This is a genomic window from Myroides pelagicus (genome assembly GCF_009711055.1).
GTDB classification, from domain to species: Bacteria; Bacteroidota; Bacteroidia; order Flavobacteriales; family Flavobacteriaceae; genus Flavobacterium; species Flavobacterium pelagicum.
Window position 1 is genome coordinate 1 of the sequence record NZ_WMJY01000015.1, and the last position, 57,671, is coordinate 57,671.

The following is a 57,671-nucleotide window of genomic DNA, read 5'->3' on the forward strand; positions in this document are numbered from 1 at the left end:
ATCACAAGATTGTTAGCATTCATAACCAGTTATGTTACTCAAGTTTCGCACCTATTTACTTTCATGTATTCGACTGATAATTAAAGTTATAATTATCAGATAAAAAACCAAAAGATTCGATATTTTCTATTATTTTTAATGTAACATCATAAATATCAATTAAATATACAAGTTTTTCCAAAACATCAAGTATTTAGGTGCGAAACTTGAGTAAATAAGCACCATTTTCTACAACTAAATCTTTAACACTTATATCACCACTAACACAATATTTTTTATCACCGGCTAATGTTACGTTTGCTTCAACAGTCTCTAGCGCTATAGCCCCTTCTGGACATCCACATGGTCCTTCTGGAGTAACTAGTGTTTCTACTGTACTGATAAATCGGTTTGGATCCTTTGCTTCCTCTGAAGTAAAGCTTAAAGCCGAAGCATCGATCTTTGCTGTATTAGTTATCTTACCTGATGCAGGTAATTGCTTTACTTTCCCTTTAATTGTAAATACTGCAGCATCTCTACTTCCCAGATTTACCTTAATATCTTTTATATTTTTTGCAGTAGCATCAAAGTTTACCGCCTTAGTCTCTACTAACCCTAATTCACTCTTAAATGAAATCGAACTAACTTCATAATAAGGACTTAACTCAGTTAACAAGTCGTTCAGAACGATACCCTCATAAAAACTTTGAGATAAGTTTCTAACCTCTACTGTATACTCTAAATCCTCTCCTACAGCAGCAGACTGCTTATTAGCTCTTTTCTCTACTTTCACACCTTCTGGAACAAAAACAGACAACCCTCTAATTTCGTGAAAGTTCACAGCACTTCCAGTAGAAGCCGCAAAACCAAGTTTTAATGTTTTAAAAGGTACTTCATCATAATCTGATGTAAATAAATGCTCAAACACACCGTCTTTTTCACGCATCCATCTCACCTCTACTCTATATCCACTACCATATTTATATAACTCCATCTGTACACGACGATAGAATACATCATCTGATGGACGAGCATTAACAATTACAGGGTAACCTACTTCATGATCTTTATCTGATAAAGTTTTATAACCAATAGCGTCCTAAATAAATTTAAGGCATAAAATATCCTCCCACTTTAGTAGGTTATAGATGATATTTCGATAAAATTTAAAACAGAACCCCCTGTATCAATTTTGGAGGGGGTTTTTCTACTTCATTTAGCGGATTATCTAACCATTTTTGCAGTTCTATTTTGACAAAGAGGTTTAAACGTATAAAAGCGACTAAATTAGATAAGTGCCATCCAAATTGAGACTGTGCGCGCAGAGCTTTTAGTATTAAAATAGTAATAAGTGCCGTCCAAATTTGTATCATTACTGCATTTTCAGAAGTTCCTATAAAAGATTTTATGTGTAGAAGTTGCTTGAGATCTCTAAAGAAGATCTCCACCATCCATCTACTTTTATAAAGCTCACTAATTGTATTAGCTGTCCAAGTAAATTGATTTGTGATAAGCTCTATAACTTGCTTGTTTTCTTGATTCCATACAGCTACTCGTCTTAGTTTATTAGGATATAGTTGTTTTGAGTTATCATTAGCTAAAGTAATTATCTCATCTTTTAAAATATTTTGATGTCTATTCTCTGGTAGTTCCAGCTCTTTAATTGTTTCAAATTTTAAGTTGTCTTTATGTCTAATGACAAAGAATACTTGTTTGCTGTCCCAAACGTTTAAAAGGCTAAAATCATTATAAAAACGATCGGCAACTATAACACTACCTTTAAGCAAAGGGATGTCATAAGCTCCTTTATTATCAGCTGTCTTGCCGTTAGTAATATTAATATAAGCTGGTAGATTTCCATCAAAATCAAGTAATGTGTGCATTTTCACTGCTCCTTTATTGGTTTTGTATTTAGCCCAATCAAAGATACTCAAGCATAGAGATATTGTGGTAGAGTCAAGCAGTAGAATCTTAGACTTGATTCTAAACTTCACTTGTTTAAATTTGGGATACTGTCCTAAACTTTGAAGTAAAACAAAATAATACTCTTTAAAAAGTTCATGAGTTCTGTTTTTATTCTGATAGCTTACTGAGGATTTAGATGGTGCTCTATCTATACCAAGGTGATTTAGATTCCCAGTGGCTGAACGAAGTCCATTACTAATATCACGAACAGATTTGCTACGGGCAAAATGACAAAATAACATAGAGACAAGGTGACTCCAACTATTAAATCCTTTGTTGTGTTTGTCTGTCTGTTGTGTTTGTCTGTCTGTTTTTATTGTACGATTTTTTTGAATTTTGAGCGATCAAGTTTTGCTATTATTTGAGAGAACAGTGTTATATTTGCCATCGAGAGAGTGATTTTTGGTGTCCAACTCAAAGATAATTTGAGATCCGAAATTAACTCTCTTTTTTTGTACCTTTTTTAAACGTTTAGGACGCTATTGTTTTATAACCTATTAAGGGAGTATTGTTTTGATAATTAGATTTTCCACGTAAACCCACAGAATTTTTCAGTGAATAGCGCAACTGTTCTGTTTCATTCGTACCATCTTCATACCAATAACCATCTTTTCTAAGCCTTACTTCTCTAATACCATTTGTACCTGCAAAAATATAGTTGCCGTATTCATCGAGTCCTAACCCTAAATACCCATTAGTTAACGCATCATTATATCCTTGACTACCACCATAACCTAAATTATGACCAGTACCTCCTAGTGTAACTCTATCACCTAGTGTATTTCCATCTAATAAGAAAACAGTAAACCCGTCTCCCCCTCTTTTAGGTGTACCTGCAGGTAATGCAGATACATCGTCAGCACCTTCTTTAGTACGCCATGTTTTATATTCAAAATCTAATACTACTCCTTTATCAGAAGAAAATGCCTCATCTATGATAACTCCTCCACTTTTAGTTCCCTTAGCTTCAGTTAAACGAAGCCAACCATCGCCATTGTTATCTTTTTGAACCGTAGCATTATCACTAGCTGTTAGATAAGCACCTCCAATAAAGATGACATTATTCTTCTTAGTAGAACTACCTTTAAAATCTTCTTGCACGGTAAACTGAGCATATGCCTGTCCTCCTATTCCTAAGAAGAAAACTAATAGCATCAGTGCATTAACAAGTAATCTTTTTTTCATAATTGTCTATTTCTATCTTTTAACGCCTCTAATACAATTCTGTCCTTTATCAGTATAATTTGTTTATACAATTAGGTAAAACTAAACCCCGACTGAATACGTTTTTTTAAATGCGTTGTTATTAAAAACTGAGGCAAAATTCTAACATTTTTACTACTAAAATGTTTCAGTTTTCATAAAATACATACGTACCAACATATTGAAACAAATCTAAAAAACTAAAAACCAACACTTTAAACCTAAGTTAACATAGTGTATCCAAAAAGGATACTTTATTTAAGGTGACGAAGAAAAACTATAACTTAACGTTCATTAAATAATCTGAAACAATACAAAGTTGAAGTGCTCATTACAGGTTAGTTTCTAACCAAACGAACAACACAAAAAGACCAATATAGATGATAATAAAGCATTAAATGGCAGGCGAGCATAACTCAGCAATCCAAAGTAACCAACGATATAAAACTATCCTTATACAAGCAGAAGTAGTACTAAACATATCGCTAAAAAAGCACTTATCCATCACACAAAAAAACATATAATAAGCTAAGTCATTAAACAAAGAAAACTTCTAAAAACAACAAGCGACAAAAAAAGCCACAATTACCTTGGCGAAAGGTATTATGGCTTTTGAGTTTTAAGGGCTTTTACTTTGGGCTAAAACAAGCTCCTTAGTTAGATTACATCTGTTGTTGTTTATGTTGATCTATGTATTCTGATGGCGATACACCAGTGTTTTTCTTAAATGAACGGAAAAAAGAGGTACGTGAATTAAACCCACATTGCATACCAAGTTCCGTAACGTTAATATTTTCTTGTGTTTGTTCTATTAATGCTATCGCGTGATTAATACGCAATTGATTGACAAACGGTTTAAAACTAGAATCATAAAGCAAAGTAAATACCTGTGCGAGATGATGCCTTGTGATTCCAGTCATTTGCTCTAGAACCTCAATAGAAAAATCATCGCGCAAGTACATCTTTTGATTAATAATTACCTCTTCTATCTGGTCTTTATAGCGCAATAGCACTTGATCAGCCACCTTCGATTTCTCATATTTACCCTGATTCGGTGACGCTTGAGTCGTTTTATCTATAATTTGTTCTTCTATATCCAGCCTACCACTCACATATTTTTCTTCTACATCTGGTAGTTTCTGCACTTCTTTGATTGCTTTAGTATAAAAACGAAAAACAAAATAAGCTAACATCAACATTCCGATATAAATGATATTAAAATCATTATTCGGTATAGCATTATAAGTAACAAGTCCTACTAACATGATCGCCATGAAAAACATTATCCAAATCACGCGTATCACAATAACTCGGAACTTGTACATTAGTTTTAACCTACTCAAAACCACATATCCGTAAATCCCATATAAAGAAAGACTTACTGCCGTAAAAATGTACATCACTAAATAGTAGTACACCAAGAATTCGACACTAATATCATTTGCTTGCATCACGCCATAACCATAAGCAATGGTAAACAGTAATGCTGGGACAAAATGAATGATAGGCCAGCGATACTTTTGTTCTGATTCTAATACCACATGGCGCAAAGACCCTAAGCCTATATAGAAAAACGGTGAGTAAAAAACAATGAAAGGCGCCCCTAAACTTAAAAAAATAAAATCCTTAAAGAAAAATCTAGCCATACAGATATATACACAGTGTGTAATGAAAAAAATCAAAAACACCTGTAGCACCAGTTGGGAATCAGACTTACTAACGATTCGCGTATTAATAAAATACGCAATCGAAGCAAATATAATTGCCAATGAAAGAACTAATATGTATAAAACTGCGTCCAAAAAATCTAATTATGCTACGGCTAAACTTCTATAAACTGAAGGGGTACACCCCTCATACAAACGAAAATATTTATTAAATGAAGACTTCGAATTAAAACCACACTCCTCAACAATAGCCTCGATAGTCATCTGACAATTATCTACCAACAATTGTTTAGCATGTTCAATTCTATACTTAGCTACTAATTGATAAAAACTCGTATTCATTTCTTTATTTAAAATCTCTGAAACTTCGTTCCTGTCTTTTTCCAAATGTTGTGCCAATTGTTCCAAAGAAAAACTCGGTAATAGATAATCTGTTGAATACTCAAAGTAAGTATCTATAAGTATACAATTGGTTGATATCAAATTTCTAGCATTTAACGCTGATGCTATAGATTCTTCCGACTCGATTTGCAAACTTAATCTAGACAAAGCATTCTCTAAATAAAGTGTAATAAAGCACAAGACTAAAGCAAAAAAAGAAATACCTATCAAGATAAATGACTCTTTGAAATAAAGTTTAAAACGATAAATCTCCGTGAATACATATACAAGCTTAATTAGTGCATTTAAACCAAGAAAGAATGTATAAACCGTTAAAAAGTTAAAACGAATATCCCCTGTCTTTGCATAATCGCTTTTCTTAATGATCGAAAAGATAAACGAAGTGTAGATTAATACATAAGCAATCTCAAACAGACAAAACGCCATATCCTCTAAGAAAAATTGCTCTACTATAATAACGACACTACCTAATACATGAAAAAGAAATTCCTTAACGCTAACCTGAGTCTGTTTAGACTGCTTGATATACATATAAAAAATAGGCAATGCGATATAAACGATATTCACCGGGGAACTAAAGTAATGAGCCACCAGTTGAACCATTGATATCAGTCCTACTAAATATAATATCGTATTAAAAGAAAACTGTATACTAATCAGTTTTTGTGTTTTTGGGGTATCTGTCATGTTTGTTTGATAAATGCTAATTCCAAGCCATAGAAGCATACTATCCCACCGCAATTAAAATCACGTAACAAAACCAGCTTATCGCTGTCAGTAGTGGTGCCTTATCTTGTGGGGACAATAAACAAGAAATTCTCAAATTCTCATTTTTTTCTAAAACATTGCAAAATTATTACTTATATTTAGTTTTATACCATATTTTAAGAGTTAAATCGCACTTTTAAACAAAACCACAAAAACACTTTCAAAACAGATTTTCAACCAAATATTTAATAAAAATATAATAATAAACAATTTTATTTCTTAAATAATAAGAACTACAAAGACTAAAAACTAATATTTTAACATCAAAAATCTCATTTTTTGTAACTAAAAAAACCTTTTAGCGTCTAGTTTTGTCTACGAATAAAACTGAAATATGATAAAAATCATATTATATATCTACTAAACATTTTTACAATACCTTTTTTCCTTGGCTATTATTAGGACAAGCAGGAAATAAAAAGTCACAAAAAGTGATACTACATATTCCAAAACACTCATTTTACGAAAACACTAACCATAACCATTCCGTTAAAAAGAATAATCAAAATATAAAAAAACACAACTAAAAAGATAAAAAAACCTAAATATTAACTTTTAATATATAATAAAACTAAAAGTTTGTTTTTAGAATATTTATCTCTAATTCACTACTAAGAAAGAACTCTTTCGCATGCTTAGTAAAACTATTCCTTATTATTCCACTTTACTTTTCAATTGCTAAATACCCTATTTTACAACTAGATATCTATACCATTTTTTTTACTACCTCCTTTTGCATGATCGGGATATGGTCAGGAGGTGATCGGGATATGGTCGGGATATTTTGTACAAAAAAATCCCGACCATATCCTTTGCACTACCTCAATATATCCCTCGCAAACAACAACAGGCTAAAAAACCAATACATAACCTCAACACAACCTAATCACTCATAGATATAAAAAAAGGAGTAGTCAAAACTACTCCTTGTATAATTACTTTATTCTGTATTGTTTAATTCAGTTTGTTACCGATAACTCCAATAGCATTTGGTTTTGCAGCGTTATCCTTGTTTCCGTAAAAAACAATTGTATATACGATTCCTTTTTTAAACGTTGTGTTTTCTTTACTAACGGCTAAAATTTCTTGATCAGGACCTAATACGGTAAACTTATAAGTTTTGGTCTCGATTAAATCATACTGTTGGTTTAAAGCTACAGATTCTTGAGTATCTGTCACTCTATCTTTAAAACGATCCAAAACGATATCCTCATCTATTTGAAGAGTGACAGCAGTATCATCACTCGATACGTTAAAGAAGCGGATACCACTCTTGTTCTCTAAAGCTGCTTTATCTTGTTCTGCGATCATATCTTGAGTGACAAAATACACTGGCTTAGTAAAAGTCCCCCCTAAATATGTCGAATAATACTTATTCACTTCAATTGGAGTCTTATACTCTGCTATTTTCCCTTGTAGTTCGCGAGCTTGAATATTACGCTCACCAGGAAGCACACGAGTTCTCATATAATCCTTATACTCAAACACATTACCTACTTTTAATGTTTGAACTAGACGGTCATCTACTGCGTAGTTTACAACATTAGTATTGGTATACAAGTTCACCATAGTAACCTCTGCCGATGGAGGCATCACAAAATTGTCATCGGATTTACAACTTTGAAAGAAGACAGCACTCACAAGAGTAGCTGCTAAAAAAAACACTTTTCTCATAATTAGTTTAATTTAATTGGTTTTACAAATTTGAAAAATTTACACTACTATTAAAAACTAATTATTAATAACCTAAACTTTAACGCTGGTAAATATACTATTAAACAAACAGTTAAACCAAAAAAATTAACATTTAAAATTAGTAATTGTCACTAAAAGACATTAAGTAAAAAAATATTAACAATTGAAAAACAACACTTTACAAATCAAACCAATCAATCACTTTTTATATCAAAACCATTCAAATAAGTCGTTACTGTTAATACGAAGAATAACTATTCACTAATATTCTTTAATTCTACTACTCGCTTTATAATGACAAACTGGACTTGCTAAAATATTACAAACAACCATTGTTTGCTATACAAAAAAAGCTATGTTTGTGATTAATGGCAAATTTGGTTACAAAATATAAAACTAGTCGTAGTGCACAGGCATTCTATTGCATTCTCTTAATACTAGGGGCGATAACTTCTTCCTGTACCGTACAAACAACGATTCAATCATTCTTAAGCTCAACAACTACAGAAGATACGATTGGACACAAACCAATAAAACACAAACCAAACAAAGAGTCTTTTGCCAATCAATTACCTTGTCTAAATATCTCTGCTGATCAGCTAAACAATCAGCTAACAAAAAATAAAACTAAATCAGCAAAGTTAACTATCGCTTTGCCTATTATCGATAAACACACTTTTTATAGCACCTTACTTTCCAAGAATATCTCAATAGCCTTCAAGGCTAACCAAAAATATATATATCAAAGTATCCCAATATTTAAACGGTTACAAAACTTTAGATTGTGATAATTAGTTATTCTAAAACAACTTAAATAAAAAATAACAATTACAAAACACTTCTAAAGATTTTAAAATGAAAAACACAATAAAACAATTACTCTTAAACTGTACACTTATCTTGACAGTTTTAGTGCCAACAACAATTTTTGCCCATACTACGCAGCAAAATCCTCCAGTCCTAAACACCACTACAACAGACTTCACTGTTCAAGATGCAAATGGAAACAAAATAAAGATGAGCGCTTTACAAGGCAAAGCTGTTTTTGTCAACTTTTGGGCTACTTGGTGCCCTCCTTGTATCAAAGAAATGCCTTCAATTGAAGCATTAAAAAACAAACTCAAAGGTGAAGATATCGTCTTTGTGATGGTAGATGTCGATGGAGATCACGACAAAGCACAACGCTTTATGGATAAGAAAAAATACAAACTTCCTGTCTATATTCCTGTCAGTTCGGTATCACCTAACTATCTAGGTAATGCTGTACCGACGACACTGATCTTCGACAAAAAAGGAAATATGGTTCAGCGGATTGTCGGCGGGGTTGATTACGACTCCAAAAAAGTAGAGGAATTTATGCGATACGTTATAAATATGTAAAAAGAAAAGGATGGGCTATCGCTCATCCTTTTTAGGTGTATAACTATACCTTCTTTGCTCGTTTAACACTTTTTCTTCTTCTACAAACTCCTCAGGTATAACCTTTAGAAAAGAAGGATGCTGCTCAATTGCCATTTCAATTTTTTCAACAATAGTCTCAATTGAATCACTTTCATAATCAATCTCTAGCGGTTCTTTAATAACCATCGATTGAAGAATACCTTTTTTCTTCAAGTGGAGTCCTTTTTTATCAAAAGAACGTCTAAACCCATCAATAACAATTGGAACAACAATTGGCTTATAATTTTTAATAATATGCGCCGTTCCTTTGCGTATTGGTTTAAAAGATTTAGTAGTTCCTTGAGGAAAAGTAATTACCCAACCATCGTCTAGTGCTACTTTTATATTTTCGACTTGATCTTGATTTACCTCACGTCTTTCTTTTAGCTCTACTCCTTTACTTCTCCAAGTACGATCTACAGTAATAGCTCCAACATAAGCCATAATTCTAGGTAATAACCCAGATTTCATAGTTTCAGAAGCAGCCACATAGTAGATGTTTAGCTTCGGCTTCCAGATATACATGATATTTTTTATCGTATCCTCTCTTCCTTTCAAACTAGCATTGAAAACGTGAAACATCGCTACGACATCAGCAAAGTAGGTTTGGTGATTTGATATAAACAATACGTGTCTATCTGGTAAACTGCGTAAAACCTCTGATCCTTCTATTTGCAAATCGTTAAAACCTCTAAATCGTTGATGAGTAGCAAAACCAAATAGCCTAATAATCCATCTTTTTATGAACAGAATATGTCCAAATGAATTCTTTTTGAATAATCCCATAATATCCTCACATTAAAGCAAGTGACAAATTTACCACTTAATTAGTAATAAAAAACACTAAGTTCTCTTAAAAGTAAGCTATAATATTAAAGAATCTGTTTCAAAGACTCCTTTAGTTCACTTATCATCATCGCTGTCGCTCCCCAAATCGTATAACCTTGATACAAATAAACAGGCACAGCTATCTGATTAGCATAACTAGTAGTCATTGTTACTTGTTGGATTAGCTGATCATCAAATAGCTTATTAATTGGCAAAGCTATAACGTTAGCAACCTCATTATGAGATAAAATAAGCTCTGGGGTATGGTGAATAATACCTAAGTAAGGCTGAACAATAAAATTACTTGGTGGCACATATACAGAAGTAAAAGGCTTAATGACTTGTATATCTCGACTACAAATACCGACTTCTTCATAGGTCTCCCGTAGAGCAGTGTGTTCCAAATTGCGGTCACTTTCTTCGTATTTACCACCAGGAAAAGCAACTTGACCAGAATGTACCCCTTTATAGGAAGCCCGCTCTATCAATAGCAAGCACACTTCACCTGCATGAGGATACAACAACATCATCACAGCAGAACGCTTGGGGTGATACTCCAAAAAATCTTCAACATATAGATAAGGTCTGCGCTGAGTAGGCACCATTAATGCTTGAGCATCTACACCTTGTGGAATAATTGTTTTAATTGTATCTATTTTATGCAAAAAAGAATCAAAAGTCATAAGTTTGCTCTAACTAAAGTTGAATACCTAAAAATACAATTTTTACCTATATGTTTAGTAAAGAAGAAGCGCAAAGAATAAAAAGAGAGTTTTGGATAACTTTTGCTCAAGAATATCCACGTAAATGGTTATTGCACAATACTAAAATAAAAGATTTTGCATTTAAGTTTTATTGTGACAATAAAAAAGCACAGGTATTGTTGGATATCGAATGTAAAGATGATGAAAAACGCAAGATATACTTTGAAAAGATAGAGTCACTGAAAACTATTCTTCTAGAAGAACATTTACCCGAAGCAATATTTGAACGTGAATATTACTTAGAGAATGGTAAATTAATTAGCCGTATTTGGGTTGAATTAACAGGAGTTTCCATTAACAATAAAAATAGTTGGCCTCAAATCTTTGATTTTTTTGCTAATCATATGACACAGTTTGAATTATTTTACTATGAATATGAAGATTATATCAAAGATTTAGAAATAAACACCTAAATTTAACTACTTAACCATTCACTATTTGATTATAACCTTATGCGCCAGCTTTACTATCTATCCCTTGTAATGTTCTTTTTGCTACCCTGTGTGGCACAACAGACTAATACTAGTGTGAAAGACAGTATTGTAAAAATATCAATGGAAGTCGAGCAAGAACAGACTGAGCAAAAAATAGAGCGCGATAGTACACGGTTGTTTTCCAACTTTGAAAATAAAAATAAACAAACAAAAATTGGTCGATTAATCAATAAATTAATCTATAAAAACAATAAGAAACTAACCAAGAAAGCACCTGAAGTAAAAAACAATCAGCACTTAGAATTAGGACAAGGCAAAGTAATCCGCAATATCAAGATAGTTACACTAGACCCTTTTGGATATTCTACTACTGATACCCTAAGAAAACCAACAAAAACATTAGAACGTTTTGGCAATAAAATGCATCTAAAAACCAAAAAGTTTACGGTCAAAAACTTCTTAATGTTCAAAAAGGGAGAGCGAATGGACTCTCTAAAAGTGAAAGAGAGTGAACGTTTATTGCGTACCCAACGATTTGTCAGAGCAGTGACCATTTACCCGATACCGACTAGTTCTGTTGATACGGTAGACGTTGTGGTTAGAGAGCTCGATTCATGGAGTATTTACCCTTCTGGATCACTATCTACCTCAAGTGCCCGTATGAAGCTAACAGATCGAAATTTTGCAGGATTAGGACATGATTTAACCGTTCAATACAAAACGCGTTATAACGAAGGTAGAGAAGCTTATTACTTTAATTATAGAATTAATAATATACAGAACACCTTTGTTAGGGCTAATCTACTATACAACTCTGATCTAAACAACAACTATATAAAAGTAGCTGCTATCGATCGTCCATTTTACTCTCCCTATGCAAAATGGGCAGGTGGATTTAGCTTCTCTCAAACCTTTATCAAAGATTCGATTCCAAACATAGACATGAAATACAGCTATGAAGGAGTAAAGTCCAATACACTTGATTATTGGGCAGGATATTCAATTCCACTATTCAAGAGTTATAAAAACAAACCTGTGATTACCAACTTTAGAATTGCAGCACGCTATATCGATCAGCGATTTAATGAAAAGCCCAGCGCTGAATACGACCCTTATGATTTTTACAAAAACAAAAAGACGTACCTAGCAGCCGTTAGCTTAAGTTCAATCAACTATATTCAAGATCGTTACATCTTTAGTTATGACCGTATTGAAGACGTACAGGTAGGTAAAGTAATGGCACTTACTGCAGGAATGAAGCAACAAAACGGCAAACAAAAATCCTACTTCGGAGCTAAGTTTTCCATAGGAGGCTATACCAATTGGGGGTATTTTGCCACCAACGTAGAATGGGGAAGTTATTTTTATGCTGGTCAAAGTGAACAAGGAGCTTTACGTATTGATGGTACTTATTTCACCAAATTATTTTTGATGGGTAAGTGGAAGTTTAGACACTTTCTAGTTCCACAATTTGTTATGGGATACAATCGCATTGATCACCAAGAAGACAAACTAAGATTAGAACCTGTAATACAAGGAATTGGAGCTTCTAAAATTAAAGGAACAAGACGTCTTTCATTAGGATATCAATGGCAATCCTATGCTCCTTATGAATGGAAAGGGTTTCGTGTAAACCCATTTATTAATATTGAAGGTGCATTTATGGGATATGAAAAACAGGCTTTTTTAGACTCCAAACTATACTCTCGCATTAGTCTTGGACTAGTAGCTTATAATGACTATTTAGTATTTAGTCGTATTGCCCTTTCCTTAGTATATTACCCTACAATGCCAGACTCGGGTAACAGACCAATATTCTATGCAAATTCAAGACAATACAATCTAGATCTACCTAATTTCAATTACGACAGGCCTAGACCTGTATCCTATTACTAAAAAAGGCCGCTATAATAGCAGCCTTTCCTATTTTATTATAGATATTACTTATTTTTTCAAATGATGCTCAAATCGATTGATTTGCTCTTGTTCGAATAGATGACTAATGATAGCCTGATCAGTTTCGGTAAACTCAACATGTCTACGAGCCATTACCACACGCATTGTTTCCATAGCTTTATTTACGTGGTAAACTTCGCTATTCTCAACACCTCCCCAAGTAAAGCTAGGAATAAAAGTATGAGGAAAACCACCTCCAAAAACACTACTAGACACACCTACTACTGTCCCTGTATTAAACATAGTATTAATACCACTCTTACTGTGATCTCCCATTAATAGTCCACAAAACTGCAACCCTGTCTTATCATAGGCTTCTTCTTCGATATTCCACACTTTAACAGAAGCATAGTTATTCTTCAAATTTGAATTATTCGTATCTGCTCCTAAATTACACCACTCTCCAAGTACAGCATTCCCTAAGAAACCATCATGCCCTTTATTTGAGTAACCAAACATAACTGAATTACTTACTTCTCCTCCTACTCTACACTCTGGTCCTACAGTAGTAGCACCATAAATCTTTGCACCCAATTTTACTTGAGCACCTTCACACAAAGCAAAAGGTCCACGAATAATAGAGCCTTCCATGATTTCAGTATTCTTCCCAATATAAATAGGTCCAGTCGAAGCATTTAAGGTTACAAAAGCAAGCTTAGCTCCCTCCTCTATAAATACATTCTCCGGAGCAATAACATTCACTGATTCAGGTATAACCTCAGACTCTCTATCTTGAGTTAATAGTTCAAAGTCCTGTCTTAATGCTTGGTCATTCTTCATAAAAATATCCCACTTGTGTTCTATTTTTATGCAGGTATCTGCCTCAAATGAAAGTATCTCATACTCATCAAAATCCACATCTTCCTGAGAAGACTCCGTATAAAATGCTAAAATATCCTCATCAATTACAATTGCTTGTTTAGGTTGTAAGGTTCTTACCATGTCTGCCAATGCTTCAGTCGGTAAATACGCAGCATTAATCATTACGTTATTTTCAACCTCCACCATTGGGTACTTATCCGCTAGATAATCCTCAGTGATCGTAGTTGTAGTATAACCTAAATACTTCTCCCACTTTTCACGGATTGTTAAAATCCCTACACGAATATCCGCTACCGGACGCGTATACGTAAAAGGTAAAAGAGCTCCTCTTACGTCTCCATCAAATAATATATAATTCATAATCTTCAATTGCTTAAATTGTTTCAAAGTTAACTAAACTGTCCCAAAATATGCGATAATATATTCGATATGTTATTACGTCACCAATAAAGCTATTCTGAAAACTACTGAGTGGTGGTGTTATCTTCGTTACAAAACATATAAATACAAAAAAAGGTGTCTTTTCAGACACCTTAACTTAATAATTTCTATTAATTTATTTTACGAAGACAATTATCAATCATTAATTTTAACTTAACAAAAATACAAAACACACTAACACTATACTTAAATAGCGTTAATTTTACCATATATACACCTTTTATCACTTAAATAAGTATAAATAAAACACATAAATTATTACACAAATGAATCAAAACAGTATTTTAACTGTAATATACTCAAAAACATCATCTTGAGTTTAGAGCAAAAAAAACAGTAACAAGTCCGAAAACTTATTACTGTTTGTTTTATTGTAATATCCTATTGTTAGTACAATAGATATAAAGATAAACTCAAATTATTTTTTGAATTTAGCATATTTCGTTTTGAATTTATCAATACGTCCTGCTGTATCGATAAGTTTAGATTTACCTGTGTAGAATGGGTGAGATGTACGAGAAATCTCCATTTTAAACACTGGGTATTCTACTCCATCAACTTCAATTGTTTCTTTTGTGTCAACTGTTGATTTTGTGATGAATACGTCATCATTAGACATATCTTTAAACGCTACTAATCTGTAATTTTCTGGGTGAATACCTTTTTTCATGATAAATCTGTTTTAAAATTTGAGCTATCTACTATTTTGCGGCTTCCTGTTTCTCAAGAAAGATATAAACGTATTATAGCCGTTTGTAAAAAATTATTTTTTTATTCAGGTTGCAAATTTACAACTAATATTGAATTATCAAACAACTATTTATACTTTATTTCAATCTACGAATAAACCATTTTTTGCGCTTTTATTCCTGTCCAGTTCTTGTGTGACTAACACTTAGCTTTTCACTTCTGCGTATGATAACTTTTTCTACACATATACTTCTACAATTGCCAAACAATTCTATCTTTGAAAACAATAAACCAAAAAAACACATTAACTTATGTTTAAAAAACTTACCTTATTTATCTTTTTGTTTATTGCTACTATTGCTTTTGCTCACCCTGATCAGAAAGCGGTCGAACAAGCACTTTACAATCTTAAAGACGTAACCTTCAAACAACTCGAATCAAAAGACGACAACTACTTACTCTATGAATTAAAGATACGCCAACAAGTCGATCACCAAGATTCTTCTAAAGGCTATTTTTACCAAAAAGTGCACTTTTACCACCGGGATTTTGAACAACCTACAATCATGGAAACTAATGGTTATGATCTATATGTACGCGCAAGTGAAATGGTCAACTATCTACAGAGTAACTACCTAAATATCGAACATCGATACTTCGGAGAGTCTATCCCTGAAGGTAAACCATGGAAATACTTAACCATCGAACAAGCGGCTGCTGATCTTCACAAAATCAATCAATTGTTTAAAGAGCTATACAAAGGTAAATGGATCAGTACTGGTATCAGCAAAGGGGGACAGACGACAATCTACTATCGATACTTCTACCCAAATGATGTAGACGTATCTATTCCTTATGTAGCTCCATTTAATCATTCTTTGGAAGAACCTCGTATCTACGAGTTTCTTAACCAAGTGGGGGACAAAGCATGTAGAGATCAAATCTACGCGACACAAATAGCCCTATTGAAAAACAAAGCTACTATCTTACCAAAATTAAAATGGTACGCTAAAGGTGCAGGCTTAACCTTTGAATATTTAGGATCCTTAGAAAAAGCCTTTGAATATGCAGTCCTTGAATACAGTTTTGCTTTTTGGCAATCTGGTCACTCTTGTGAAAGCTTCCCAGATATTTCAAACATCGAAGAACTAACTGACAATCTGTTACAGATAAGTAATATTGATTTCTTTAGTGATAAATTAATTCGAAAATACGAATCTCACTACTATCAAGCAGGAATGCAATATGGCTACTACGGATACGATATCGAACCTTTTAAAGATTATATCAGCTTCACCGAAAATCCACTCGCTACCTTCATGCCCTCAGGTACTTCTCTAGACAACTTCGACGACACCTTATTAAAAAAGGTAAGAAACTGGCTTGACACTCAAGCAAACAACATGATTTATGTCTATGGTGAAACGGATACCTGGAGCGCATCTATGGTGATCCCAACAAAAAAAGTAAACGCTAAATCATTCGTCCTAGCAGGCAAAGACCACGGACAAGCTAGAGTTAAAAATATGACACCTACCATGAAAAACGAATTTTTCCATACACTTAAAAAAATGACTGGACTAAGCCCTGTCAACTAGTTTAATAGAACAAAGCCTCTTTTCTACTATTTAAAAAGAGGCTTTACTTATACAACCTTTCGTCAAAGTACGCTATACATACACTACCAAAAACTATAACTATCTGTTAGACATGCTCCAACTCCATTGACAATCCTCGATGATAAATACTCGTACTATTTAACGTCTCCTCCTTATTATTCCACACCGTCCAAAGGTGTAAATCACCCACTCCCCACTCTTTGGGTAAGTCTACTACCGCTTTGGCAGATGAGCGTTGTCCAACATTCAAATCCATAAACATCATCTCCATCTCACTGTGAAAAATAATCACACTCAAGAAGTCGTCTGGTGAAGTCATACTATTATAACTACTATCTTCCCATTCCAGCACAAGGCACTTCCCCTTAATCACCTCTAATTTAAAAAAATGAACTACGGGAAGCACACCGATAGACATCGTCACAGCATCCATACACAAATAAGCTTTTTCACCTTCAAAGCCAACGCCATTCTTGAGTAAATAGGAAGATACTTGCTCTGTTCCATTAATCATTCCACGGTTGCCTTTTACTTTTGGTATATGCGCATTGATAAATAAGCGTACATCCGATAAAAAAGACGAAACTAACGCCAGTTTAGCTCGCTGACGCAATTGCTTCTCTGTGGCCTCTTTTTTGCTCTTTGAAGGTCTCGATCGCCAATAATATTTATCCCTCCATCGAATACCTACGACAGGCCCTACTTTCCCGAGTACACCACCCATCATTCCGTTTATTGCTTCTCCTATTTTTTACATTTATTAAGTTAATATTCATCACCTTAACACAAATATACAACATCAACTTTAGCATTGTGAAGCAACATTTTATTACACCCAAGCTCACCTCAGTAAAATGGTTTTTACCTGAAAAAAATGTTTATAAAGTGGAAGAATTTATACCAAAACAACAATTTTCAAACCGTCGATATCAAACAATCTCATCGAAGTCCTTTATTCAGAGATAGGTGCAGAATACGTGCAGTTTTCGTGACCTTTTCTTGCCAAGAGAATGCTCCTGGGCTCGTATTGTGCACGTATACTGCACTTATGGCTCAACTTTGCGAGGAAATAAGCAAATACAATCCTGTCAAACCGACTAAACATCAAACACAACGCAAAGACTAAATCGAATTTCGAATTAATAACATTAAGCTCACTAAATTCCACAATAATCATTAATCATTGATCTAGGACCTTTTTCCTAACATAGACAAAAGGTATTTTAGTATATTTGTGTCTTATAACATTCAAAACAAGCCATGCAAACCAATACAAACCGCGTAGGAATAAACTTTGGTATTCTTTTAGCCATTTATTACACAATATTCAATTTAGGTTTATTCTATTCCGATGTAACCTTATTTACCAATAAGTTTATTGGTATGTTCAACATCGCGTTTATTGTTATCATTGGCGTAATCACTATTTATATTGCGCGTAGAAAAGCAGGTGGTTATGTAACCTTCAGAGAAGCCTTTACCCCCTTTTTAATTGCTACTGCAATTGGAGTAACTGTAAACTATATCGTTTACTATATCCTATTCAACCTTGTAGACTCATCAGCTAAAGATACAGTACACAACATCATGATGGATATGTTGATGGATACACTAAATAATTCTGGACTCGAACAAGATCAAATCAACGATCAAATAGCAAAGGCAAAAGATTTAGACCAATTCACACTGCGTTCTATGTTGTTTTTATGGGCTGGAAGTATTTTGAGAAACTCTGTTATTGGGTTACTACTAGCGGCGATATTTAAAAACAAATCCGAATTCATACAGCCACTTCCAGCAGAGCCTGCTCAAAAAGAAGAAACCCAACAATAATTAACTAACTAGTATTTTCTATATTATGAATCTATCCATTGTCATACCACTACTCAATGAAGCAGAATCACTGCCCGAATTATATCAGTGGATCACGAGAGTCATGGAAGAAAACAAGTTTTCTTATGAAATACTTTTTATCGACGATGGAAGTACAGATGAGTCGTGGAAAATAATTTATCAATTATCAAATGACGATTCTCATGTAAAGGGAATACGATTTCAACGTAACTTTGGCAAGTCACAAGCCCTACATGCAGGATTTGCTCAAGCGATTGGCGATGTTGTCATCACGATGGACGCAGACCTACAAGACAGTCCTGATGAAATACCTGAATTATACCAAATGATTACCCAAGAGGGATATCACTTAGTTTCGGGATGGAAAAAAAAGCGTTATGATTCTGTCATTGCCAAAAACATTCCTTCAAAATTATTCAACTGGGCTGCGCGAAAAACTTCAGGTGTTCATTTAAACGATTTCAATTGTGGATTGAAAGCCTATGCAAATGAAGTGGTAAAAAACATAGAAGTTTCAGGGGAAATGCACCGATATATCCCTGTATTAGCAAAAAATGAAGGTTATACGAAAATAGGTGAGAAAGTTGTACAGCATCAAGCCAGAAAATACGGAACAACCAAATTCGGCATGAGCCGTTTTATCAATGGCTTTTTAGACTTGATTACCATCTGGTTTTTATCTAAATTTGGTAAACGTCCTATGCATTTTTTTGGCGCTAATGGCGTATTAATGTTTGGAATAGGCTTTGTAGCAGCGGCCATTATAGGCGTGCGAAAACTGTATAAACTATACCTAGGTGAACCTGCTATATTAGTAACACAGGATCCTTGGTTTTACATTTCACTAACCACAATGATTATAGGAACTCAACTGTTCCTCGCTGGGTTTTTAGGAGAAATGATATTAAAGAATAAAACATCTGTTAATAGATATAAAATCACTCAAAAGAGTGGTTTTTAATCAAAAACAATACTATTATGCAAATAGAAAAAGAAATCTTAGAAAAAGCGGAGCAATGGCTAAAAGCTCCTTTTGACTCAGAAACACAGGCAACTGTAAAAAAACTAATTGAAAGCGATCCAAACCAATTAAAGGATAGCTTCTACAAAAACCTAGAGTTTGGTACTGGTGGTATGCGCGGAATTATGGGAACAGGAACTAACCGTATCAACAAATATACCTTAGGAAAGAACACGCAAGGATTAGCAAACTACATCAAAACGTCTTTCCCAAACCAAGAGTGGAAAGTAGCTATCAACTATGACTGTCGTCACAATAGTCAAGAATTAGCTAGAGTAGTAGCTGATGTATTTACAGCCAATGGAATTAAAGTTTACTTATTCTCTGAAATGAGACCTACTCCAGAACTTTCTTTTGCTGTAAGACACTATGGTTGTAATGCAGGTATTGTATTAACAGCATCACACAATCCCCCTGAATACAATGGGTACAAAGTATACTGGCAAGATGGGGGACAAATCGTACCTCCAAACGATGGCGCAGTTATTGACGAAATTAACAAATTGACGTACGATCAGATTAATTTTGACGGTAATGATGCTATCCTTACTTTCGTAGGAGAAGAACTTGATCAGGCATTCATTCAGTCAACGATAGAAAATGCTAGCTTCAACATCCCTCAAAATGTAAAGGACGGTCTAAAAATAGCATACACTTCTCTACACGGTACATCTATCAAGCTAATCCCTAAAACATTAGAAGCAGCTGGATATAAAAATGTATATATCGTAAAAGAACAGGAAGAGCCAAACGGAGACTTTCCTACCGTAAAATCACCGAACCCAGAAGAACCTGAAGCACTAACGATGGCTATCGCATTAGCAGACGAAAAAGATGCTGATATCGTCATTGGTACTGACCCTGATTCTGACCGTATCGGTATTGGTGTTCGTGACTTAGATGGCAAAATCAAATTGCTAAACGGAAACCAAACCATGGTGATGATGACTGCCTTCCTATTAGAACAATGGAAACAGAAAAAAGGATTCAAAGGACATGAGTTTGTTGGCTCGACCATCGTATCGACACCAATGATGCTAGACGTAGCAGAAAGCTATGGCGTAGAGTGCAAAGTAGGATTGACAGGATTCAAATGGATTGCTAAATTCATCAATGACTGTGCAGATCAAAAATTCATCGGTGGTGGTGAAGAGAGTTTCGGGTACATGGTTGGAGACGCCGTACGCGATAAAGATGCAGTAGCCTCTACCCTACTTGTGTGTGAAATTGCCGCTATTGCTAAAGCTGCTGGAAGTTCTTTCTACAAAGAGCTCATCAATTTATACATCGATCATCATTTTTACAAAGAACACTTAATTTCACTGGTAAAAAAAGGAATTTCGGGAGCAGAAGAAATCAAACAAATGATGATTAATTTACGTCAAAACCCATTAACAGAAATCATTGGTCAACGCGTAGTATGTGTAGAAGACTACCAAAGTAGTGAAGCGAAAAATCTAATTACTGGAGAGGTAGATTCAATTAGCGTACCTAAATCAAATGTGTTAATCTATTACTTAGAAGACGGAACCAAGATTGCCGCTCGTCCAAGTGGTACAGAACCTAAAATCAAGTTCTATTTTAGTGTAAACGAACCACTAGAAAGTATAGACAAGTTTAAAGACACAGAACACCTCTTAGATCAAAAGATTCAAGCTATTATTAAAGAAATGCAATTGAACTAATTATAAAATAAGAAGACTGGTAGCAATACCAGTCTTTTTTCTTTATTTTTGCTTTTCTCAAATATGAAACATGAACGAATACTTTAAGAAGATCATTCGCTTTGCGATACCTTATAAGAAATATGCTTTTTTAAACATATTTTTTAATATCCTATACGCACTATTTAGTGCCTTGTCATTTGTAGCCTTAATACCTATGATGACAATTTTGTTTGGAGATGAAAAAAAGATTACTACACCTCCTGTCTATACAGATATATGGCATATCAAAGACTATCTGGAAAACTATATGTCTTTTTATATTACCCAACATTCAACTGAAAACGGTGCTCAAAACACACTAATGATTATGGCAGCATTTATCATTAGCTTGTTCTTGTTAAAAAACCTTTTTAACTACTGGGCGATGTATTTCATCACATTCTTGCGCAACGGTGTATTAAAAGATATGCGCAATGCCATGTTTAAAAAAGCCGTAGACCTACCACTATCTTTCTTCTCTGAAAAGAGAAAAGGAGATATCATCTCCAGAATCACCTCTGACGTTTTAGAAATACAACACTCTTTCTTATCAATATTAGAAGTATTAGTAAGAGAACCGTTGACTATTCTATTTACAATCATCGCGATGTTTATGATTAGTACGGAACTGACTATTTTCGTATTTATCTTCGTGCCTATCTCAGGTATTATTATTTCAAAAGTAGGTAAAACGCTAAAGAAAAGTTCGCAAAAAGCTTCTTTAGAGCAAGGGTACTTTTTATCAATCATAGATGAATCACTTTCTGGATTGAAAGTGATCAAAAGTTTCAACGGTGAAAAAGCCTTCAATAACAAGTTTCAACAGTCGACAAAAACATTCTACGACTTAAGTAATAAAATATTAAACAGGCAAAACCTTTCATCACCACTAAGTGAGTTTTTAGGAATTGTTACCATTGCCGTGTTATTAGTTTATGGTGGACACTTAGTTTTAGGAGAAGGCACGCTAACAGGAGCTTCATTTATCGCCTATATAGGAATGGCTTATAACATCTTAACACCCGCAAAAGCCATGTCAAAAGCCTCTTATTCACTTAAAAGAGGATATGCAGCGGCAGAACGCGTACTAGAGGTATTAGAAGAAAAAAATCCAATCACTAGCAAAGAAAACGCTATCGATAAAACAAGTTTTGAAAAAGCAATCGCTATAGACAACATTACTTTTAGATATGGAGATGATAATGTATTACACGATTTTACCCTTACCATTGCTAAAGGGAAACAAATAGCCTTAGTAGGGCAATCAGGAAGTGGTAAAAGTACAATTGCCAATCTACTAACGCGTTTTTGGGATATTAACGAAGGAGCTATTAAAATAGACGATGCAGATATACGCGATCTAAACATACATAGCCTGCGCAATATGATAGGTCTAGTAACCCAAGATAGTATCTTGTTTAACGATAGCATTAAAAACAACCTAAAGTTAGGTAAAGAAGATGCTAGCGATGAAGAAATTATTGAAGCACTTAAAGTAGCTAATGCATATGAATTCGTTAGCGAATTACCAGAAGGAATCGACACAAATATTGGTGATTCAGGAAACAAGCTATCAGGAGGACAAAAACAACGTCTATCTATCGCACGCGCTGTACTGAAAAACCCTCCAATCATGATACTAGATGAAGCTACCTCAGCATTAGATACAGAAAGTGAGAAACTCGTACAAGTGGCATTAGAAAATATGATGAAAAACAGAACTTCTGTGGTCATCGCACACCGCTTATCAACAATACAAAAAGCAGATCTAATCGTTGTGATGCAAAAAGGTAGAATTGTAGAACAAGGAACACATGAAGAACTGTTACAACACAATGGTACCTACGCTAAATTAGTTTCTCTTCAAACCCTAGAATAAATGTATATACACAACAAGAAGCTAACCATACCTGAAGATCCGAATACCATAATTTGGAAGTATATGGATTTGTCTAAATTCTTAGACCTCTTGTTGTCAAACAAAATGTTCATGGCTCGTTCAGACAAATTTGAAGATCAGTATGAGGGAACATTTAGCGAGCCTACCTATGAAGAAATTAAAAGCATCAGTCATGACAATCCAGCTTTCTTAGATGAATACAAACAACGAAGAAAGAACATCATGATAAGCAGTTGGCATCTCAACGAATATGAATCCTTTGCCATGTGGCAGATCTTTACAAAAAACAGTGAAGGCCTAGCTATTCAATCAACGGTAGGACGCCTACAAGAAGCATTAGCTGCAGAAGACAGAGTAGATCAATATATTGGGGAAGTTCATTATATTGATTACAAGAAAGAGTATATCCCTTTCAACGATGACTTCTTTCCTTTCCTATTCAAGCGTAAAAGCTTTCAATACGAAAAGGAAATACGCGTGCTCACGGATGTATCACATTTAGGAAAACCTATACATGAAGGCATTAAAATAAATGTAGATATCAATGCATTAATTGAAAAAATATATATACACCCTAAGTCTGAAAATTGGTATAAACGACTAGTTATGGAATTGATGGAGAAACTCCACTTCCAATTTGACATCGAAAAGTCAGACTTAGAAAGTGATATTTTAATATAAAACTATGGAAACAGTTAATACGAATCAAATCATTCCGTCTATATTAGACAATGACTTTTATAAGTTTACGATGCAGTACGCTGCTATTAAACAATTCCCTTTTGCCAAAGCATCATACATATTCATCAATCGCGGTGAGCACAAGTATCCTCCAGGATTTGGCCAAGCCCTACAAGCAGCCGTAGATGAAATGGCAAAACTTAAACTAACAAAAGAAGAAAAGAACTTTTTAAGTACTACCTGTCCTTATTTGGACCCAACGTATTTAGATTTCTTACAAGGATATCACTACGATCCATCAGAGATAGATATCCAACAAGAAGGCGAAGAGCTTCAGGTGAGTATTAAGGGATATTGGTACAGAACAATTCTATGGGAAGTACCTTTGATGTCCTTAATCTGTGAAATCTACTATCGAATGACTGGAGATCAACGAGACACAAAAGAAGAAATCATCGCCAATACACGTACAAAAATTGAAAAGTACAAAGAGTTAGGCATTACAATAGCGGAATTTGGTACTAGAAGAAGACATTCATACACAGTACACCAAATTGTAGTAGAGACTCTACAAAAATATGGACAAGGTTCTTTTATCGGAACATCTAATGTTCACCTAGCGATGAAATATAACACAAAACCAATCGGTACACATGCCCATGAATGGTTTATGTTTCACGCGGCTAAATATGGCTTTAAAATGGCTAATTCGATGGGATTAGAGCATTGGGTAGATACCTATAGAGGTGATTTAGGCATTGCATTAACAGATACCTATACAAGTAAAGTCTTTTTCGAACAATTCGACAGAAAGTTTGCTAAATTATTTGATGGCGTTAGACATGATAGCGGAGACCCAGTAGAATTTGCAGACTTAGTAATCTCTCATTACAAAAGTATGAATATCGATCCTTTATCTAAGACTATTATATTCTCTGACGGATTAAACCCTGAAAAAGTAGAACGTATAGCTAAACATTGCAAAGGTAAGATAGGAATGTCTTTTGGCATTGGAACAGACTTTACAAATGATGTAGGGTTAAAGGCGATGAATATTGTCATTAAAATGAGACAAGCACTACCTGAGGGAGGACACTGGACAGACGTTGTTAAACTTTCTGACGAACCAAAAAAACACACAGGAACACCTGAGATGATTGAATTAGCACAGCGTTTACTAGATATACCAGTAAGCTAGACTATGCTAAATATTTTATAAATAAATTTTACAATACTAATTGTAGTTTCTATTTAAAGACTATTTTTGCAACAAATTAAATTTGAATATAATGGCAACGAACAGAACTTTTACAATGATTAAGCCTGATGCTGTAGAAGCAGGTAATATCGGTGGAATCATCAACATGATTACTGAAGCAGGATTTAAAATCGTATCTATGAAGTTAACTCAATTAACAGTAAGAGATGCACAAAAATTCTATGAAGTACACAGCGAAAGACCTTTCTACGGTGAATTAGTTGAATTTATGTCAAGAGGTCCAATCGTAGCAGCTATCTTAGAGAAAGATAACGCTGTAGAAGATTTTAGAACATTAATCGGAGCTACAAACCCAGCTGAAGCAGCTGAAGGTACTATCCGTAAAAAATACGCTAAATCAATCGGAGAGAATGCAGTTCACGGATCAGATAGTGATGAGAATGCAGCTATTGAGTCTGCTTTCCACTTCTCAGGAAGAGAGCAATTCTAATCATTGATTTTTATAGAATAAAAAAAGCTTTATCGAATGATAAAGCTTTTTTTGTTCATATATATACCGTTTCACTATTTGAATAAGTTTAAATCTAGTTTATTAACTAAATCAAGAATCATGTGATACCCTGCTACGGAATTACCACTAGCATCAAGACTAGCACTGAAAGCACCAACTCCAATACGACCAGGCACACTCACCATAATTCCGCCACCAACACCTGACTTACTAGGTAATCCAACGTTACGTGCGTACTCTCCACTACCGTCATACATTCCTGCAATCAACATTTGGGATTGAATAAGTTTAGACATCTCACTACTCTTATAGCGATCATCTCCATCGTACCTCACACACTGATTAGCAAAAAAGTAACCAATTTTAGCTAAATGCTCAGCTGTGACTTCAATAGAACACTGTCTAAAATAATTATCTAGTTTATCTTCTGTCCCTTCAATAAGTCCATTATTCTTCATTAAATAAAACATTCCTCTATTGCGGTGACCTGTTTCTTTCTCTGATAAGTATACTTTCTCACTATACTCAATCGAATTGTCTTTTGTGATATAACGAATCATATCCAATATTTTCTGTAAAGGTTTATCACCTTCTCCTTCAATTAACCCTGTCGTTAAAATAGCCCCGGCATTCATCATTGGATTAAGTGGTTTACCAGTTGTCTCCAAATTAGCAAAGTGATTAAAAGGCATATTTGTTCCGTAATACCCCATTTTATCAAGTACGTCTTTTTCACCTCTTTCTTGTACCGCAATCATTAAAGCGACTGTCTTAGATATACTCTGAATAGTAAATCGTTTCTGTACATCTCCGACGTTAATAACCTCCCCATTGTGCTTGACTACCGAAAATGCAATAGCCTTTGGATCCATCTTCCCTAATTCAGGAATATAATCCGCAACAACACCTTGCTTATAAAATTCACGATTATCTTCCAAAATAGATGACAACATTTGTGTTGTGATCGTTTGTGTAACATCAGTATTGTTAATAATCTTCTTAGCCGATGCACTACCTCCTATAGACAATACACAGGCAAACAAAATACCAAAAACTAACTTACTAAACTTACTTCTCTTCATATTTCTCAATTTAATTACTTTATATTTTCTTTACGTTTAATCTTTCCAGAGGCCGTTTCAACAAATGTCGATACAAATTGCACTTCTTTTGGTCTTTCGTACTTATGAAGCTGTTCAAATATATTCTCAGGCAATTGATAAGGTTCACTTTCAATCACCAGAATCACTTTATTTCCCAAAGAATCATCTTCTTTACTGCCGATAAAAAAGCGATAAGGAATCAAACGGGTTAGCTTCTCTTCAATTTGCTCTGGATACAGCTTAACTCCCCCACTATTTATTACATTATCTATACGTCCTAACCATTGAAATGTTTTGTGATCTAAAAGTTTCACCAAATCATTCGTAACAATGCTTTGCTTTGCTATAAGAGGTACATCAATAACTAAACATCCACGACTATCAGTAGAAACTTGTGCATGAGGAAGAAGATGAAATACATCCTCCGTAATAGCTTTTGCAGCTATATGAGTAACAGTCTCAGTCATTCCATAGGTCTCATAAAACTTCGTGGCCAAAGGTAACAACTTTTTACGTAAAGATTCACTCACCTTAGCCCCTCCGATGATCACCTGCTTAACATTCTCAAAGCTTACCAAGGACCCCTGTACTTGCAAAGGAACCATCGCAACAAAATCATAAATAGTACTATTATTGGATAACGGTGTGCTACTTGGCCGTACCACATCTAACTGCCAACCCAAGATAATAGAGCGAATCAACATCAATTTACCGCCTACAAATTTAGTAGACATACATAAAAGCGCATGAGCTCCTACTCCAACCTGAAAGAATGCCCCTGTAGCTTTAGCCGAAGCTACCAAAGCTGACTTTTTCATCTGCATTTTTTTAGGGGGTCCTGTAGTACCCGAAGTAGTTAATACAACATAATCATCTTCATTAAACCATTCGAGTATTAAGCTCGCCAAATCAATTAAATATTCCTCAGTAGTACTCTGTTGTAGATGCAGAGCATAATGACGTAATTCTTCTATAGATTTAAACGATAAACCATTTAATTTAAAGGCTGGGTGTATATAATTAATCATAAGTTTATGTTACTTTACTTTTCCAAATAAATGACCACGCCAATCTGTCCAGCTGTACTTCTTTCCCAAATAATACAAAACCAGAGGTAAAACCACGCCAATTTGTATAATAATCTCCCACAGTGATAAGGCTGGATCTTTACTAACGTCTAAAAATAATGAATTAGTCTGAAATGCTGTCCAATTTGACGTCACTAATAATGCTCCCCATAAATTATTAGCAGCGTGAAATCCTATTGCTAATTCTACTCCATCGTCCATTAAAGTCATTATCCCGAAGAAAAAGCCCATACCTATATAGAATATCATTATGCCATATCCTAACTGTTCAACCTCAGGATTAGCTAAATGCATCAACCCAAAAACTAAAGAAGTAACAAATAAAGCTATAAAACGACTCCGACTCGCTAAACCAATCCCTTGCATTAAATAAGAACGCATTAACAATTCTTCAAAAGTTGTTTGTAAAGGAATTAACAAAATAGCAATGATCAAAAAAGGAAAGAAAGCACTAGCATCAAAGCTAAATTCATAATTCTCTGGTGAAAGAACTATAGATACTGCAATAAAAAAAACAGTAACCAAGGACCACAGAAAAAACCCATGCCCTACACGTTTCCAATCAACTCTAGAACGACTAGTTACTAATGTTAAAATGGACTGTTTATGACATAACAGTACCCAAACAAGCAAAAACACAAGTAAAATCACCATTGGCGACAAATTCATTAAGAAATTAATGTTTTTGCCATATTTTTCAATATTCATTTTTATAGCATCAGCAGTAGAAACCGTCGAAACCTTTAACATTATGCCGTTTAAAGCTATAATACCGAAAAAAAACACAGAAAAAAGTAAATAACACCATAAGTTTTTGTTATTGTTTTTTCTCAAAAGTTGTTCAATATATTTCATATTTCAAAAAATGTACTATATTTGATAAAAAATTATCTAATTATGATTACAATTTATCACAATCCACGTTGTAGCAAATCTCGTGAAAGCATTGCTTTTATGGAGCAACAAGGGGTAGCTTACAAAATTATAAAATATTTAGATGCTGACCTTACTGAGACTGATGTAAAAAAGATCCTGCAAAAGCTAGACTATTCTCCAATTGAGTTAGTTCGAACAAAAGATAGCTTATGGCAAGATACTTTTGGAGATGTAACCCTAAGCGACGAACAAGTTATTCAAGCGATGGTCGATTATCCGAAACTAATCGAAAGACCTATTGTAGTTAACGGCCCAAAAGCAGTTATTGCAAGACCTACAGAAAAGATATATGAAATTCTGTAGTTAAAATATTAACATTACATTAACTTATCAACGATTAAACTTTAGTTCAAATTCCTAGTCTAATAGTAAGTAAAACTAACGACTATAATGGAAAAACTAAAAACAAAAAACTTTCTGCTCGTGCTGTTCGTCTGTATATTCAGTCTTACAGCATTTGCGCAGAATTCTAAAAAATCTACACTTACAGGAACAGTAATTGAAGCTAGCACAAACCAACCTTTAGAATTTGCTAGTATATTTGCTCAAAATGAACAAAACAAAAATATCATCTCAGGTGGTATGACCAATGAAAAAGGAAAATTTTCCTTTGATGTTCCTTCTGGTAATTATTATTTAAAAATAGAGTTCCTAGGCTTTAAAACGATTGAACTACACAATGTACAAGTTCAAAAAGATACCAATATTGGTATTCAAAAAGTACACGATGATACACAAATGTTAGAAGGAGTGGTTATCGTAGCCGAAAAGTCAGAAGTAGACATTAAACTCGATAAAAAAATATATAGCATCGGCCAAGACATGTTAGTTAAAGGAGGAACTGCTGGTGATGTTTTAGATAATGTTCCCTCTATCTCTGTGGATAGTGAAGGAGCAGTTAGTCTTCGAGGAAATGAAAATGTAAAAGTCCTAATCGATGGAAAACCTACAGGACTCGCTAGTAACATTGCAGAAGCTATGCGAATATTATCTGCTGAATCTATCGACAAAGTAGAAGTCATAACGAATCCATCTGCACGTTATGAAGCAGAAGGAGGAGCTGGTATAATCAATATCGTTTTAAACAAAGGTAAAGCCGCAGGTATTAATGGTAACATCACTGCAACAGCAGGTGTACCAAAAAACTACGAACTCAGCGGAAACTTTAATCTTAGAAGTGAAAACTTTAACTTCTACACTACATTAGGATATAGAGACGGTAAAACAGAAGGATATAGCCGAAACAACAACCAATACTTCGATCAAGCTGGCAACACTACCCAATTTATCGATGAGTATAAAGACAACCAGCGATACAGACAAGGATACAATGCGTTATTCGGACTTGATTATTATATCACACCTTCTTTTACCTGGTCCAATAGTGTTAATGCTAGACGAAATACTAGTGATGCACCCAATACGGTAAGTTATCAATACTATAATTCTGATAGAGAATTTATCTATGATAGAAATAGGTTCGAATCGAGAAACTCATCAAGAAATAGTGTTGAATACACAACTTCATTTGAAAAGAAATTCAAAAAACCAGATCACATATTAACCATTGAAGGAACTATCTCCCAAGATAAAAGTACAGATGATGCACATATCAATGATGTAAATAATCACCTTAATACAAGCAGCTACGAAAAAAACAATAGTAAAGATGACTATTTAGAAGGATTAATCAAAGTAGATTATACCTTGCCAATTGGTGAATCGGGTCACTTCGAAGCTGGCTATTTCGGAAACTTCAAGAAAACGAACAATGCTTATGACTTCTATAATCAACTGAACAACCAATGGATAAATAATCCTAACATTTCAAATACTTTAGAGTACAAAGAAAATGTAAACGCACTTTATGCTCAATACGGTAACAAAATCACTGAGCGCATAAACTATATGGTTGGATTGCGTTGGGAAGATAGCAATATTGACGTTAACCAATTAAGAAGTAATGATTACAACAATAAAAAATACAACGACTTCTTTCCTAGTGCATTTATTAACTATGAGATAACGAAATCAAGTAGCTTATCCGTTAGTTATAGCAAACGTATAATGAGACCAAGAGGACGTTTCTTAAATCCTTTTTCTAACTATACAAGTAACATCAACTACTTTCAAGGTAACCCAAACCTAGACCCTGCCAAAACAAGTGCATTTGACCTAGGGTTTACACAACGTTGGACAGGACTTACCTTATCAGCTTCAGCCTACTTTAATCAAACGGATGATACCTTTGAATTTGTTAGACAAATAGCAGGTACGACTGATGACGGTACACCGATCACTGTTAGCTCTCCAATCAACTTATCAACTGAATATAGATATGGTTTAGACCTTACAGCGAATTACACACCATTTAAATGGTGGAGAATAAATGGTAACTTTAACTTTTATCGTACAGAAACTAGAGGAGACTATACCTTTACAGATTTAAATGGTGATAACCATACACAGAATTTTGATAACAATACCTTTGCTTGGTTTACACGTATTAGCTCAAAAATTACATTACCTTACAAAATTGATTGGACAATGAATGGTATGTATCGAGCACCTTATAATAAAGCACAAGGAAAAGTTATCGGTAATCTATCAGCTAATTTAGCCTTAAGCAAAGACATATTAAAAGACAAAGCAACTGTTTCGTTTAACGTCAGTGATATTTTCAACTCTAGAAAAAGAGAGATGGAGACTAACCTAGCTCAATCATTCTCACATAGTGAAATGCAATGGAGAGGTAGACAAATCAATCTGTCATTCACTTATCGATTTAATCAAAACAAAAACGATAGACAAAAAGGCAAAAGACCGAATACCAGTAATGGTGACAGTAGCGAAATGGAAATGATGTAAGTTCCCTCCTATCTAATTCAACAACTAAAAAACCAACTAACCTTAAACTATAACAATAAAGAAGCTAAAGACATAATCTTTAGCTTCTTTTACATTCAATTAGATTCAAAAAAAAGAGGTACAATTAGATTGTACCTCTTTTATCTTTTTAATTCATCAAAGTCTTACATTTGACTTTCTTCCAATGATTCTCTATTAGCTTTTTTCTCTTTTAAAGCTTCGCGAGCTCCTCCGACTGCCCAATAAGAGGCAAATCCAACTAAGAAAATTAAAAGCCAAAATGCCATCGTAATCACAGTCATACCGATGATGAAAGCTAAATACTGTTGAAATTCAAACATTTTTCCGGATTTTTTGTATATACAGGTTCAAAAGTACGCAATAAAAAACTTTTAACCAATTTGTAGACTAAAATAAATTAACATTTTAGAACAAAACTAAATAGCTAAATTAGTCCTATTACTCCCCTCTAAGCTCAATTCTTTTGCTTCCGATATTTTCTAATACAAATATAGTCTTAACTAAAAACCAAAATAGTTTCTATAATTATCTAAATCCTTATCCCCTCTTCCTGAAAGATTGATTACCACAACATCACTTGGTTTAAATTGTTTTTTATTCAAAACGGCTAACGCATGTGAACTTTCAATTGCAGGTATAATCCCCTCTTGCTTACATAAATCTAATCCTGCCTGCATAGCTTCATCATCCATCACTGCAAAAAACTCAGCTCTATTTTGCTCTTTCATATGAGAATAAAGAGGACCAAACCCAGGATAATCCAAACCAGCCGAAATAGAATATGCTTCTAGAGGTTCACCTGTATCATCTTGCATAAACAAAGTCTTACTTCCATGAAGTATACCATCTTTTCCAACAAAAGAAGTAGCTGCTGTTTTCAAATCTTCAATACTGACACCTCCACCCTCAGCCACAACTAGCTTCACTGATTCATCTTCTAAGAAATGATAGAACGCACCTACTGCATTACTCCCTCCCCCTACACAAGCGACAACATAGTCAGGAGTTTCTTTACCTTCTATATCATTTAACTGCTTTTTAATCTCTTCTGAAATAACAGATTGAAAACGACTAACCATATCAGGATATGGGTGCGGTCCTACAGCAGACCCTATCAGATAAAAAGTATCATCAGGATTCTCAATCCAGTAAAGTAAAGCTTCATCTACTGCTTCCTTCAAAGTTTGTGCACCAGATCTAGCTGGTCGTACCTCAGCACCTAACATTTTCATACGCGCAACATTTGGTGATTGTCTCTCGATATCCAAAGCCCCCATATATACAATACACTCCATTCCCATCAAAGCACATACCGTAGCAGTAGCTACACCATGTTGTCCTGCTCCTGTTTCTGCTACAATCTTACGTTTGCCCAAACGCTTAGCTAATAAGATTTGCCCTATTGTATTATTGATTTTATGAGCACCGGTATGACATAAATCTTCTCGTTTTAAGTACACTTTTGTATTGTACTTATCAGACAAATTCTTAGCATAATATAGCGGCGTAGGACGCCCTACATAATCCCTTAGTAACTGTTGCATTTCCTCTTGAAAATCTGTTTGATTTATAATTTTCAAATAATCACTTTGCAACTGTCCAATGATTGGTTGAAGTGCCTCGGGAATAAAAGCCCCACCGTAATTCCCATAAAATCCGTTTTGATCTACTTGATATTTCATAATGATACTTTTTAAACAAAAAAAAGGCTTGTCGTGATGACAAGCCTTTTTCTAATTATATATTATTCTATTCGATTATAACACAACATAGGAAGGACCGCTCACGATATTTGACGTAAGTTTGATCCACCACCAATTATTTGTTATAATTAAATTCATTTTCCTCAATTGTAAAAAACAAAGTAAATTACTTTTTTCTTAATATCCAAATAAAAAGCGATGTATAATTTCTCACACATCGCTTTTTACTATTCTTTTTTCGCTGCTATAGCGTAACTACTGCATTTTTATCAGCATAAACATCTGATACATCATATCCACTAAATGCCTTCAAATAAGAGCGTACTGAAGTTCCGTATCCATCACTGAATCCATCTGCTCCACCACTTCTCAAAAAACGCTTTACTGAACCTGCACCTCCTAAGTGTGCTGCTGCAATAATTCCAGATTCGGTAACTGTAATACCATTAATCTTTTTTCCTTCAAATCTTTCAATCTCTTTTCTAAGAATCCACTTATTCTTTGCTACTAAAGCGTCAAATGCTTTTTCTTGTAACACTGGATCATCTAAGAACATCTTTGTGTCTGTAATACCAATTGACTTTAAAGCTGATTTACCAAATTGATATTTTCCCATGTAACCGAATGAATTAACAATCTTGTATAATCCATATGATTCGCGAACACCTAGTGCTTGCTTGAATCCCATATAGGTCTTTCCTACGTACGGTATCGCTAATTTTCCTTCCTCTTGAGCCTCTCCTACTAAAGGAAACTCATAAGAAAGATCAGTAGTTGGTACAATTTTGTATTGCTCCAGAAGACTAATTTCATACTTTTTAAAACCTGAAACCACCCCTCCTACTAATAAAGCTGAACCGATAAAAAAAGAACATGTTTTTCTCATTAAATATAATTTCTCAAGCCCTGTCACCACTTGAAATTTCTGATTGCAAAGTTACACTTTTTTTTATCTATACGCGTTTTCACCCTAATCAAAAACATACATTTAACACTTTTTAAAACTCAATTAACTATTATTCAATTACTTAAAAAATTAAATTAATTATTAATACTATTGTTTTTTCGACTAATAATTCATAAATTAATGGACTAACCACTTCTAAATTCACAGTAAAAACCCTTGATAATGCTTTTTTTTATCGCTTTTTACTAAATAATAACTTTTTGACTTGCCCCCTTTATACATAAGACTTGTCTCATATATTTGACTTAAAACGTCTGTTTTTAAAAAAGCATTACTTTTTAATAAAGAAGCAATACAGTCCTTTAAAACTTTCGAAAGGCTGCTACATTTTCTATCAATCACAAGTATAATACTAAATAAGGAACTTACTTTTGGCTCTTAGTGATTTCAAATTAATAGTATTTGGTGCCAAGCTTGTGCTATACGTGCAGTTTACCAGCCCACAGGTAGCTTCTTGGCAAGGAAAGAGCACGAATACTGCACGTATAGGTCAAGAAAGTAAGAAGACAAAATGTCCGTAAGTAGATAATCAGTTGCTACAAACGAATACGTTTTAGAAAACTATACTGACAAAAGTATTAGATCGCATGATACATAAGACGTTTACGCATAGCTGTTTGATGTAAGAAGGGGGATAAGTCACTATTTTTTCAAAATAAATAACGTAGAATTACTTTTTTTTAAGCCTGTTTAATAGTTCAATATTTCGAAAGACCATTAGTTTTTTCTCTAAATCATATTTATGGAAGTAAACGCAAACACATATAAAAAGACCATTACTTGCAGAAAAACACTAACCGTAAGATTTCTTAAAAAAAACTTTTCATCAAATCATAATCGTCAAAATCCCACTATCTAATTTACAAAGTAACTTACAATATATTTAACCTTCATATCAAAAGAATTTAATTCCAAAAAACACGTAAAAAAAGAGCAATTGACTAGTTCGCTAGTCAATTGCTCTTATTATATATATCCAGTATCAATAAAATTATTTTATTCCTCCATCTTAGCAGATAATTCAAACCAGCGCTCTTCTAATTCCTCTAATTGAACCAATACGACGCGTAATTCTTCTGCTTTCTCACTAATCTTATCGTCTGTCACCTTTCCTTCGGAAAACAATCTCTCTATAATCACTTTTTGTTCTTCCAATCGCTTGATCTCTCTTTCTGTTTTTTGAAGATCCTTCTGCTCTTGAAAAGACAATCCATTTTTCACCTGACTTTCTTTCCAGTTTACTTTTTCTTTAGGCTGATCATCTTTTACTGGCTCTACACTATCTTCATACGCTCTAAAATCAGAATAATTACCTGGGAAGTTCTCCACAACACCTTGACCTCTGAAGACAAATAAAGTATCTACGATCTTATCCATAAAGTAACGATCGTGAGAAACAACAACCAAACAACCTGGGTAATCTAATAAAAATGCTTCTAAAACATTTAGAGTAACAATATCTAAGTCATTAGTCGGCTCATCAAGAATCAGAAAGTTTGGATTTTGAATTAAAACAGTACACAGATAAAGACGTTTCAACTCACCTCCACTTAATTTTTCAACAAAATCGTGTTGTTTTTTACGGTCAAACAAAAAGCGCTCTAATAGTTGTCCTGCTGATATTGAACGTCCTTTTGCTAAAGGAATCTGCTCACCAAATTCTTTGATAACATCAATTACTTTTTGATCCGGCTTTACATAAATTCCCCCTTGAGTATAATACCCAACCTTAATTGTTTCACCTCTTACCACTTTACCAGCATCTGGCTCAATAGTCTGTGTTAAGATATTCAAGAACGTTGATTTCCCCGTACCATTCTTACCGATAATACCTATTCTTTCTCCTTTAGTAAAGTTATAACTGAAATCCTTCAATATAATTTTATCTTTAAAAGTCTTATTCAATTTATGTAGCTCGATGATTTTACTCCCCATACGCTCCATATTGATTTCTAACTCGACTTGATGCTCTGTTCTACGACTATGAGCCTTTTCTTTAATAACATAAAAATCATCAATTCTAGACTTTGATTTCGTCGTACGAGCTTTAGGTTGGCGACGCATCCAAGAAAGTTCTTTTACAAACAAATTCTGCGCTTTATCTATACTAGCATTTTCCGCAGCTATTCGCTCTTCTTTTTTCTCTAGATAATATGAATAATTCCCCTTATACTGATAGATCTTTCCATTGTCTAACTCGATGATTTCATTACATACGCGCTCTAAGAAAAATCGGTCGTGCGTAACCATAAACAATGTTATATTCTCCTTAGCAAAATAGTTCTCCAGCCATTCAATCATTTCTAAGTCGAGGTGGTTTGTTGGTTCATCTAAGATCAACAAATCAGGTCGATTAATTAAAATCATAGCCAAAGCCAGACGCTTGCGTTGACCTCCTGACAAACTCTTTACCTTAGCCTTTAAGTCTTCTAGTTTAAGCTTAAACAATATTTGCTTATACTGTGTCTCAAAGTCCCATGCGTTATGAGCTTCCATCTTTTCAAAAGCAATTTGATAAGCTTCCGTATCATCTGGATTTTCTAATGCCTTTTCATACTGTTCAATAATCTTTAAAACTTCATTATCCGATGCGAAAATACTCTCCTCAATCGTTAACTCATCTTGCAAATTGGGTTCTTGTGACAAAAATTCAATGCGAATATCCTTTCTCGTAACAACCTGTCCTGTATCCGGGAAGTCCTCTCCCATCAAAATGTTTAATATTGTCGTTTTTCCCGATCCATTCTTTGCAACAAAGGCAATCTTTTGATCTTTATTAATTCCAAAAGACAAGTCTTCAAAAAGGGTACGAGCCCCAAAAGACTTTGATATATTTTCTACTGATAAATAATTCACTTCTTAATTTTTTACAAAAGTACTCTTTTATTTGACTACTCACCCCAAGTGTATCACAACGGATCAAGAACAAGGGAGGTTTATCTATTATGTTATATCGATGACTACATATTCAGATTGCGTACCAATTCGATAGCGCCCTCCCCAAATACCTAAACCAGAACTAACATAATAATGTGTCTTGCCTTTCTGAAGATATCCGTGAGCTGTCTCAAATAAACGATCTGTAATCCAAGAGATAGGCCATACTTGCCCTCTATGAGTGTGCCCTGATAACTGCAAATCAATCTTCGCTTGCTCTGCCTGTTCTAAAACATAAGGTTGATGATCTAAAAGTAAATAAGTATACCCCATTACTTTTTTCCCTACTATACTACTCAAACTTTTTCGATGTCTATTCGTCTTATCGTCTCGACCAACTAATACTAAAGATAAATCATCAATCTTCACTAAACTATCCTCTAATACTTGTATACCATTATCATTCATAAATTTAACACTAGCTCTAGCACCTGCCATATAATCGTGATTACCTAAACATGCGTAAACCCCATATTTACTTTCGATTGCCTGAAGTAATTCCCCCATTTGATAATAAACAATAGGTTGTAAATTATAATCGATTAAATCACCACCTATAAGCACTAAGTCAGGTTTTTCTTTATTTATCAATTTGACCCAATGCTTCAACTCATTTCTACCTATGGCATATCCCAGATGTAAATCAGAAATAAATACAACGCGATACTTTGTTTTAACTCCAAGATTCAAATCTAATTTTATGCGTCTCTTACGACGATAACCTATAAATCCTAATAAAGCAAAAATAGTTATAGCGATTAAAGAAACCAAAGCTTGTGTAAGTGGTGTAAAATCAGGAACAATCGATAATACTCTATTAACTCGACAAACTAAATCAATAACCAAGACAGATAAAAAAGCATAAATAGACAACATCAGCCAGCCTGTACCTATTTTATAAAAAACAGACGCTAATGGCACTGGTAATTGTCTTCCTAATAAGAAAAAAACAAAAATGGCCGTCAATAAAAGGCACACTACTGTCCAGTACAATGGAACAAGAATAATTGGTATAGTGGAAACAATCGGATACAAATGATAAAACACATACCCATTACCTAATACAAACAATACAAATGTTCCTAAAAAAACTAATCCTTTCATAACTATCTATCTAATATTCCTCTTAATCTCAATAATACTATTGTTCCTGATTCTTTAAGTGTCGTAACTAAATCCTCCTCTAAATATTCTTGAATAAATGACATACGCTCTCTTACAATAGATATCCCAACGGACGTCTCTGAATGTCTGTATTGTTTTTTAGCGTTAATTCCTACACCATTATCTATAATGGCTATTACAATATCGAATCCTTCTTGACGCAATTCTATCCGAATCAAAGGATTTGCTATTGAAGGTGGAAAAGCGTGGACAATCGAATTCTCAACAAACGGCTGTAACAACATTGGTGGAATATGAACATCGTGCAAATCAACGGCTAATTGAGAATCTATTTCAAAAGTAATTCGTCCATCCATGCGCATATTTTCAATCTCAACGTAGTTGGCCAAATATTGCAATTCTTCTTCAATTGAAATCCTTTCTTTAGCAGAGAAACCTAGGGAAGTACGCATAAACTTAGAGAATTTACCCAAATATGAAAAAGCCGCATCAGATTGATTATCTAAGATAAAATACTGAATACTACTTAACACATTAAAGATAAAATGTGTATTCATCTGACTTCTAACAGACTGCAACTTCAATTCGACTATTCTTTTCTCTAGAATTAATTTATCAGCCTTTTCTTCTGCTGTCTTTTTGGCAAAGTTTAACTTAGTCTCTTTAACCTCTTGTAATTGCTCTAAACGATGTAAACGATTGCGATAGATTAAATAGGAAATTAAAGCAATCCCCACCCCACAACTGATAAAAAACCATATTGTCATATAAAAAGGTTTTTCTATCTCAATATAAAGCAAAGGGTATACCCGCTCATTACCCGAATCGTAATCATAAACTTTTAAATCTATGGGATAAATACCTGCTTCAAGGTAATGAAGATCTATTTTATCCTCTCGAATTTCAAGCCAATTCTCTGTTAATTTTAATCGGTATTTAAACTGTAATTTATTAGGGTATTTTGCACCCAAAACCGCAAAGTGAAGTTGAAGTGAATTTGATCGATACGGCAGAATCAGTTTATTATTATCCTCTTGAAGACTATTGTGTTCTTTGTATAGCTTCCCGTTAACTAACACCTTACTGACTTGAACATCTAGTAAGCGATCTCTCTGCTGAAAATAATGCGTATCAAGTATATAAATCCCATTAGCAGTACCTATATATAAGACATTTCCAACTATAGTATAACCTGTAATCTCCCCATGCTTAAACCCTTGTTCATCATCGACATAAAACTTTCCTTTTTTGGTAAATATAGTCAACCCTTTATCCGTTCCTACGATTAGTTTACCACTTACGCTTTCTAATAAGGAGATATTAGTACCTAATAATTCATGACTCGAAATCACATCAGAAACAATCATTACTCCATCTTTGACATTGACGATATAAATATCGTTAAAATCAGTTGCTACATAAAGCACTTGTTCTTCAGGATTATATACTAGCTTCTTCAATCGTTTCTCTGTAAACTCACCGCTATCTAAAAGAGATTTAAACCCAGATAATTTTGAATAAGTATATAAACCATCAAGAGCTCCCGCAAAAAACAAACGATCATCTACTTTCGCTATACTAACTATATCACGTGGAATATTACTTCCATCACTTCGATAGTAGTATGTGTACTTCATATTTTTCAAATCATCGTACACGCGAACCCCTCCATAAGGATTGGTTTCTAATAATCTTCCATTAAAAAAAGCATACTCGTATTGATGAATATTGTAGTAATTTAATAGCTTCCCATCAAGAGACAACTCAAAGGTACCAATATTAGAACTAACCCATAATGAGTTATTATTAACAATACTTTTATAGAAAACAATATTATCTACAGAGGTAGTATAATCAATCTCAAAAAAGTGATTTCTCTTAGTGGCTAATTCTTCATACTTATTATATTTACTTTGCTGAAACGCTTTAAATGAAGCAGCTGAAACATGTAAAATAGCCTTGTCATCTCTCTTAATCGTTAAACCGTCTTTTGCAAAAATATAGAGCTTTTTTTGATCTGTACAAAGAGACATAACACCTGAAATCGTATCATCGTAAGATAGTGCTGAAAACAAGTCAGTTTGATACAATCCATCGTTTTCACTACCAATAAACAAGAAATCATTTACCTCATCATATTCAATTGTATAGAGACTTGTTGTGTCAATATGTAGGTCCTTAGTAATATCAGTGATCTTCTCTGGAGTCCATAAATAAACACCTCCTTTATTCTCATAAACGCCAGAGGTTACTAAATAAACCTGTCCATTAGCCTGATTAATGTGACGAACACTTGGAATATCACTATAAACTTTCTGAGTATGATCTTTCAAATTATCGACCACCAAACCATTTTGTGTTCCATAGAAGACAAAATCTCCGTGTTGAAAAACTGACAAAATACGCTTGAGCTTATTAACCTCAATTAGTTCCTCTCCCTTGATTTGATAAGTTCCATCATTAATAGTTGTTAGGTAAACACCACTATTAACAACATAGAAACCCGACACTTCAAAAGAATGTTCTGCTATTAAGGGAAGTTTAATATTAGTAATAGAGAAATCATCAATATCTACAATAGACACCCCTTCTGTAGTCCCTACATACAATTTATCTTCAAACAAAAAAAGTTCTCGAACACGATCAGATATGAGCCCTTCTTCAGTAGTAATCGTGAAATCCTGATACTCGGATTGGTATAATAATCCTTGTCCATAACTTGCCGACCAAATAGCGCCATGTTCATCTTCTAAAATCCCCGTAACATTAGTAAATCGATGTTTCGAAGCTATTGGACTAATTTTTATCTGCCCTTGCATAATCTGAGTTAATCCAAACCGGGAACCGATCCATAGAATACCTCTGGAGTCAAGATATAGACTACGAACGTCGTTAGCCAATAAGCCATCCCTGATCGATATATTTTTAGTAATATAGTTTACTTGTCCAAATGACCACGAACTTATCAACAACAAAAAAAAAAGAAGTGCTCTCTTTACAAATTCCATTTATTTAAATCCTTAAGCTTTGTATTGGTAACGATGATTTCAAGATCTAAACATTCAGAATTTCCTACTAGTTCTTTTTTAAAACAAACCTTATTCGTTCCACGTTCAATATGACTTACGAAATCCATATTTACAAGATATGAACGATGTAATCGCATAAAGTTTTGATGCATAATTTTAGATTCGATAGCACCTAACGTTTTTGAAATTAAATACTTTGTCTCTCCTACATAAATATCACAATAATTATCTGCAGCCTTGCATAGAATAATATCATCTACTTTAATCAAATGGCGTTTCGAATTGTTCTTAATTATTTTATAATAATACTGATAGCCAGCTTTCTCTTTAAATTTATCAAAAGCACTCTGTACATCTTCCAAATCAATTGGCTTTAATAAGTACATCAAACAATTGTGATTGTTTATTGCCTCAATAGCGTATTGATCATAAGCCGTAGTAAATACAACTTCAAATGATTGCTTATCTACCTGATTTAAAAAATCAAATCCATTCTCTTCAGGCATATGAATATCTAAGAAAACAAGGTCAGGACTATAATTACTGACAAATTTTACTGCTTCACGAACACAAGTAACTGTCTGCACTACAAGTTTATCATCGAACTTTACTTTTTTCTCAATAATTTGTTTCAGTAATTCGCCTACTTTTGGTTCATCATCAACCACAAGTACTAATAATTCATTTGTCATTTCGTAAGGTGTTTATTCCAACAAATATAATAATTCTTATCGTTTAGGTATCCTAATTAAATTAGATACTATTAACTCTACCTACTTAGGAAATATCAAAAATTACAGTTGCTTAATTTTATAAACCTTTTTTAAAAACAAGTTATTCATCGGGTTTATACCAAGATTATTAACTTCTAACGAAGTAAATCGCACTGCTTTATCATAAAACAAGACAATTACAGGAACCTCATCAATAATAACTGATTCAAGACCTTGATATAAAGTTACCCTTTTTGCTTCATCTACTTCATAGATTGCCTGATGAAGTTTTTCATCGTAGGAAGTACTATCAAACCGCGTATAATTTGCACCATTAGGTACTTTATTCTTGGAGTCAAAAAGTGATAAATAGTTTTCTGCATCAGGATAATCCGCTATCCAACTACCTCTAAAAAAATAAACACTTCCCGTAGCTATACTTTGCCTAAGTGTAGATGGAGGCATAACATCAACAGTTAATTCTACCCCAATCTTCTGCCACTCTCTCTGTAAATATTCTGCAATATCAAGATAAGACGCATCAGTCGACAAGCTCAGACTAAGTTTATCTATTTTCTTCTCTTCTTTATAATCTGCTATTAAATCTTTAGCCTTGGTTAAATCAAAGCGCTTAGGTATTTTTAAACTCCCTGCTAAGCCAGTAGGAATCATACCTCCTACTTGACTCTCTCCCATACCATTGCGCAGATAAGCCAACATTTTTTGTCGATCAAAACCGATATCTAATGCTTTACGAACCCGTTTATCTTTGATAACTTGATGCTCTAAGGAGAGATTAAAACCTAAATACTCTGTATTAAGATATGGTCCTGACAACATCTGTAAACGCGATTTATACTTCTTGTTTAAATTTCCTTCACTATCGATAATATCATCTTTATAGGAAGGATCTAATCCAGAAATAAAATCGAGATTCCCTTGAATAAATTGTAAAAAAGCACTCTGTTTGTCCGGTAAAAAAGTAACTGATACTGCCTCTAAATAAGGTAACTGCTTCCCTTGTTCATCTTTTTCGAAGTAATTAGGGTTTTTGCGCAATACTAATTTAATATTCTCAGCCCATAATTTAAACTTAAATGGTCCTGTACCTATTGGCGAAGAGCGAAAATCATGATCCTTATCATCTACTACTTCACGAGGTACCACTGATGCATAACGCATAGACATCAAGCCTAATAAAGCTGGAAATGCTTCTTTCAATCGTATGCGTAACACACTATCATTAATTGCTTCATAGCTATCTACTTTCTTTAATATCCAAGCACCTGGTGAGGCTAACTTAGGATCTAATAAACGATTAAAACTATATACAAAATCTTGTGCTACAACAACTCTTGTGCTATCAATACCAAAATTGGCATGTTTGTGAAAATATACATCATCCCTTAGTATAAAATCATACTGTAATCCTTCTTTAGAGATAATCCATTGTTTTGCAATATCACTTTTTATACGAAGACTATCATCTAGCTGAACTAACCCATTATACAATTGATTACACGGCCAAATAATATTCATACTCTTTGCAAAGGCAGGATCTAAGGTTGGTATATTAGCACTTTCATTATATCTAAACACCTTACTTTCATCTATTTGCACGTCTTTTTCTTGACATGAAAACAAAGAAGTCAAAAGGCAAAATATTGATATATAATATATTATTGATTTCATCAAACCGATTTTTGTATGTAAATTTGCAGTCCTTTTTTTAGCAAAAAGTAAATATAGTCAAAGTTACTATATAGTATTAGAACATTATGGAAAATAGAAAAAAAGTAGCTTTTTATACCCTCGGTTGTAAACTTAACTTCTCTGAAACCTCAACAATTGCTAGAAGTTTTACAGATGAAGGGTTTGACCGAGTTGAATTTGAAGAAGTTGCAGATATTTATGTGATAAATACCTGTTCTGTAACAGAAAATGCAGACAAACAATTTAAACAAATTGTAAAGAAAGCTCAAAAGAAAAATGAGAAAGCATTTGTCGCTGCAGTAGGTTGTTATGCTCAGTTAAAACCAGAAGAATTAGCATCAGTTGACGGTGTTGATTTAGTATTAGGAGCAACTGAGAAGTTTAAAATTACTGACTACATCAATGATTTGAGCAAAAATGATATGGGACAAGTTCACTCTTGTGAAATATCAGAAGCTGACTTTTATGTTGGAAGTTACTCTATTGGTGATCGTACCCGAGCTTTTCTAAAGGTACAAGACGGATGTGACTATAAGTGTACCTATTGTACAATACCACTAGCAAGAGGTATTTCTCGCAGTGACACTATGGAAAATGTATTAAAAAACGCTAGTGAGATTGCTTCTAAAGGTATTAAAGAGATTGTATTAACAGGTGTTAATATAGGAGATTATGGAAAAGGCGAATTTGGAAACAAAAAACACGAACACACTTTCCTTGAATTAGTAGAAGCTCTAGACAAAGTAGAAGGTATTGAACGTTTGCGTATCTCTTCAATTGAACCTAATCTATTAAAGAATGAGACTATTGAGTTTGTATCTAAAAGTAGAACATTTGTACCTCACTTTCACATTCCTCTACAATCAGGAAGCGATGATATCTTGAAAAAAATGAAAAGACGTTACTTAAGTAATCTATACGTAGAGCGCGTAGCTAAGATAAAAGAAGTAATGCCTGATTGCTGTATTGGTGTAGATGTTATTGTTGGTTTTCCTGGGGAATCAGATGAGAAATTCTTAGAGACCTACAACTTCTTAAACAACTTAGATATTTCCTACCTACACGTATTTACTTACTCTGAAAGAGATAATACGGAAGCAGTAGAGATGGAAGGCGTAGTCCCTATGAATGTGAGGAATAAGCGAAGTAAAATGCTAAGAGGCTTATCTGTTAAGAAAAGACGTGCATTCTATGAATCGCAAATCGGAAAAGAGAAGATTGTACTTTTCGAAAGTGAAAATAAAGAAGGATACATTCACGGATTTACCGAAAACTATGTAAAAGTAAAGACACCTTGGAATCCAGAATTAGTAAACACTTTACACAAAGTCAAATTAACGAAGATTGACGATGACGGAATTGTTCGTCTAGCGTTCGTATAAAAAAAGAAAGCGCTGAACTTAATTGAGTTCAACGCTTTCTTTTTGTCTGCTTTAGTGTTGTGTGTCTTAATGTAGTAATTCAACCAATGAATTAAATACGGATACCAGGTGGTAACATTTCTTTATATCCTGGGTTCTTTCTGAAAAAAGAAACTATTTTAGGATGGGTAGGAACAACTCTTAGTTTGCGTTCACGCACAGATTCTAAAATTGCCTTTAAAAAATCACTTGCCTGATTCTGTACTGCATTCTCTAGTCCCTTTAACTTAGTTAAGAATATTTTTCTTTCTTGTAATGAATACTCTACACTAAGCATTCCTGTATCAGTTTCATATTCAAACTGACGAAGTAACTCATTGTTTTTAATTTCCATTATACTAGTAGTTTTTTAAATTTCAATAGATACAATAATGAATCGCTACTATACACATTCAATAAAACTTAGGTTAGGTGGCTTCACTGATTAAATAAAAATTACTTTTGAGTAGTAACTTTTTTATTTAGCTGTTGAATTCATTATATTTATCAAAATTACGATTTTATTTCTATCTAGACAATTTTTAAAAAGTTAATTTATTTAAAATGAACAAAATACCAATTTATTTCTTTCCTGGAATGATTTCCAATTCCTTGATATTTGAAAAAATTGAATTAGATCACAATCTTTTTACACCTGTTTTTTTTGAATGGTTACCTGTCGAAAAAAATCAAAGTTTAGAAGAATACAGCAACCGATATATCGAAATGATAAACCACCCTAACCCTGTATTAATAGGTGTTTCTCTAGGAGGTATTATCGCACAAGAAATAGCAAAAAAAATAAAGGTTCGCAAAACAATTATTATCTCTAGCGTGCGTTCTACAAAAGAGTATCCTTGGTTATATCGCTTTGCAAAATACACAAAACTTTACCGTCTATTACCAACTAATAACATTAATGGCCTTATTGAGTTTCTAAGCAATAGAAGTAAAAAAAGTAAACGAGAAGAAAGAAAAGCGCTTTATGATCGATACCTTACAGAGAGAAGTAAAGACTATATTGATTGGTGCATCGATCAAGTTATGCATTGGAAACAGACGGAAGCAATAGAAAACGTCATTCAAATTCATGGAGATAAAGACGAAATATTTCCAATTAAGAATATCAAAAATGCCCTTGTTGTAAAAGGTGGTACACATGCAATGATACTCACAAAATACAACTGGTTCAACACTCAATTACCAAACATAATACAAACAAACGCAATATGAAAAAAACAATAACTACTACCCTATCAATCCTTGCCGTTGTAGCAGTATCTTCAACCTTTATATTTTCAGCTAGTCATGATACAGCTAAGGCTGATACTCCTGTAGAGGAAAACCTCATAAGTCCTCACTTACACGCTATACCGAGTAAAATAAACTTTGCTGGAGAAGAAACTCCACTACATATACCAGATGTAAAAGAGCGTTTTGAGAGAGAAATGATTGTTAATACAAATTTACACGGATCTACACTTCTAACTATTAAACGAGCTGGTAGATACTTTCCTATCATAGAACCCATACTAGCTAAAAACGGTATTCCCGATGACTTTAAATACTTATGTGTTATCGAAAGCGCTTTATCTAATGCTGTCTCACCTGCTGGAGCTAGTGGTTTTTGGCAATTTATGAAAGGGACTGCTAAAGACTATGGTCTTGTTGTTGATGAGACGATAGACGAACGATATGACCTTATAAAAGCAACTGAAGCTGCTTGTAACTATTTAAATGATGCTAAAGCTAAATTTGGATCATGGACTTTAGTTGCTGCTTCTTACAACAGAGGAATGGCTGGTATCAATAGAGCCTTAGATAATCAATATGTTGACAATTATTACGACCTATTCTTAAACCAAGAAACCTCTCGTTATGTTTTTAGAATGTTAGCTTTAAAAGAAATTATGTCTAATGCTGATAAATATGGTTTTGCTGTTCCAGTAAATCTGACCTATAAAAATATTAAAACAAAAAAAGTAGCGGTAGATTACGATATTGCTGACCTACCTTTATTTGCAAAAGAACAAGGAGTTAATTACAAATTATTAAAATTACACAACCCTTGGTTAGTGAGTAGCAGCTTCAAACCTAAAGGGCAAACGTATTATATGGAAATACCAATCCAATAATCTATCTACAAAAACAACGCTAATCTGACTTACTCAACATTGTATGCTTTTAGCGTTGTTTTTTTATTAGTACTTTTGTTCAAAACTTTTTCACATGGATAAAGAACAATACCTTAATCAAGCTAAAGAAATTATATTCAAAAAGAATTTTGTTGTTCCTTTTGAACTAATTCCCGGAAGTATAGTAACTAGCCTTGAACAGTATTTTAACAGTCTATCTAAAGCTTATTTAGCAAGTAAAGACAGTCGATTAGTTGAGCTATTTCACGATAAAATTGAACAGCTAAAACACTTTGACTTATAAATAAATACTGAGAAATGAAACAATCCTCTGTTTAACTTCTTCTTTAGACTCCTTATGAGGAGTATGCCCTACTCCTTCTAATATGTAAGACATTGAAATTCCCTGGGTTTGTGACACTGTTAGTCTCAGTTGATTGAGTGTACCATATTCATCAAGATCTCCTTGTATAAACAAAAGAGGACTCTTAATCGCTATTAAGTCTTCAACCATACTCCAATCACTATACCACTCAGAAAGCCAGGTGTCCACCCACGCATGTACTAAGTCATCAACTTTGCCTCCATGATACTTTGTTAATCGCTGCTTGAGATCTGTTGTTTGATAAGCTAGCCAAGATGCTTTTACACCTTCTAAAGTTAATTCTTCGACGATAACATGTGCTGCTTCACTAACTATTGCTTTTGTCTTATGACTATACAAAATTCCATACCACAACGCGATGGACGCACCATCACTATGCCCAAACAAAGCCACTTCCTCTAGTGCTAAACTTACCAGTAATTGGTCTAAAAATATAGCTTCTTGTTTTAAATAGTCCTTTGTTCGTATGGGTGTATCCATATTGTCTGACAACCCATATCCTACGCGATCATAAACTATTATATCGCAACTCAATGCTTCAGCTAATAACTCTGGCCAATCTCTCCAAAGTGTAACACATCCTAGTGAATCGTGTAAGAGTACAAGTGTTCGACCAACGTTTTCTGTCTGTCTAATGTGTTTTACAAATACTTTTTTACCTCCTATATCAATAAATTGTTTTTCGATTTGTAGCATACCTCTTTTATTTTACTTTTCACCCTTTCACTATTCCTTTTTTTCACTAAAAACACTACATCCAAGCCTTTTGTTCTTTTTCAACGATTGCCAACCATTTATCTCTTAACTTACATAAAGCGCAATAGTCTGAAGTGCTAAATACTAAACTCCCCCCTGCAGTATACAGTCGAATACTACCTACGTTATAAGGTCTCTGCCAAGCTAATTGAGATACTACTATCTTCTGTATTTTAAAGGGCTCTAACACTGAATAACTGATATCCCATACTCCTGAACGAATAACTATATAATCATTGGTATATATTAATCCTCCATTGTGATAATATCGCCACACCAACATTGTCATGAAAACAAAGTAGCCCAATATTGCTATTACTAACCAATTCATCGTTAAAATATCTTGTAATATAAAGCTTCCTACAAGCGTAGGTATAATCACTAATAAGAAAAATCGAAACCCAAAATAGCGATAATTGTGTTTTATTTTTTCTCCTTCCCACTGTAGTGGCTGTGTGTAAATCATATCTACCAATGCCGCTAATTCTTCTTGTGAACATCCCGGAATATCAAGTGCCGTCTTTTTGTTTTCATTTTCATTTCCTGACACTTGATAAATTCTAAAGTTTGTTATGTTCATTAGCTTTTGAAAGTAATTACGCGTCAGACGAATAAACTGTACTCGCGTAGGACGTATAATCGTACTCTTTGTATGAAATAGACCATAAGACAACAGTAAGCTGTTGTTTTGAAGTTTTATTTCAAAGTTGTAGTAGCGAATTATTGTTCGTACAAGATTGACAAATAAAGCTAATATTAAGAAGGAGACAACCAAACTTATCGTCATTCCTACTGAAATAGCTGTTGTCTGAAACTCTTCTAAAAGCTCTCGCTGAAAAATCCCCTTGTACAAGCGTGTCCCTTCATAGTATAACGTATTAAAAAACACTACTACTAACCCTATCGTATATAAATAATTAGCTGTAAGTCCTATCTTAAACAGTGTAGTTAAACTTATCTTTTTTAATTCAACAGTAACATCTTCTTCTCTTTGTGCTGTTTCTACTTCTTCCGTATTGTTTACATCAGTATTTTCTCTATAAGCTAATAAAGTCTCTTTTAAAGATTGCCCTATTAATAAAGACACCGCTGGAATTACCCCTTCTTTTGCACTACTACCCGCTGACTCTACCTCTACAGAATACACTTCCAAAATCTTATCTAAAAAAGACTGATTAATATTCACTTGTTGAATCTTGCTCAATTGTATCGTTGTTTTACTCTTAGTGATTACACCTTTCTCAATGACCAATGATGCTGTCCCTTGGTCAATTGAAAAAGTAAAATTGCGATAGTTCAAATAGGCATACACAAGCATTAACAGTAAACCACCAATAGCAACTAAGCCAACTGTAGTCCACCATTGACTATCTTGTCCTGATAACCTACTATACAGAATAATCAACAACGGAAAAAATGCGCGTACTGCTTTTCTCATTCCATTAAAAAAACCGATCACTATCCCTACTGGATCCTGTCGCTGAGGTTGATAAAAGTCAATTGGTTTACTCATCTTCTCCCAATGTTATTTCATGTTTTACTTCTGCTAATGGCTGTACTTTTGTGATTACAAAAGTTTTAATCTTTTCTGCATCATTAAGCGTAAGCCCAGGAATACACAAATCGCCTAATTGTCCTCCTGCTGTAAAGAATACTAATTCACACAAACCAAACATACGAGACACTGCTCCCTGATAAACTTCCACATGTTGCACTCGATTATAAGGTACGACCAATTGCTTTCTGTTTATTAAACCGGTTTTATAGATGATATCGTGTTGTCTAATGGCATATCCTTTATAATGAAAACCATAGACACCAACAATTGCACTGATTACTCCAATCAGAAGACAACTCAAAAAAATACCCCACTCTAAAGTCTTACTGATGGCTAACCCAGTAAAGTAATTTCCAACAAAAAATGCTCCGATACCTATTCCAAAAAATACAACCAGCCTAATGGCTGCCCATATAATCTCTAATCGAAAATATTGATGATCTAGTTTACTAAATACAACTTCTTCTACGGAAGGAAGCTGTGTTATTTCTACTTGTTTGTTACTAAAATTGTCTTCCATTCCTCTTTTTTTTGTTCTTGCTTTGGGTACTAAATATACTATCACGGCGTCATATTACCTAATAATCGGACAAATATCCATATCAACAAAACGAAAATACAATAACAAACTAACTATCAAAAACTTAATCCTAATCTACGTGCTTAATACAGTCTGTATATTCTCATAAAAACGGCTCTTCTATTAACGAATAGGCTTTTACTTTAAGTATTCGCTAACATTTCCATACAACTTCAAAAGATTTTAATATTTTTGCCCCTATAATTTTAATACATTATTTTATGTTCGGAGACTTAATGGGAATGATGGGTAAGCTACAAGAAACCCAAGCAAAAATTGAGGAGACTAAAAAAAGATTAGACACTGTATTAATTGATGACCAAAGTAGTGATGGTTTATTACAAGTGACAATGACAGCTAACAGATCGATTAAATCTCTTTCTCTTGCTGACGAACTACTAGAAGATAAAGAACAACTAGAAGACTACTTAGTGATGGTACTAAATCGCACTATCGAAAAAGCATCAACAATCAACGAAGCTGAATTAGCAGCCGCAGCTAAAGACGGAATGCCAAACATACCAGGACTAGACCTATTCAAATAATTATGAAAAAAATAATATACTCAATTTTATTAGCTTGTGGAGCCTTAGTTGCTGCTTGTTCTGACTCTCCTTCTACCAAAGGTAATACGACTATTACAGGTGAAGTTGCTGGACTAAAACAAGGTAAACTCTACTTATACCAGATGAAAGATACATCTTTTGTCGCTATTGACTCTCTTATTGTCAATGGAGCTAAAGATGCTAAGTTCGCTTTTGGATTAGACCTTGAAAGCCCAGAAATGTTATTCCTTACTTTAGATAGAGGGCATACGAAATCTAAGGATAACCAAATCGCTTTCTTTGCAGAACCAGGTAATATAGAAGTCAATACTACCTTAAAACACTTCTATGCAGATGTGGAGGTAAAAGGATCGAGCAATCAACCTGTTTACCAAGAGTATTTAAAAACGCGTGCTGCTTTGTTAGATGTTCAAAATGCACTGATTGTCGATATTTTTAAAGCACAGAAAAGTGAAAACACCAAAGCTTTAGACAGTTTACAGAAATTAGATGAAAAACTAACCACGCGTAGATATCTTAATGCTATCAACTTTGCGTTAACCCACCCTTCTAGTGATGTAGCTCCTTATGTCGCTTTAACGGACTTATACAATGCTAATACCAAGTATCTTGATACGATTTACAATTCGCTTGATACAACTATTGCTTCAAATAAATATGGCAAGCAATTAAAAGAGTATATTGCTGAACGCAAAGAAATGGAAAAAAAATAATTCCTATATAAATACAACGCCTTTGTCTAAAAGGCGTTTTTCTTTTCTACTATGGCTGATCTAATTCAAGAATTACAAGACTCCTTATGTCTTTCCAAAAAAGATAGTTTACTGGCTAGTACTTACTTTAAAAGAGTTGTTTACCCAAAAGGAACTTATTTACAAGAAATAGGTAGCCCTTGCAATAAATTGTATTTCTTAGTACAGGGAAATATTCGAATTTTCAACTTAGTTAAAGCAAAAGAAATCACCCAATGGATTAGCATTCCTGGATACTTTGTTACTAACCTCTCTGCTTGGTTGTTTGATTACCCAAATACTTGGAACTTACAAGCACTCAATGAGATTGTCGTCTATGAAATCACAAAGACAGACTATGCTTCACTTCCTCAAGTAATCAGTAATTGGTATCAAAAAGAACGCTTCTTTATCGGACATTGCTTCCTTCAAATGGAAAGCCGTATCAATCAATTCTTATCACTCAATAGTGAGGAGCGTTACCTTGCTTTTTGCAAAGAGCACCTATTCCTGTTCAATGAAGTACCTCATCAGTATATTGCTTCCCTTCTAGGTATGACCTCAGAGACCTTGAGTCGCCTCCGAAATACTCGTGCTAAACAATAGATTTCATCTGTTTTTTTGTTGATCTAAATCAAAAAATATCTTTTTTTTATCAGCCATCTTTGCTGTATAAATTATCAGATTATGAAACTACGTACTGAAATTAAGATTATTGGAACACCTGAACAGATTTGGGAATGCCTTACTGACTTTACTTCTTATCTAGACTGGAACCCTTTCATTAAAAGTATAAAAGGTGAAGCAAAACAACACGCCAAACTACAAGTACAAATCGATACTATGACATTTACCCCTATAGTAATAGAAGCTATTGCTTGTGTACGCTTCAGCTGGTTGGGCAAACTATTCATCAAAGGATTATTTGACGGATTGCATAGTTTCGAAATTACTCCATTGGCAAATGGCACTTGCTTATTAGTCCAGCAAGAAGAGTTTAAGGGAATTCTTGTCCCTCTACTGGCTAAAAAGTTAAAAACAGAAACGCTCGCAGGATTTCACGCGATGAACAAAGCGCTTAAACAAAGAGTAGAGCAATCGGAGTAATACATTGTGTTTTTTTGTATATTGAGGCAGTTATTAAAACAAGCCTTTAGCAATTCCAATGACTAAAAAAACACCAAACAAATGAATTTTGAACAAGCACTTCAACAAAAGATTGACCTAAAAACAAAACCTCTAAAAGCACTAGGTAAGCTCGAAACCATCGCCTACCAAATCGCTAAAATACAACAGAGCTTAACCCCTGAGCTATCCATGCCTCATCTGCTAGTCTATGCTGCTGATCACGGACTGGCTAAAGAGGGAGTAAGTGCTTACCCACAAGAAGTAACCCCACAGATGGTCTATAATTTTCTTAATGGTGGTGCGGCAATCAATGTGTTTTGTAATCAAAATCATATTAATCTACAAATCATCGATGCAGGAGTAAACGCTGATTTCCCTCCTCATCCTGCTTTAATCTCTTCCAAAACAGCCTACGGTACAGCTAATATGCTCAAAGAAAAAGCGATGAGCAAAGAACAGTTGGACTACTGTTTTCGTGAAGCAGAAAATCATATCCTAGCGATTGCAGAGGCTGGTTGTACGATTATTGGTTTTGGAGAAATGGGTATTGGCAACACATCTGCAGCTTCTCTATTGATGAGTAGTTTACTAGATTTACCCATCGCTGACTGTACTGGAAGGGGAACAGGTGTCGATGACGCTCAATACAAACGCAAACAAGCCATCTTACAACAAGTACTTGATACACACAACGAACTGAATTCTCCACTGGATAAGTTACAAGCAATGGGTGGATTTGAAATAGCGCAAATATGCGCTGCTATGTTAACCGCGTATAAACACAATATGATTATCCTAGTAGATGGTTTTATCTGTTCTAGTGCTTTCTTAGTCGCCTATCATTTAAATCCTGCTATTGTTGATAACGCGATCTTCTGTCATCAATCAGATGAGCTAGGTCACCGTACTTTATTGGACAAATTGGGGGTATCACCTATATTAAACCTTCAACTTCGTTTAGGAGAAGGAACAGGATGTGCTCTTGCCTATCCTATTATTCAAAGTGCAGTTAATTTCCTCAATGAAATGGCTAGTTTTGAATCTGCTAATGTATCCAATAAATAATGAGAAAAGAGCTAACCTATTTGGGTACTGCTATCATGTTCTTTACACGAATCCCTATCCCGTTTAAGCTACCCTATAGTACCGAAATAATGAATAAGTCACAAAAGTATTTTCCCTTTGTAGGAATTATTGTTGGACTATTTACAGCATTAGTATATGCTGGAGCCATGACCTTTTTTTCAGTTCAAATCAGTATGATCATTGCTACAATAGCGAGTGTACTCCTGACCGGGGCTTTCCACGAAGATGGTTTTACAGATAGTTGTGATGCTTTTGGTGGAGGTTATGGCAAAGAAAAGATCATGACCATCATGAAAGACAGCCGCATTGGTGCTTATGGAGTGATTGGTATTATTTTATTGCTACTGTTAAAAATCACCACCCTTACAGAGATAGGTACTCACAGTACTCCTCTAGTCATATTCACTCTGATTAGTGGACATGCTGTTAGTCGTTTCCACGCTGGTATGGCTATCTACACCCACGAATATGTTCAAGATATAGATAAGAGCAAATCCAAACCACTTGCCAGCAAAAGACTACCATGGGCAAACGTATTGATCGGTTTCGGGACAATACTTATTCCCTTTGTCATCTACCAACAATGGCTATTGCTAATGGCTATTCCGATTAGTTACTTGGGTAAAATATACTTAACTTATTACTTCAAAAAACACATTGGAGGCTACACTGGCGATGGCCTAGGAGCAATCCAACAAGTTAGTGAAGTCATCTACTATCTAACCATTCTTGCCCTATGCTCGTATATGTAATTCGCCACACCCCCGTTGACCTGCCTAAAGGATATTGCTATGGACAGACTGATGTACCCCTGAGAAAAGATTTCGAATACAACTTAAAACAAATATCAGCAACATTGCCTAGTGAATTTGACCAAGTGTACACGAGTCCTCTTCAGCGATGCCAAATATTAGCCAATACATTCTCTAGTCCTGTAGTTACTGACCCTAGACTGATGGAACTTCATTTTGGCGATTGGGAAATGAGGACATGGGACACTATACCCAAAGAAGAAATTGACCAGTGGAGCGCTAACCTAGAGGTAGTATCTCCTCCAAATGGGGAAAACTTGGCTACACTCAATCTTCGCATTCATGATTTCCTCCATGACTTAAGAAGTAAATCTTACAAAAAAGTACTTATCGTTACTCATGGTGGACCTATCCGCTGTATTTGGCAATATCTTTTAGGCTTTCCTATTGAGCATACATTCCGGATTCCAATTGGGTTCAATGAAGTACTTGTATTTCATCTAGGAGAAAATCAACAAGCTGACTATATGATACAAAAACAATAAGTTTTTGTATCAAAAAAAGAGACGTACTCTAATTAAATAGATTACGTCTCTTTTTAAATTTTTATTGTCGTGCACAATACTATTGTGCTAATTCTTCATTTACTTCAGCTACTTTTTTTACAGCTAAAGGATTATAAGCTATTACTTCTAATTCTTTTTTCATTAAATCAACATAGTAATAATTCACATTATCATCTTTGTCAAAAGCACCATTCTTATTGATGTCTTCGACAGTTCGGAAATACAAACGGTGTTGTGCATCGACCACTGTCCAATCCAAAAACTCTTGAAGATCAACGGTTAATTTCATAAACCCTGTACCATCAACTTCTGAGATATACAACGTCTTAATATCATTCGCGTCAATTAGACCGTCTTTATTAGTATCCTTGTCATATACGCGATAGACTATATAGTGTTTTTTATAGCGCTCGGCGATTGACTTCAAATAAGTAGCAGAATAAATCATCACCTTCTGCTCTGTCAAAGGACGAATATCCAGCGAATCCTTGTGCTGAAACATTATATTAGCCAAATTCCCTGTTAGTTCATCTGGCGAAAAATTTGAAACCGTATATGAATATTGATTAATTTTCCCGCTATACTTTGATCCTGTACTATAAACGCGTACTTCGCCCACTGGATGTAATAGATAATCTGTCTCCCCCATAGTGATAGGCAAATCTGAGATACGAATATCCTCCACACTACTTAACTCTCGCTGATTATCCTTTGTATCTACAGTAGTAACTTCTGCTTTGTCTGGATAAATTACTTTTGGCTTCTCTTCCTGCTGACATCCCATCGCTACAAAGCCCAAAATCATTGATAATACACCTATTTTTACTTTCATAATTCGAAAACTTAAACACTTCAAAGATAACGGATTTTTCAGATATTCTGAATGTATATTTATCACACACCATTCCCTTGACTAAATTCAATTTCAAGACCTTACTCCACAATACAAAAAATTCTTTTTCCTCTATTTAGATTGGTCGTTTTCTAATAAATGTAACTTTGCTTATCAAGTTATATTCAACTTCATAAATAACAACAACTATTACTTTATCCATTCCCATTCGACCACTTACTTCCTCTTGATCAATAACTTTATTGTCAAAAACTATTCTATTTTTAATAACTGCGTGAAGATTGGGCGATTGCTCAAAAACAGTGTTATAAATATTCTCTAAATCTTGTAGCCCATCAATAAAAGGCACTTCTTCGCCAAAGTTATAAATCTTAATATCCGCTGTATAGAGCGATAAAAAGTCTGCTAAATTTCTTTGATTATAAGCGTCTAATTGCTTTTGAACTATTTTTTCTGCTGTATTACTTTGTTCTAACATATTACCTTACTTAAATTTATTTATTCAATAATTCATTGTAATTCACTAATTATCAATTAATTTATCGCTATTTTAAAATACGAAAAGCTAATGAACTTGACAATCTCAAATTAGCTAAAAAATGTATTCATTGCGAATGATCAGGCATCCCTATGCTGCCAACACGCTCTCTTCAAAAAGTTTCTTCTCTTTTTTTAAAAAAATCTAAGCTGACTATACGGAAATTGTAGTCTTTTCCCTCTCATTTGTTGCCAAGGTTGAGCCATTCGTGCAGTATTCGTGCAGAATACAAGCCCAGAAGCCAGAAGCAAGTTCTTGGCAAGAAAACCTCAAGCATACTGCACGTATTCTGCAATCATCAGCGAATAAAAAAAAACACCAGGTCGATTCTCTAGCATAGTGTGCAAAAAATAGGATTACCCCAGTGGAGTAATCCTTATTTTAATTTTTTATTATTCCCAAAATATTGAAAATACACTTTCATCTACTTTCTAAAAAAATGCGTAGTGAATACGGCTACATTATCCATGCGGTCAGTTACGCGTATTTCAACTTCATTTTTTCCAGACACCACTACTCCATCACTAAACTGATGAATAATCTTCTTAGTCTTGTGATCGTAATCTAACAAAATCCACTTACCGTTGATACTTCCCTCGATTGTAGCAATTCCGGATAAGTCATCACTAACCATAAAAGATATTTGCTTTTCATTACTCAACCATTTACCTTCAGGAAAACTCTCATTGTAAATCCTAGGTGCAGTATCATCCACCATCAGCTGGTATTCGCCAAACGACTTCGTATAAATTGTATATTTAGAACCCTTCTTATACGTTTTATAAAAGTCTTTACGTCCTTTATCGTCAATTCTACCAATAAACGTTTTTGCAGGGTTCTCAATAATCATATCAGTCGTATCAAAAGAA

At 34.1% G+C, this 57,671-nt stretch carries 52 protein-coding genes and 1 pseudogene (1 of these 53 running past the window's edge); 24 read left to right on the forward strand and 29 right to left on the reverse strand.

Annotation, left to right across the window (positions count from 1 at the left end; genetic code table 11):
• Positions 1–193: 193 nt before the first annotated feature.
• The 6 genes and pseudogenes from GJV77_RS07870 to GJV77_RS07895 all read right to left on the reverse strand — a co-directional run bounded on the left by GJV77_RS07870 (position 194) and on the right by GJV77_RS07895 (position 7,658).
• On the reverse strand, positions 194–973 hold the full coding sequence (locus GJV77_RS07870; RefSeq protein WP_155035831.1) for a DUF11 domain-containing protein: 780 nt from the start codon (positions 971–973) through the stop codon (positions 194–196).
• A 172-nt stretch (positions 974–1,145) separates the two neighbouring features.
• Positions 1,146–2,332 (reverse strand): annotated as a pseudogene (locus GJV77_RS07875) (IS4 family transposase).
• A gap of 83 nt (positions 2,333–2,415) precedes the next feature.
• Positions 2,416–3,129, reverse strand: coding sequence for an L-type lectin family protein (locus tag GJV77_RS07880; protein WP_155035832.1), 714 nt, complete (start codon positions 3,127–3,129; stop codon positions 2,416–2,418).
• Positions 3,130–3,809: 680 nt separating this feature from the next.
• Positions 3,810–4,793 carry a helix-turn-helix domain-containing protein gene (locus GJV77_RS07885; protein WP_155035833.1) on the reverse strand — a complete coding sequence of 328 codons (984 nt, stop codon included), beginning with the start codon at positions 4,791–4,793 and terminating at the stop codon, positions 3,810–3,812.
• Positions 4,794–4,958: 165 nt separating this feature from the next.
• Entirely contained in the window at positions 4,959–5,942 is a 984-nt protein-coding gene (locus GJV77_RS07890) for a helix-turn-helix domain-containing protein (RefSeq protein ID WP_155035834.1), read from the reverse strand.
• Positions 5,943–6,938: 996 nt separating this feature from the next.
• On the reverse strand, positions 6,939–7,658 hold the full coding sequence (locus GJV77_RS07895; RefSeq protein ID WP_155035835.1) for a DUF4397 domain-containing protein: 720 nt from the start codon (positions 7,656–7,658) through the stop codon (positions 6,939–6,941).
• Positions 7,659–8,534: 876 nt separating this feature from the next.
• Between GJV77_RS07895 and GJV77_RS07900 the strand changes: the two genes are divergently transcribed.
• On the forward strand, positions 8,535–9,059 hold the full coding sequence (locus tag GJV77_RS07900) for a TlpA family protein disulfide reductase (RefSeq protein ID WP_155035836.1): 525 nt from the start codon (positions 8,535–8,537) through the stop codon (positions 9,057–9,059).
• 15 nt (positions 9,060–9,074) lie between these two features.
• Here GJV77_RS07900 and GJV77_RS07905 read toward each other — a convergent pair whose 3' ends face one another.
• Positions 9,075–9,905 (reverse strand): lysophospholipid acyltransferase family protein, encoded by an 831-nt coding sequence (locus GJV77_RS07905; protein ID WP_155035837.1) that lies wholly within the window; start codon positions 9,903–9,905, stop codon positions 9,075–9,077.
• A gap of 86 nt (positions 9,906–9,991) precedes the next feature.
• The gene (locus tag GJV77_RS07910; RefSeq protein WP_155035838.1) at positions 9,992–10,630 is read right to left on the reverse strand and encodes an NUDIX hydrolase; all 639 of its coding nucleotides are present in this window, start codon (positions 10,628–10,630) and stop codon (positions 9,992–9,994) included.
• A 50-nt stretch (positions 10,631–10,680) separates the two neighbouring features.
• Here GJV77_RS07910 and GJV77_RS07915 point away from each other — a divergent pair, with 50 nt between their 5' ends.
• Positions 10,681–11,124, forward strand: a complete 444-nt coding sequence (locus GJV77_RS07915) for a DUF4268 domain-containing protein (RefSeq protein WP_155035839.1) — start codon at positions 10,681–10,683, stop codon at positions 11,122–11,124.
• Positions 11,125–11,214: 90 nt separating this feature from the next.
• Positions 11,215–13,041 carry a hypothetical protein gene (locus tag GJV77_RS07920; protein ID WP_317162550.1) on the forward strand — a complete coding sequence of 609 codons (1,827 nt, stop codon included), beginning with the start codon at positions 11,215–11,217 and terminating at the stop codon, positions 13,039–13,041.
• Between the two features lie 48 nt (positions 13,042–13,089).
• Here GJV77_RS07920 and GJV77_RS07925 read toward each other — a convergent pair whose 3' ends face one another.
• Together GJV77_RS07925 and GJV77_RS07930 are read right to left on the reverse strand one after the other, a co-directional pair.
• Entirely contained in the window at positions 13,090–14,283 is a 1,194-nt protein-coding gene (locus GJV77_RS07925) for a GlmU family protein (protein ID WP_155035841.1), read from the reverse strand.
• 499 nt (positions 14,284–14,782) lie between these two features.
• Positions 14,783–15,034: a type B 50S ribosomal protein L31 gene (locus GJV77_RS07930; protein ID WP_155035842.1), complete on the reverse strand. Its 252-nt coding sequence runs from the start codon at positions 15,032–15,034 to the stop codon at positions 14,783–14,785.
• A gap of 331 nt (positions 15,035–15,365) precedes the next feature.
• Between GJV77_RS07930 and GJV77_RS07935 the strand changes: the two genes are divergently transcribed.
• Positions 15,366–16,652: a S28 family serine protease gene (locus tag GJV77_RS07935; RefSeq protein ID WP_155035843.1), complete on the forward strand. Its 1,287-nt coding sequence runs from the start codon at positions 15,366–15,368 to the stop codon at positions 16,650–16,652.
• Between the two features lie 106 nt (positions 16,653–16,758).
• Here the strand turns inward: GJV77_RS07935 and GJV77_RS07940 are convergent, their stop codons facing one another.
• Positions 16,759–17,400, reverse strand: coding sequence for a DUF6266 family protein (locus tag GJV77_RS07940; RefSeq protein ID WP_155035844.1), 642 nt, complete (start codon positions 17,398–17,400; stop codon positions 16,759–16,761).
• Between the two features lie 533 nt (positions 17,401–17,933).
• On the opposite strand from GJV77_RS07940, the gene GJV77_RS07945 reads away from it, so the two are divergent.
• The 7 genes from GJV77_RS07945 (at position 17,934) to GJV77_RS07975 (ending at position 25,544) form a co-directional block, all read left to right on the forward strand.
• Positions 17,934–18,506, forward strand: a complete 573-nt coding sequence (locus GJV77_RS07945) for a DUF4199 domain-containing protein (RefSeq protein WP_155035845.1) — start codon at positions 17,934–17,936, stop codon at positions 18,504–18,506.
• 25 nt (positions 18,507–18,531) lie between these two features.
• The gene (locus GJV77_RS07950; RefSeq protein WP_155035846.1) at positions 18,532–19,488 is read left to right on the forward strand and encodes a glycosyltransferase family 2 protein; all 957 of its coding nucleotides are present in this window, start codon (positions 18,532–18,534) and stop codon (positions 19,486–19,488) included.
• A gap of 17 nt (positions 19,489–19,505) precedes the next feature.
• On the forward strand, positions 19,506–21,233 hold the full coding sequence (locus GJV77_RS07955) for a phospho-sugar mutase (protein WP_155035847.1): 1,728 nt from the start codon (positions 19,506–19,508) through the stop codon (positions 21,231–21,233).
• Positions 21,234–21,303: 70 nt separating this feature from the next.
• Positions 21,304–23,133: an ABC transporter ATP-binding protein gene (locus GJV77_RS07960; protein WP_155035848.1), complete on the forward strand. Its 1,830-nt coding sequence runs from the start codon at positions 21,304–21,306 to the stop codon at positions 23,131–23,133.
• Entirely contained in the window at positions 23,134–23,835 is a 702-nt protein-coding gene (locus tag GJV77_RS07965; protein WP_155035849.1) for a hypothetical protein, read from the forward strand.
• Positions 23,836–23,839: 4 nt separating this feature from the next.
• Positions 23,840–25,033, forward strand: coding sequence for a nicotinate phosphoribosyltransferase (pncB, locus tag GJV77_RS07970; RefSeq protein ID WP_155035850.1), 1,194 nt, complete (start codon positions 23,840–23,842; stop codon positions 25,031–25,033).
• Positions 25,034–25,124: 91 nt separating this feature from the next.
• Positions 25,125–25,544 carry a nucleoside-diphosphate kinase gene (locus GJV77_RS07975; protein WP_155035851.1) on the forward strand — a complete coding sequence of 140 codons (420 nt, stop codon included), beginning with the start codon at positions 25,125–25,127 and terminating at the stop codon, positions 25,542–25,544.
• 74 nt (positions 25,545–25,618) lie between these two features.
• Here the strand turns inward: GJV77_RS07975 and glsA are convergent, their stop codons facing one another.
• Genes glsA through GJV77_RS14810 form a run of 3 tightly spaced genes read right to left on the reverse strand, consistent with a single transcriptional unit; the run spans position 25,619 to position 28,506 of the window.
• Complete coding sequence (gene glsA / locus GJV77_RS07980) at positions 25,619–26,647, reverse strand: glutaminase A (protein WP_155035852.1); 1,029 nt, start codon at positions 26,645–26,647, stop codon at positions 25,619–25,621.
• 14 nt (positions 26,648–26,661) lie between these two features.
• Positions 26,662–27,696: an AMP-binding protein gene (locus tag GJV77_RS14805; protein ID WP_193563674.1), complete on the reverse strand. Its 1,035-nt coding sequence runs from the start codon at positions 27,694–27,696 to the stop codon at positions 26,662–26,664.
• Between the two features lie 9 nt (positions 27,697–27,705).
• Entirely contained in the window at positions 27,706–28,506 is an 801-nt protein-coding gene (locus tag GJV77_RS14810; protein ID WP_240142837.1) for a CPBP family intramembrane glutamic endopeptidase, read from the reverse strand.
• A 147-nt stretch (positions 28,507–28,653) separates the two neighbouring features.
• Between GJV77_RS14810 and arsC the strand changes: the two genes are divergently transcribed.
• Together arsC and GJV77_RS07995 are read left to right on the forward strand one after the other, a co-directional pair.
• Positions 28,654–28,995: an arsenate reductase (glutaredoxin) gene (gene arsC, locus GJV77_RS07990; RefSeq protein ID WP_155035853.1), complete on the forward strand. Its 342-nt coding sequence runs from the start codon at positions 28,654–28,656 to the stop codon at positions 28,993–28,995.
• A gap of 87 nt (positions 28,996–29,082) precedes the next feature.
• Positions 29,083–31,560, forward strand: a complete 2,478-nt coding sequence (locus GJV77_RS07995) for an outer membrane beta-barrel family protein (RefSeq protein WP_155035854.1) — start codon at positions 29,083–29,085, stop codon at positions 31,558–31,560.
• Positions 31,561–31,724: 164 nt separating this feature from the next.
• On the opposite strand, the gene GJV77_RS14770 is transcribed toward GJV77_RS07995, so the two are convergent.
• From GJV77_RS14770 to GJV77_RS08030, 8 genes are all read right to left on the reverse strand, one after another.
• Complete coding sequence (locus GJV77_RS14770; RefSeq protein WP_162853986.1) at positions 31,725–31,901, reverse strand: hypothetical protein; 177 nt, start codon at positions 31,899–31,901, stop codon at positions 31,725–31,727.
• Between the two features lie 180 nt (positions 31,902–32,081).
• On the reverse strand, positions 32,082–33,263 hold the full coding sequence (trpB, locus tag GJV77_RS08000) for a tryptophan synthase subunit beta (protein ID WP_155035855.1): 1,182 nt from the start codon (positions 33,261–33,263) through the stop codon (positions 32,082–32,084).
• A 265-nt stretch (positions 33,264–33,528) separates the two neighbouring features.
• The gene (locus GJV77_RS08005) at positions 33,529–34,170 is read right to left on the reverse strand and encodes a peptidoglycan-binding protein LysM (RefSeq protein ID WP_155035856.1); all 642 of its coding nucleotides are present in this window, start codon (positions 34,168–34,170) and stop codon (positions 33,529–33,531) included.
• 1,077 nt (positions 34,171–35,247) lie between these two features.
• The gene (locus tag GJV77_RS08010; RefSeq protein WP_162521590.1) at positions 35,248–37,107 is read right to left on the reverse strand and encodes an ABC-F family ATP-binding cassette domain-containing protein; all 1,860 of its coding nucleotides are present in this window, start codon (positions 37,105–37,107) and stop codon (positions 35,248–35,250) included.
• Between the two features lie 87 nt (positions 37,108–37,194).
• The gene (locus tag GJV77_RS08015) at positions 37,195–38,292 is read right to left on the reverse strand and encodes a metallophosphoesterase (RefSeq protein ID WP_155035857.1); all 1,098 of its coding nucleotides are present in this window, start codon (positions 38,290–38,292) and stop codon (positions 37,195–37,197) included.
• Positions 38,293–38,294: 2 nt separating this feature from the next.
• On the reverse strand, positions 38,295–41,321 hold the full coding sequence (locus tag GJV77_RS08020; protein WP_155035858.1) for a sensor histidine kinase: 3,027 nt from the start codon (positions 41,319–41,321) through the stop codon (positions 38,295–38,297).
• The gene (locus GJV77_RS08025) at positions 41,309–42,034 is read right to left on the reverse strand and encodes a LytR/AlgR family response regulator transcription factor (protein WP_155035859.1); all 726 of its coding nucleotides are present in this window, start codon (positions 42,032–42,034) and stop codon (positions 41,309–41,311) included. The genes GJV77_RS08020 and GJV77_RS08025 overlap by 13 nt, the downstream gene beginning before the upstream one ends.
• A 102-nt stretch (positions 42,035–42,136) precedes the next feature.
• A complete protein-coding gene (locus GJV77_RS08030) occupies positions 42,137–43,747 on the reverse strand; it encodes an ABC transporter substrate-binding protein (protein ID WP_155035860.1) in 1,611 nt (536 codons plus the stop codon).
• An 86-nt stretch (positions 43,748–43,833) separates the two neighbouring features.
• On the opposite strand from GJV77_RS08030, the gene mtaB reads away from it, so the two are divergent.
• Positions 43,834–45,150, forward strand: coding sequence for a tRNA (N(6)-L-threonylcarbamoyladenosine(37)-C(2))-methylthiotransferase MtaB (gene mtaB / locus GJV77_RS08035; protein ID WP_155035861.1), 1,317 nt, complete (start codon positions 43,834–43,836; stop codon positions 45,148–45,150).
• Between the two features lie 91 nt (positions 45,151–45,241).
• Here the strand turns inward: mtaB and GJV77_RS08040 are convergent, their stop codons facing one another.
• Positions 45,242–45,523 carry a GNAT family N-acetyltransferase gene (locus GJV77_RS08040; protein WP_155035862.1) on the reverse strand — a complete coding sequence of 94 codons (282 nt, stop codon included), beginning with the start codon at positions 45,521–45,523 and terminating at the stop codon, positions 45,242–45,244.
• A 209-nt stretch (positions 45,524–45,732) separates the two neighbouring features.
• Between GJV77_RS08040 and GJV77_RS08045 the strand changes: the two genes are divergently transcribed.
• The 3 genes from GJV77_RS08045 to GJV77_RS08055 all read left to right on the forward strand — a co-directional run bounded on the left by GJV77_RS08045 (position 45,733) and on the right by GJV77_RS08055 (position 47,607).
• Positions 45,733–46,401, forward strand: coding sequence for a YqiA/YcfP family alpha/beta fold hydrolase (locus GJV77_RS08045; protein ID WP_155035863.1), 669 nt, complete (start codon positions 45,733–45,735; stop codon positions 46,399–46,401).
• Complete coding sequence (locus tag GJV77_RS08050) at positions 46,398–47,303, forward strand: lytic transglycosylase domain-containing protein (protein WP_155035864.1); 906 nt, start codon at positions 46,398–46,400, stop codon at positions 47,301–47,303. Before GJV77_RS08045 ends, GJV77_RS08050 begins: the two co-directional genes overlap by 4 nt.
• Before the next feature lie 94 nt (positions 47,304–47,397).
• Positions 47,398–47,607, forward strand: coding sequence for a hypothetical protein (locus GJV77_RS08055; RefSeq protein ID WP_155035865.1), 210 nt, complete (start codon positions 47,398–47,400; stop codon positions 47,605–47,607).
• On the opposite strand, the gene GJV77_RS08060 is transcribed toward GJV77_RS08055, so the two are convergent.
• From GJV77_RS08060 to GJV77_RS08070, 3 genes are read right to left on the reverse strand one after another with little or no spacing between them, the layout of a single operon-like run.
• The gene (locus tag GJV77_RS08060; RefSeq protein WP_155035866.1) at positions 47,602–48,384 is read right to left on the reverse strand and encodes an alpha/beta fold hydrolase; all 783 of its coding nucleotides are present in this window, start codon (positions 48,382–48,384) and stop codon (positions 47,602–47,604) included. The genes GJV77_RS08055 and GJV77_RS08060 overlap by 6 nt on opposite strands.
• A 55-nt stretch (positions 48,385–48,439) precedes the next feature.
• A complete protein-coding gene (locus GJV77_RS08065; RefSeq protein WP_155035867.1) occupies positions 48,440–49,957 on the reverse strand; it encodes a PH domain-containing protein in 1,518 nt (505 codons plus the stop codon).
• Positions 49,950–50,522 (reverse strand): PH domain-containing protein, encoded by a 573-nt coding sequence (locus GJV77_RS08070; RefSeq protein ID WP_155035868.1) that lies wholly within the window; start codon positions 50,520–50,522, stop codon positions 49,950–49,952. The genes GJV77_RS08065 and GJV77_RS08070 overlap by 8 nt, the downstream gene beginning before the upstream one ends.
• A gap of 281 nt (positions 50,523–50,803) precedes the next feature.
• On the opposite strand from GJV77_RS08070, the gene GJV77_RS08075 reads away from it, so the two are divergent.
• The 7 genes from GJV77_RS08075 (at position 50,804) to cobC (ending at position 55,390) form a co-directional block, all read left to right on the forward strand.
• Positions 50,804–51,127 carry a YbaB/EbfC family nucleoid-associated protein gene (locus GJV77_RS08075; protein WP_155035869.1) on the forward strand — a complete coding sequence of 108 codons (324 nt, stop codon included), beginning with the start codon at positions 50,804–50,806 and terminating at the stop codon, positions 51,125–51,127.
• Positions 51,128–51,129: 2 nt separating this feature from the next.
• Complete coding sequence (locus GJV77_RS08080; RefSeq protein WP_155035870.1) at positions 51,130–51,861, forward strand: DUF4369 domain-containing protein; 732 nt, start codon at positions 51,130–51,132, stop codon at positions 51,859–51,861.
• A 51-nt stretch (positions 51,862–51,912) separates the two neighbouring features.
• On the forward strand, positions 51,913–52,485 hold the full coding sequence (locus GJV77_RS08085) for a Crp/Fnr family transcriptional regulator (protein ID WP_155035871.1): 573 nt from the start codon (positions 51,913–51,915) through the stop codon (positions 52,483–52,485).
• 81 nt (positions 52,486–52,566) lie between these two features.
• Positions 52,567–52,986: an SRPBCC domain-containing protein gene (locus GJV77_RS08090; RefSeq protein ID WP_155035872.1), complete on the forward strand. Its 420-nt coding sequence runs from the start codon at positions 52,567–52,569 to the stop codon at positions 52,984–52,986.
• An 81-nt stretch (positions 52,987–53,067) separates the two neighbouring features.
• Entirely contained in the window at positions 53,068–54,072 is a 1,005-nt protein-coding gene (gene cobT / locus GJV77_RS08095; RefSeq protein ID WP_155035873.1) for a nicotinate-nucleotide--dimethylbenzimidazole phosphoribosyltransferase, read from the forward strand.
• A complete protein-coding gene (locus tag GJV77_RS08100) occupies positions 54,072–54,845 on the forward strand; it encodes an adenosylcobinamide-GDP ribazoletransferase (protein ID WP_155035874.1) in 774 nt (257 codons plus the stop codon). Before cobT ends, GJV77_RS08100 begins: the two co-directional genes overlap by 1 nt.
• A complete protein-coding gene (cobC, locus tag GJV77_RS08105) occupies positions 54,830–55,390 on the forward strand; it encodes an alpha-ribazole phosphatase (RefSeq protein WP_155035875.1) in 561 nt (186 codons plus the stop codon). Before GJV77_RS08100 ends, cobC begins: the two co-directional genes overlap by 16 nt.
• A 79-nt stretch (positions 55,391–55,469) precedes the next feature.
• Here the strand turns inward: cobC and GJV77_RS08110 are convergent, their stop codons facing one another.
• From GJV77_RS08110 to GJV77_RS08120, 3 genes are all read right to left on the reverse strand, one after another.
• The gene (locus tag GJV77_RS08110) at positions 55,470–56,243 is read right to left on the reverse strand and encodes a hypothetical protein (RefSeq protein ID WP_155035876.1); all 774 of its coding nucleotides are present in this window, start codon (positions 56,241–56,243) and stop codon (positions 55,470–55,472) included.
• 136 nt (positions 56,244–56,379) lie between these two features.
• The gene (locus GJV77_RS08115; RefSeq protein ID WP_155035877.1) at positions 56,380–56,742 is read right to left on the reverse strand and encodes a nuclear transport factor 2 family protein; all 363 of its coding nucleotides are present in this window, start codon (positions 56,740–56,742) and stop codon (positions 56,380–56,382) included.
• A 484-nt stretch (positions 56,743–57,226) separates the two neighbouring features.
• A protein-coding gene (locus tag GJV77_RS08120; RefSeq protein WP_155035878.1) for a M23 family metallopeptidase crosses the window boundary here: on the reverse strand, positions 57,227–57,671 show its final stretch. Its footprint extends 1,250 nt past the window's final position; only the last 445 of its 1,695 coding nucleotides appear in the window; the start codon falls outside the window, past its right edge; it ends in the stop codon at positions 57,227–57,229.

Excerpts from the sequence above, each read along its gene's own strand:
- GJV77_RS14805 (WP_193563674.1), bottom strand. The coding sequence starts at position 27,696 with ATGATTAATTATATACACCCAGCCTTTAAATTAAATGGTTTATCGTTT.
- GJV77_RS08055 (WP_155035865.1), top strand. The coding sequence starts at position 47,398 with ATGGATAAAGAACAATACCTTAATCAAGCTAAAGAAATTATATTCAAA.
- GJV77_RS07925 (WP_155035841.1), bottom strand. The coding sequence starts at position 14,283 with ATGAATTATATATTATTTGATGGAGACGTAAGAGGAGCTCTTTTACCT.
- GJV77_RS08030 (WP_155035860.1), bottom strand. The coding sequence starts at position 43,747 with ATGAAATCAATAATATATTATATATCAATATTTTGCCTTTTGACTTCT.
- GJV77_RS08090 (WP_155035872.1), top strand. The coding sequence starts at position 52,567 with ATGAAACTACGTACTGAAATTAAGATTATTGGAACACCTGAACAGATT.
- GJV77_RS08080 (WP_155035870.1), top strand. The coding sequence starts at position 51,130 with ATGAAAAAAATAATATACTCAATTTTATTAGCTTGTGGAGCCTTAGTT.
- GJV77_RS08110 (WP_155035876.1), bottom strand. The coding sequence starts at position 56,243 with ATGAAAGTAAAAATAGGTGTATTATCAATGATTTTGGGCTTTGTAGCG.
- GJV77_RS08025 (WP_155035859.1), bottom strand. The coding sequence starts at position 42,034 with ATGACAAATGAATTATTAGTACTTGTGGTTGATGATGAACCAAAAGTA.
- cobT (WP_155035873.1), top strand. The coding sequence starts at position 53,068 with ATGAATTTTGAACAAGCACTTCAACAAAAGATTGACCTAAAAACAAAA.
- GJV77_RS08040 (WP_155035862.1), bottom strand. The coding sequence starts at position 45,523 with ATGGAAATTAAAAACAATGAGTTACTTCGTCAGTTTGAATATGAAACT.
- GJV77_RS08075 (WP_155035869.1), top strand. The coding sequence starts at position 50,804 with ATGTTCGGAGACTTAATGGGAATGATGGGTAAGCTACAAGAAACCCAA.
- GJV77_RS08115 (WP_155035877.1), bottom strand. The coding sequence starts at position 56,742 with ATGTTAGAACAAAGTAATACAGCAGAAAAAATAGTTCAAAAGCAATTA.
- GJV77_RS07880 (WP_155035832.1), bottom strand. The coding sequence starts at position 3,129 with ATGAAAAAAAGATTACTTGTTAATGCACTGATGCTATTAGTTTTCTTC.
- GJV77_RS07940 (WP_155035844.1), bottom strand. The coding sequence starts at position 17,400 with ATGATGGGTGGTGTACTCGGGAAAGTAGGGCCTGTCGTAGGTATTCGA.
- GJV77_RS08060 (WP_155035866.1), bottom strand. The coding sequence starts at position 48,384 with ATGCTACAAATCGAAAAACAATTTATTGATATAGGAGGTAAAAAAGTA.
- GJV77_RS08045 (WP_155035863.1), top strand. The coding sequence starts at position 45,733 with ATGAACAAAATACCAATTTATTTCTTTCCTGGAATGATTTCCAATTCC.
- GJV77_RS07930 (WP_155035842.1), bottom strand. The coding sequence starts at position 15,034 with ATGAAAAAAGGTATTCACCCAGAAAATTACAGATTAGTAGCGTTTAAA.
- GJV77_RS07960 (WP_155035848.1), top strand. The coding sequence starts at position 21,304 with ATGAACGAATACTTTAAGAAGATCATTCGCTTTGCGATACCTTATAAG.
- GJV77_RS08070 (WP_155035868.1), bottom strand. The coding sequence starts at position 50,522 with ATGGAAGACAATTTTAGTAACAAACAAGTAGAAATAACACAGCTTCCT.
- GJV77_RS07975 (WP_155035851.1), top strand. The coding sequence starts at position 25,125 with ATGGCAACGAACAGAACTTTTACAATGATTAAGCCTGATGCTGTAGAA.
- GJV77_RS07950 (WP_155035846.1), top strand. The coding sequence starts at position 18,532 with ATGAATCTATCCATTGTCATACCACTACTCAATGAAGCAGAATCACTG.
- GJV77_RS07890 (WP_155035834.1), bottom strand. The coding sequence starts at position 5,942 with ATGCTTCTATGGCTTGGAATTAGCATTTATCAAACAAACATGACAGAT.
- cobC (WP_155035875.1), top strand. The coding sequence starts at position 54,830 with ATGCTCGTATATGTAATTCGCCACACCCCCGTTGACCTGCCTAAAGGA.
- GJV77_RS08015 (WP_155035857.1), bottom strand. The coding sequence starts at position 38,292 with ATGAAAGGATTAGTTTTTTTAGGAACATTTGTATTGTTTGTATTAGGT.
- GJV77_RS08005 (WP_155035856.1), bottom strand. The coding sequence starts at position 34,170 with ATGAGAAAAACATGTTCTTTTTTTATCGGTTCAGCTTTATTAGTAGGA.
- GJV77_RS08085 (WP_155035871.1), top strand. The coding sequence starts at position 51,913 with ATGGCTGATCTAATTCAAGAATTACAAGACTCCTTATGTCTTTCCAAA.
- GJV77_RS07955 (WP_155035847.1), top strand. The coding sequence starts at position 19,506 with ATGCAAATAGAAAAAGAAATCTTAGAAAAAGCGGAGCAATGGCTAAAA.
- GJV77_RS07900 (WP_155035836.1), top strand. The coding sequence starts at position 8,535 with ATGAAAAACACAATAAAACAATTACTCTTAAACTGTACACTTATCTTG.
- trpB (WP_155035855.1), bottom strand. The coding sequence starts at position 33,263 with ATGAAATATCAAGTAGATCAAAACGGATTTTATGGGAATTACGGTGGG.
- GJV77_RS07945 (WP_155035845.1), top strand. The coding sequence starts at position 17,934 with ATGCAAACCAATACAAACCGCGTAGGAATAAACTTTGGTATTCTTTTA.
- GJV77_RS08050 (WP_155035864.1), top strand. The coding sequence starts at position 46,398 with ATGAAAAAAACAATAACTACTACCCTATCAATCCTTGCCGTTGTAGCA.
- GJV77_RS07885 (WP_155035833.1), bottom strand. The coding sequence starts at position 4,793 with ATGGCTAGATTTTTCTTTAAGGATTTTATTTTTTTAAGTTTAGGGGCG.
- GJV77_RS14770 (WP_162853986.1), bottom strand. The coding sequence starts at position 31,901 with ATGTTTGAATTTCAACAGTATTTAGCTTTCATCATCGGTATGACTGTG.
- arsC (WP_155035853.1), top strand. The coding sequence starts at position 28,654 with ATGATTACAATTTATCACAATCCACGTTGTAGCAAATCTCGTGAAAGC.
- GJV77_RS07935 (WP_155035843.1), top strand. The coding sequence starts at position 15,366 with ATGTTTAAAAAACTTACCTTATTTATCTTTTTGTTTATTGCTACTATT.
- GJV77_RS07915 (WP_155035839.1), top strand. The coding sequence starts at position 10,681 with ATGTTTAGTAAAGAAGAAGCGCAAAGAATAAAAAGAGAGTTTTGGATA.
- GJV77_RS08100 (WP_155035874.1), top strand. The coding sequence starts at position 54,072 with ATGAGAAAAGAGCTAACCTATTTGGGTACTGCTATCATGTTCTTTACA.
- GJV77_RS07905 (WP_155035837.1), bottom strand. The coding sequence starts at position 9,905 with ATGGGATTATTCAAAAAGAATTCATTTGGACATATTCTGTTCATAAAA.
- GJV77_RS07995 (WP_155035854.1), top strand. The coding sequence starts at position 29,083 with ATGGAAAAACTAAAAACAAAAAACTTTCTGCTCGTGCTGTTCGTCTGT.
- GJV77_RS08065 (WP_155035867.1), bottom strand. The coding sequence starts at position 49,957 with ATGAGTAAACCAATTGACTTTTATCAACCTCAGCGACAGGATCCAGTA.
- mtaB (WP_155035861.1), top strand. The coding sequence starts at position 43,834 with ATGGAAAATAGAAAAAAAGTAGCTTTTTATACCCTCGGTTGTAAACTT.
- glsA (WP_155035852.1), bottom strand. The coding sequence starts at position 26,647 with ATGAAGAGAAGTAAGTTTAGTAAGTTAGTTTTTGGTATTTTGTTTGCC.
- GJV77_RS14810 (WP_240142837.1), bottom strand. The coding sequence starts at position 28,506 with ATGTTAAAGGTTTCGACGGTTTCTACTGCTGATGCTATAAAAATGAAT.
- pncB (WP_155035850.1), top strand. The coding sequence starts at position 23,840 with ATGGAAACAGTTAATACGAATCAAATCATTCCGTCTATATTAGACAAT.
- GJV77_RS07910 (WP_155035838.1), bottom strand. The coding sequence starts at position 10,630 with ATGACTTTTGATTCTTTTTTGCATAAAATAGATACAATTAAAACAATT.
- GJV77_RS07870 (WP_155035831.1), bottom strand. The coding sequence starts at position 973 with ATGGAGTTATATAAATATGGTAGTGGATATAGAGTAGAGGTGAGATGG.
- GJV77_RS08020 (WP_155035858.1), bottom strand. The coding sequence starts at position 41,321 with ATGGAATTTGTAAAGAGAGCACTTCTTTTTTTTTTGTTGTTGATAAGT.
- GJV77_RS07965 (WP_155035849.1), top strand. The coding sequence starts at position 23,134 with ATGTATATACACAACAAGAAGCTAACCATACCTGAAGATCCGAATACC.
- GJV77_RS07895 (WP_155035835.1), bottom strand. The coding sequence starts at position 7,658 with ATGAGAAAAGTGTTTTTTTTAGCAGCTACTCTTGTGAGTGCTGTCTTC.